This window comes from Bacteroides sp. HMSC067B03, from assembly GCF_001811315.1.
Lineage (GTDB): Bacteria > Bacteroidota > Bacteroidia > Bacteroidales > Bacteroidaceae > Bacteroides > Bacteroides faecis.
The window spans coordinates 55,539-113,209 of record NZ_KV804368.1 but is presented as its reverse complement, the minus strand read 5'-3'; the positions used below and the strand labels follow the sequence as shown (position 1 = coordinate 113,209).

Below are 57,671 nucleotides of genomic sequence, written 5' to 3'. Positions count from 1 at the left end.
TATTATGATAAAGACCGGAAAGGTGAATTAAAACTTGATGAATAAATGAGAATTTTAGTGACGGGTGCCAATGGTCAGCTTGGCAACGAAATGCAGGTACTTGCAAAAGAGAATCCGCAACACACGTATTATTTTACAGATGTCCGGGAACTCGATATTTGTAACAAAGAGGCAGTGTGGGCTTACATCAGTGAGAAACGGATTGAGATGATTGTAAACTGCGCGGCTTATACGGCTGTGGATAAGGCGGAAGATGATCCGGAACTGGCATATAAACTGAATTGTGAGGCACCGAAAGAGTTGGCACGTGCTGCACAGTTTCATGACGCTGCAATGATTCAGGTTTCTACAGATTATGTTTTTGACGGCACCGCCCATACTCCTTATACAGAAGAATGCGATCCATGTCCGAATTCGGTATATGGCACCACAAAGCTCGAAGGGGAATATGCTGTATTGAATAATTGTGAGAAATCGGCAGTGATCCGTACCGCATGGCTTTATTCTACATTCGGCAATAACTTTGTGAAGACAATGATCCGGTTAGGTAAAGAGCGTGACAGTCTGGGAGTTGTTTTCGATCAGATAGGCACTCCGACTTATGCCAATGATCTGGCACGCGCTATCTATACTATTATCAATAAAGGAATCGTTCGTGGAGTCTATCATTTCAGCAACGAAGGCGTTTGCTCCTGGTACGATTTCACGGTAGCGATCCATCGCCTGGCAGGAATAACCTCGTGCAAAGTGAAACCGCTGCATACAGCCGAATATCCGGCAAAAGCGAACCGTCCTGCTTATTCCGTACTTGATAAAACAAAAATAAAAACAACGTTCGGCATCGAAATTCCTCATTGGGAGGAGAGCTTGGACGAATGGATGAAGAAAATGAATTAAATTCATTCTTCATTAAAAAAATATAAACGTATGGCAGATAATACAGAAATACAGAGACGGCGAACATTCGCCATTATTGCGCATCCGGATGCCGGTAAGACTTCTTTGACCGAAAAATTGTTGCTTTTCGGTGGTCAGATTCAGGTAGCTGGTGCGGTAAAGAGTAATAAAATCAAGAAAACGGCTACTTCTGACTGGATGGAAATCGAGAAGCAGCGTGGTATCTCGGTGACAACTTCCGTGATGGAATTTGACTATCGGGACTACAAGATCAATATTCTCGATACTCCGGGCCACCAGGACTTTGCCGAAGACACATACCGTACGCTGACAGCTGTAGACAGCGTTATCATCGTAGTAGACGGTGCAAAGGGTGTGGAAACACAAACCCGTAAATTGATGGAAGTGTGCCGCATGAGAAAAACTCCGGTGATTATCTTCGTCAATAAAATGGACCGTGAGGGAAAAGACCCGTTTGATTTGCTGGATGAGCTGGAAGAAGAACTGATGATTCAGGTACGTCCGTTGTCATGGCCTATCGAACAAGGAGCCCGTTTCAAGGGAGTCTATAATATTTATGAGAATAAACTGGACTTGTACCAGCCTTCCAAGCAGGTGGTGACAGAGAAGGTGGCAGTTGATATTCATACGGAAGAACTGGATCAGCAGATCGGTAAACCGTTGGCAGATAAGTTGCGTGGTGACCTCGAGCTGATTGAAGGCGTTTATCCGGAACTGGATGTGGAATCTTATCTGGCAGGAGATTGTGCACCTGTATTCTTTGGTTCTGCCCTGAATAATTTTGGTGTGCAGGAATTGTTGAATTGCTTTGTGGAGATTGCTCCCAGTCCTCGTCCCGTACAGGCGGAAGAGCGTGAAGTGAAGCCGGATGAACCGAAATTTACCGGATTCATCTTTAAGATTACTGCCAATATCGATCCGAATCACCGTTCGTGCGTAGCTTTCTGTAAGATATGTTCGGGTAAATTTGTGCGTAATGCACCCTATCAGCATGTCCGCCATGGCAAGACCATGCGTTTTTCATCGCCTACCCAGTTTATGGCACAGCGGAAGACGACCATTGACGAAGCCTATGCAGGAGATATTATCGGCTTGCCGGATAATGGCACTTTTAAGATCGGAGATACACTGACAGAAGGAGAATTGCTCCATTTCCGCGGATTGCCCAGCTTCTCGCCGGAGATGTTCAAGTATATTGAGAATGCCGATCCGATGAAGCAGAAACAGTTGGCAAAAGGTATCGACCAGCTGATGGATGAAGGTGTGGCGCAGTTGTTTGTCAATCAGTTCAACGGTCGCAAGATTATCGGTACAGTCGGACAGTTGCAGTTTGAGGTCATCCAATATCGTCTGCTGAACGAGTATAATGCTTCTTGCCGTTGGGAACCGGTAAGTTTGTACAAGGCTTGTTGGGTAGAAAGCGATGATCCTGCTGAACTGGAAGCTTTCAAAAAACGTAAATACCAATATATGGCGAAGGACAGGGAAGGACGCGATGTGTTCCTTGCCGATTCGGGCTATGTGCTTCAGATGGCACAAATGGATTTCAAGCATATTAAATTCCACTTCACAAGTGAATTTTAGTCTGCTTGATGGAATTTAACAAAAATAATTGGTAAAAGGGGAAGAATTATGTTACTTGTAAATAAGGGAAGGAGAAATGAATACAACATTTTGGGAGAAAATCCAGCATGGGGATGAAGAAGCATTCCGGCAACTCTACAGTGAATATTCGGATTTACTTTACGGATATGGGATGAAGATTGCCAGTGACGATGATCTGGTGACTGAATCCATTCAGTCATTATTCGTTTATCTGTATGAGAAGAGGCAGAGTTGTTCCGAGCCTCAGTCCGTATCAGCTTACCTGTGTGTGGCACTGAAGCGCATGCTGTTGAATGAGTTGGAGAGAACTGCTAATGGCGTATTCACATCATTGGACGAAGTCAATTCAAGCGAATATAGATTCGATTTGGAGATAGATATAGAAACAGCGATTATCCGTTCCGAACTAGAAAGAGAGCAGTTGGAAGTGCTGCAGAAAGAAATAAATGGCTTGACAAAGCAGCAGAGAGAGGTACTGTACCTGAAGTATTATAAAAAACTGGATTCGGACGAAATAGCCAAAGTGATGGGACTGACTTCCCGTACTGTTTACAATACTACCCACATGGCAATATCCAGACTGAGAGAGCGATTGAGTAAGTCTTTCTTATTGACTGTAGCTGCTAATTTATGGATTTTTAATTGAGGTGAGGATATGGAGAATAGTAAAGAACTTCTGGAACAATATATGGAGGACGGTAAACTCCCTCTGAAAGGTGAGTTGTTTGCACGGAAGTCTGTAGTTGGTAGGAAGTTAGAAGAATTTCGTGAAGAAAAACGTGCGGATGCATTAACAAGCAGACAGAACACTGTGGGAGGACAGAAATGGATACTCCGCAGGAGTAATCGTGTCTATTGGGGAATAGCGGCTATGTTTATTCTTCTTTTTGGAACAGGTACCTGTTATTTTGCTTCGGAAGAGAAGATTACGTCTGAAGCGGTAGCTGTCGATTACAGGCTACCGGATGGTAGTTCTGTGAAACTGATGCAAAACTCAACTTTGTCTTATAACAAAGTGAGCTGGCTTTGGGGGCGTAAACTGAATCTGCTCGGATCGGCCTTCTTCGATGTGACTCCGGGCAAGACGTTTACTGTACGAACAGAAGCCGGAGATGTTACAGTGTTAGGTACAAAATTTTTGGTTGAGCAGGAAGGAAAAACGATCACTGTCAATTGTGAAGAGGGAAGTGTCAAAGTGGAAACACCGATTGGCGAGCAGACATTGAAGGCAGGCGAAAGTGTACGCTGTGATGAAAATGAGATCGGCCCTGTTCAGGAAAAAGAAGAACTGCCCGAAGTGCTCGGTTATGAAGATGATCCGCTGGTCAATGTAGTAGCGGATATTCAGCATATATTTGATGTGGAAGTGGTAGGGTGTGAAAAATATAATGAACTGTACTATAACGGAACCATCCTGACGAAAGATCTGCATGAAACATTGAAAAGAGTATTTGGTTCTTTGGGAATCAGTTATCAGTTGAATGGGCAGAAAGTCATTTTGGAATAGACGGAGCGAAAAAAAACTTCCATTTAAAAACGCCCTTCAGAGTACTCTGAAGGGCGTTTTTAAATTAAATCTGTTTTTTCTTTTATTTTTCTTGGTAAAAAAGGAAAGAAAGCTCCTCTTATAAATATAAGGAACGATTTATAAACAGACAATAGTTAGTAGGTGGATGAACTGTCAATGATCAGACAGAATGTGAAGGGGACTGAATTAATAATTAGGTTAAGAATTAAATTGCTTAAGAGGACATGTCTCATGGAAAAAACGAAGAATGATGCCAATTAGTCTTTCAAGAAAGCAATAGCGAACGAATTGGCGGATTATTAAGTGAGTTTAATTTTATTGTTTTCCAAATGCGGGAGAAAACCGGAGGGGTTTCTCCCGCATTGCTGTTGAAAAATATGCAGGCTTTAATCTGCCGGTTTTCTTCTTCCTGCTGTCAGCGCGGCAATGATATACCTTCCCGGAGCTTCTATTTTATTCCAGTTGGTGTTTGACAGCAATTTCCATACGGAGGTTCCCTTTTTTCCATAATCAGACAAGCGCAGAATGCTTTGCATCTCTTTGAGGTTGCTGACCTTATGGTACTTTGCGAAGAAAAATGATGCATTGTTCTTCACCTCAGGTGATGTAATATCCTTCTTTGTAGATTTTGGAGAGCAGTCTGATTAACAGGTATGAAGCTTTGATGCCAAATTTGGCTTCCAGCAGTTCGGGTACATCTTCTTCAAAGAAGTTGGATGTCAAGGGGAAATAAGGTATCCCCGTATATTCTAGGCTCATATTATGTATATATTTATTTGTTGATGTTATACGTTTGCTTTCCATTCCAGCAGATTCTCAATCATAAATCTTCTCCACGCATGTTGTTCCATGTTCCAGTAAACGATTGATTCCTGTTCCTGTGTGATGCGGTATATCCGATGGAAGAATTTTTCATATCCTACCAGCGTTCCTTGTTCCAGGCAGGAAGTTCCGTCTTGCTTGTGGAAAGCAATCATGGCATGTCCGTGTTGCCGGATGGATCTGGAGTGTCCATGAATAATGATTCCTTTGAAAAACAGCTGCAGGTACAAAGTAAAGTAGTCATTTTTTCCTTCGGCGATGCCATTTCTTTTGTGCAGTTCCTCTTTGCTGATAAACTCTTCATTCTGTTGATTTACATTGAGTTTGCATCTCTTGCAAGCATCGCATTCTGATGGTTGCATTTTTTCCTTTTCGGGGGATGATTTTTTCCTCATGTTAACTAATTTATATATATTAAAAAAAACAAAATGTTAATTAAAGCTATACCAACGATGGGGGGACTTATAAAAAGCGATGTTTTTTTGTTCTTTGCCAAATGGTATTATATATAAAATAACTAGTGATGCAAATGATGAGTAAAAATGGATTTAGCCGGTGTGGGGAACTGTACATCGGTCGTTTGCGAAAGGAGGGGCGCTATTCTACGGCGCATGTTTATCAGAATGCCCTTCTTTCTTTTACCAAGTTTTGTGGAGGGTATAGTGTGTCGTTCAGGCAAGTGACGCGTGAGCGTTTGCGGCGTTATGAGCAGCATCTTTACGAATGTGGCTTGAAGCCAAATACGATTTCTACGTATATGCGTATGCTGCGTAGTGTTTACAACCGTGGGGTAGAGGCGGGGAGTGCGCCTTATGTCCCGTATCTGTTTCGCGATGTTTATACGGGAGTGGACGTACGGCAGAAAAGGGCTTTACCTATGTCGGAGTTGCATAAGCTTCTGTATGACGACCCTCAATCGGAGCGTTTACGTCGTACGCAGTCTATTGCTACCCTGATGTTCCAGTTTTGTGGGATGTCTTTCGCTGATTTGGCGCATCTGGAAAAATCGGCTTTGGACAGTGGTGTGCTGCGCTATAATCGTATCAAAACGAAGACTCCTATCAGTGTTGAGGTATTGGATAGTGCTAAGGAGATGCTGGACCAGCTTCGGAACAGGCAGGAGTCCCGTCCGAATTGCCCGGATTATCTGTTCGGGATTCTTCGCGGTGATAAAAAACGGAAAGATGAGCGTGCTTATCGTGAATATCAGTCTGCTCTCCGGAAGTTCAATTATTGCCTGAAGGGGTTAGCAAAAGCCCTGCACTTGAAATCTCCCGTCACGTCTTACACGCTTCGTCATTCGTGGGCCACTACTGCCAAATATCGCGGGGTTCCTATCGAGATGATCAGTGAGTCACTGGGACATAAATCGATCAAGACGACGCAGATTTACCTGAAAGGGTTTGAGTTGAAAGATCGGACGGAAGTAAATCGAAGAATTAATCTTACGCTAAAAAATGTTGTTTAGATAGGATGAAATGATTTAAATTACTGATATACAGTGTTTGTCTGTGTGTGTTACTTCTTAGGTAACGGAATGATTTATGGCGCAAAGATGGACATATTTATGAAAATACGCAAACAAAAATGAAATTATTTTCGGAAAATGAATCAAATGCAGGCATAACTGGCGAATATTGCAATATTCGTGTTATGTCTTTTTTTTATTCTAATTTTTGAAAAACACCTTCACATCTGCTCTATTTCCAAGATAATAGTCATCTTCTCATAGTTTCGTTGAAAAAAGTTCCCTGTTTTGCTTGCCCTCTGTTTGTGAGTTACCTAAGAAGTAACGGAAAAACATGGGGTAAAAAAACATGATTTTAAGAAAAGAGAAATCACTTAATGCTGGGCCTATTTATGGGACAGGGGAAGGCGTAGCACACTCAAAACGCTGGTATGTAGCTTTGGTTCGGATGCACCATGAAAAGAAGGTTTCCGAACGTCTGGACAAGATGGGAATCGAGAATTTCATTCCTGTTCAACAAGAACTCCACCAATGGAGCGACCGTCGTAAGATGATCACCTCTGTTTTACTTCCGATGATGGTCTTTGTACATGTAGACCCAAAGGAACGCATGGAAGTTCTGAGTTTTTCTACTGTCAGCCGTTACATGGTGATGCGCGGTGAGAGTAGTCCTGCTGTAATTCCTGACGAGCAGATGGCTCGTTTCCGTTTCATGCTTGATTATTCCGCGGAATCAGTTAGCATGAACAGTTCCCCTTTGGCTCGTGGCGAACAGGTCCGTGTGATCAAAGGTCCTCTGACCGGATTAGTTGGTGAACTGGTTAATGTGGATGGTAAAAGTAAGATTGCCGTTCGTTTGAATATGCTGGGGTGTGCATGTGTAGATATGCCTATCGGGTATGTTGAACCTGTAAAAACCGTAGTCTGACGAGTCTGGATCATATTTCTATAATGGAATTACAGGATAAAATAATTCATCTTCATAATTTGGCTCATCGTTTACTTCACATCGAATGTTCCGGCAGTTATTTGTATGCCGATGACTTATCCCAATTAAATAAAGATATCCACGATGAAATGAATGAATTATATCCTCTGCGTGGCAACACATTGGAGCAAGATGCTTCTTTATGTCTTGCCCTACTGTTGGGATATAGTGTAAGTATGTATGCCGGTTGGGAAGATGATTTGAAAAGGGACAATATCCTTGTCCGTTCTTTGGAGCTTCTGACAAATCTTCCTCCTTCACCTTTGAAAGATGATTTGCTTACAGTTTGCAAAGAATACGTAAATGTATAAAGTCAGTGGTAAGCACTCATTGGTAAGCGTCCAAAAACGACGTATTGCCCATGATGTTTAACTTCTTTACCTTTGCTCTGTCCCCAAAGTAATAATTATGTGCAGTACTACCGATGTCGAGAAGTTATGATTTCTCTACACTATCGAGGGACAATTTAAGGGAATTTCGATAAGTTCCTATTGTGGTCAGCATGGCATTCCCTATAAGTCATTTTATGGCTGGTTACGCAAACGTCAGACGAAGGTCGTACAGGCCGGAAGGGGCGATTATGAGAATCTACTTCCGCAGACTATAAGTTTCAAATCAAATAATAAATATTAAAAATCGTGTTTCAAGATTTTGGCAGATACCCTCAGACATCTGTCCTAAGTGGTGTATACTAAGTTTTGGACGCTTACATTATTAATCAAAAACATAACTCAAAGTGGGCTACCATACCGTTAAGGTATTATAGTATATAATGAGTTCTTAAAAAAAACGGCATGCTAGTGACTGATAATAAACGTATTGCAAAGAATACTCTCTATCTCTATTTCCGTATGTTTCTCATTATGGCAGTGACTTTATATACTTCACGAATTTATCTTCAAGTGCTAGGAGAAACAGATTTTGGTATTTATAATATTGTAGGAGGCGTTATTGTTTTATTATCATTTGTTAGTAATAGTATGTCTACTTCTACTCAGCGTTTTCTTAATTATGAAATGGGTAAAGGTAATCGGGCGAGGTTAGAGAAGATATTTTCTTCAAGTATGATTGTTTATATCATTTTCTCTTTGGTTTTTCTTGTGATTGGTGAAACTTTGGGATTGTGGTTTCTGAATACACAAATGAATATCCCTCCGGAAAGGATGTCTGCGGCAAATGTGGTTTATCAGTTCACCTTGATAGGTTTTATAACTAATTTGCTTCGTGTCCCCTATAACGCAACTATTATAGCAAATGAAAAAATGAATTTTTATGCTTATTTTAGTATTATAGAAGTCGGGCTGAAACTGGGAATCGCTTTTGTATTGTTAATGTGGGTGGATGTAGATAAGCTAATCATACTTTCCCTATTGAGCTGCATTATTTTTATTATAATTACTTTGATCTATAAAATATATTGTAATCGTCATTTTGTGTCTTCACGTTTTCATTATGTTTGGGATAAAGTAATTTTAAAACAATTATTGAGTTTTTCTGGGTGGAGTCTTCTAGGCAGTGCATCTAATATGGGGGCTAGTCAGGGTGTGAATATTATTTTGAATATATTCTGTGGGGTGAGTGTCAATGCGGCTGTGGGAATGGCTACCCAGTTGATAAATGGGCTAAATCAGTTATGTGGGAATTTTCAACTAGCTTTTACTCCTCAATTGGTTAAATTACATGCTCTGGGACGAAAAGATGAATTTATGAATTTAGTTTTTCGTTCATCCCGTTTTTCTTATTATCTGTTGTTGTTATTGGCAATACCAGCTATGTTCTGCATGGATTTCATTTTATCAGTATGGTTAGATATAGTCCCTCAATATACTGCTGATTTTTGTCGGCTGATTCTGCTATTTTCTTTGATTGATGCTATATCGGCTCCCTTATGGCTGTCCGTACAAGCTGTAGGTAATATTCGCAATTATCAAATCATAATGTCTTTGCTTATTGTATTGAATTTACCATTGGCTTATTGGGCATTGAAGGAAGGCCTGTCACCTTTATCTGTCTGGGGGATAAGAGTAATGATCAATGGAATAATTTACATTGTTCGTATATTCTACCTGAAAGGTTTGCTTCAACTACCTGTATTACGATACTTGAAGGAGGTGGTATTAAGTTCATTAGTCGTTACTTTGCTGACTATCCCAATTCCTTTTTTACTGAACGGAATGTATAGCGGATGGCTAAATTTAGGGATAATAACATTTACTTCTGCGGCAATTATGTTAATAATGGTCTATGTATTTGGTCTAAATAAAGGAGAGAGGTTGTTTATACAAAATAGTATCAAAAAAAAATGTGTTAATGAATAACATATCTTCATTAAAAGATTGCTATGGTTGTGGCGTTTGTGCTGTTGCTTGTCCTAGAAAGGTCATTTCGATATCGCTGAATGCTAATGGATTTTATGTTCCTTTGGTCGTTCATGCGGGGTGTACAGAATGTGGTTTGTGTCTTTCTGTCTGTGCTTATAATGATGATTCTGTTCTGAAGGTAGATCAAAAACAGCCAAAAGCGTATGCTGCGTGGAGTGAAGATTCACAAGTGCGTAGGAAGTGTTCCTCTGGAGGGATTAGCTTTGAAATAGGACGGCATTTGCTTGAGAAAGGTTATAAAGTGTGTGGAGTCAGATATAATGTTAAGAAGAATAGGGCGGAACATTATATTGCTACAAATTTGAAGGAACTGATACCTTCTATCGGAAGCAAATATATACAGAGCTATACAGTGGACGGTTTTGCTGCAGTTAACAAGAAAGAAAAATACTTGATAACAGGAACTCCCTGTCAAATTGATTCTTTTCGTCGCTATATTCGAAAGTTTAAAGCAGAAGATAATTTTGTGCTGATGGATTTTTTCTGTCATAGCGTACCTTCCATGTGGGCATGGCAGAAATATATTCAAATGGTGGAACGTAAGATTGGTAAAATAACCAATGTCTCATGGCGTAATAAACAGACTGGTTGGCATGACAGTTACTCTATTAGCATGGACGGTGAACATTGTGGTGAAAAGATGGATAGGTACGATAGTTATGATATACTAATAAAGGAAGAGAAATATTGTTATAATTCTCGTTTGTCGCAGGGTGATCTTTTCTATCATTTATTTCTTGGAGATTATTGCTGTAATCCAGCTTGTCAGATACAGTGTAAGTACAAATACAATCGTTCAGCTGCTGATATTCGTGTTGGAGACCTTTGGGGGCAAACTTATAGAACCAATGAAGAAGGTGTAAGCGCATTGGTTGCATTTACTGACAAAGGTAAAATGCTGATCAGTCAATTGAAGGGATGTGAGTTAGTAGAGTACCGATTTGAAACAGTTGCGGAGGGACAGATGAAAAAGAATGCAGGAAAGGCATGTACAGCCTCTCTTATGACTGGTCTGTTAAAGAAGTCGTCATATAATATTTCTAATATAAAGATGGTAATATTTATTGAACGATGTCTGAAATTGGTTAAAATGGTTTTAGGTAAAATAATGATACAATAATGAAAGTAGGAATATTGTCAATGCAGAGAGTTCCCAATTATGGTTCCTTTTTACAGGCTTATGCTTTAAAACAGATGCTTTTGGACTGTGGTGCGGACGAGATAGAGTTTATAGATATTGAACAGGGAGAAATCGTTTTTAAAAATACAATATTTTTACGGGCATGGCATCTCGTTCAACATTTGTATAAAGGAACTTTAGCTCAACGCTATGAATTGAAGGCTTGGGATAAAAGGAATGCAGAACAATTTGCTTCATATAACTCTCTTTTAGGTATTAGTAATAATAGAAATAGCAAGGGGGAATGGGACTTAGTAGTTATAGGTAGCGATGAAGTCTTTAATTGCTGTCAAATGTGTTCATGGGGGTTTTCCTTACAGCTGTTTGGGCAAATAGAAGGAGCAAAGAAAGTTGTATCTTATGCTGCTTCATTTGGATATACTACATTACCTATGCTTCAAAAGCATAATATGGCAGATAAAATCTCGCATGCGATGCAAACAATGTCATCTATTTCTGTACGGGATGATAATTCATCACAAATAGTAGAGCAGCTAATAGGAAAAAAGCCTATGATGCATTTAGATCCTGTATTGGCTTTTGGATATCAGAAAGAGATAGCGGGGTTGTCTCTTCCTGAGTTTTCTGATTACGTGCTTATCTATTCTTATAATGGACGAATTAAAACAGAGGAAGAGATACAGGCAATTGTCGCATTTGCGAGCAACCATAATAAACGCTTATTTTCTCTTTATTGTCATTATGATTGGTGCGATAATGAACTGATACCAAATTCTCCTATTGAGATCTTATCTTTCTTCAAAGGAGCGGATTATGTGATAGCGGATACTTTTCATGGTACTATCTTTTCTATTATTACTCATAAGCGCTTTTGCACATTGGTACGTTCGAATAATCGGCAAAAGTTAAACTCATTGCTCGTATTCCTCCATTTACAAGAACAATTGGTGGAATCGCCTGAAGCTATTGCTAATGCATTGTCGCATGATATAAATTACGCAGTAGTATCTTCTGTTTTGCAGGAAGAACATGATAGGACTATTGAGTATTTAACGCAGTGTATTTTAAAATATAACTAGCATTAAATATTAGAGATAAAATAATTTGTAATGAAGCGAAAGAAGAGTATCCTATTTATTATGGGAAAACTGGATAGCGGAGGGGTGTCGAAAAGTATGCTTAACTTGCTCAATGTAATTGATAAAGAGGGGTATAATATCTCTCTGTTGCTGATAAATACAACTGGTGTTTTTACGAATAATGTGCCTAAAGGAGTTGAAGTGTTGATGGATAAGCGACTCACGGCACTAACAAATGGAGTACGTGGAGTGGCGGAATTGATGAGATGGGGATATTGGGGGCTTGCGTTGGCTTCTTTATTCAAATTGTTTTTGGCTTCCATTAGTAAGGTATATGCTGGCTTGTGGTTGGCAAAGATAATGCCTTGTATTGTAGAGCGACCATTTGATCTTATTATAGACTATGGAGGTCAGCATCAATTGTATTATATGGTAAATAAGCTAAATGGAAAGAAAAAAATAACATTTTTTCATAGCGATTATCATAAGTGGAATTACTATGAAAGGGCTGATCGGCAGTATTTGGCTCATGTTGATAGGATATATACAATTTCAGAAACTTGTGTAAATGCGCTACGAGAGGTCTTTCCGGAATATGCAGACAAAGTGCGATTGATGGAGAATATATTGTCGCCTACACTAATTGTAGGTCTTGCTGATGAACCTTGTGCATTGAAAAATCATCAATACTTATTTGTTTCATTGGGGCATGTGTGTCGAAGTAAAGGTAGCGATTTGGCTTTACGCGTAGCCGGACAACTGCAGCGTAACAAGGTCGACTTTGAATGGTGGTTCATAGGCAATATGAGTAAAGATTGCGACTACTTCCAGTTAGCAAAAGAAGAGGATGTGACCGACCGTGTGAAATTCTTAGGTATACAGAACAATCCTTATCCTTATTTGAAAAAAGCAGACATTGTGGTGCATTTGTCGCAGTATGAAGGGAAATCTATTGCTTTAGATGAAGCTAAATTATTATGTAAGCCTATAGTTGTAGCAAACTATTCAACTGTGATAGATCAATTCACTGATCATCTAAATGGGTCTATTTGTGAAAGAAATGTTGAAAGTGCTACGAAAGCAATAATAGAACTTCTTGAAAATGAAATTTTGAGACAAAATTATATTGAATATTTGAAGTCTCATATTAAAGATAATAGTGAGGAAATAACTAAAATATATAATTTGATTCGTGATAATTAGAAATGGAATTATACCTCATGTATATATTTAAGATCATACTTTATTACTTTTTGATATATGCTGCGTATAGAGTAGCTTTATCAAAGTATAAGGTTGGTGCAAGGCTTTCTTGGCCTAGTATTATATTGTTTAGTTTAGCTTTTGGATATTATGCCATATTGGTGGGGAATCCAGAATTGAGTGCTGACCGTAGAAATTACGCTATACGCTATGTCGATCCATCTTGGAATGTTAGTCAAACAGAGTCATATGGCTTAAATTGGACGTATGAGGTATTAAGACCTATATCTTTAAATCCCGATTTCTTGTTTTTTTCTTTTGAAGGTTGCTATATTTTTTTGACACTAGTAGTATATCGCTATTATAGAAATATGCATCCAAAATCTCTTTTGATTCTATTATGTTCTTTATATCCAATATTTGGCTTTTACGGATTGAAACAGGCAATTTCTCAAGCCTTGGTTGCTATCGCTTTTATGATACAATTTAATAATTCTGATATCAAAAGTGATATACCTATAAAACCTAGAAGGAAGTATTTGTATCTTGGGTTGTTGTCCATAACTTTTTATGTAGGTGCTATGTTATTTCATGAAGCAGCTTATTTGCCTTTTGTGATATTTGTTGCTTTCTTCTTTTGGGAAATTAGACTTGTGAGGGTATTAACTTTGGGAGGTGTATTTGTCGGACTAATTTGGGGAATTGTAGCTTTGAATTTTTTTTTAAATAGTGTCGGGAAATTTTCGGAAGTTTTGAGTAGGCAAACTGAACATTATATAGAAGGCGTTGATGGATTTAACGCTGGTATTTTGACTATTTTTAAAGGATTCCCTTTTTATATCATAAGTTACATTGGCATTAAATATCGCAAGTATTATTCTAATGTAATGAGAGATTATGATAAGTATTTGTTGTGCACAATATTCGTTTCTGCGATGGTTTTGTTATCGGCGATTAATTATTGGTTCTTTCGTTTTTCTCTTTATTTCTATTTTCCAACATTTATTTTTGCTTATAACCTTCGTCAAGAAATGCTTATGCGTGGGTATGGTGTGAGATGGTATGGGTGGGTGTTTGCTATTACATTACTATTGTCTATTAAGGAAATGATTCAATTTTATTTTTTATATAATGGCGTATGATTACAGTATTTACTCCAACCTATAATAGGGCATATTCTTTGCCTAACTTGTATGATAGTTTGTGCAAGCAAAGTTTTGTAGATTTTGAATGGTTATTGATTGATGATGGTAGTACGGATAATACTCAAGAACTTATCAAACAGTGGGAACTCGAACGAAAAATCAAGATTCGTTATTTGTTTCAGCCGAATAGTGGAAAGCATGTTGCTATTAATAAGGGGGTTAAAGAAGCTGAAGGTGAAATCTTTTTTATTGTTGATAGTGATGACTATATAATTTCCGATGGGTTGAAAAAGATTAATGCCATATTCAGAGATATATCTGATGATGACGATTTTGCAGGAATATCTGGAATAAAAGTTCAAGTTAATGGAGATTCTGTATCAACAGGTTGGAAAGAAACGATAATAGACACTAATGCATTAGATATAAGATACAAATATGGAATAACGGGGGATTTGGCTGAAGTTTTTAAGACCAAAATTCTTGAAAAATATCCATTTCCAGTTGTAGTCGGAGAACGATTTTGCACGGAAGCATTAGTCTGGAATCGCATCGCTTTGAAATATAAATTGCGTTATACACAAGAACCTTTATATGTTTGTGAATACCGTGCAGATGGCTTAACTGCAAACTCTATAAGAATTCGTCGAAAATCACCCCAGTGTACAGCACTCTTTTATTCGGAACTTTCTCATATGCCAATTCCTTTGTTACAAAAGTTGAAGGCTCAAATAAATTATTGGAGATTTACCCATGATATTTCTTTAACTAGAATCAAGGAGTTGAAAATGAATATGTTTTTATCATTGTTGATGAGTCCGTTGGGCTTAATACTTCGTTTGAAAGATCAAAACAACTTATGAGAATATTACATATTATTACCAACCTGCAAACAGGAGGGGCAGAAAAACTGATGGTAGATCTTCTACCTCGTCTTCGAGATTTTAATAATGATGTTGAATTATTGTTGTTTGATGGGAGTCATACACCTTTTTATTATTGGCTGGAAAAAGAGGGAATAAAGATTCATTCTCTCGGAGTGATAAAAAATGTATATCATCCAATATATCTCTTTCGTCTTTATTTCTTTTTGAAAAAACATAAATTTGATATTGTGCATACGCATAACACGGCTCCGCAATTATATAGTGCTGTTGTTAGCTGCTTTTATCACATTACACTTTGTACAACAGAACATAGTACCTGTAATCGTCGGCGTGCTTGGAAATATTATACACCCATTGACCGATGGATGTATTCACGTTACAAAGAGATCATTTGTATTTCGGATGCAGCGGAAGCAAATATAAGAGAGCACTTGAAGAAAAAAGTTCAAAATATCTACACGATATATAATGGGGTAGATATTAATAAGGTAACTTCAGCATCTACAAATACAGATTTGAGGGAGCACAATAAACGGTATGTTTTGATAATGGTTGCTCGTTACACATATCAGAAAGATCAGGATACATTGATACGGGCAATGGCTTTACTTCCTAAAGAGGATTATGAATTATGGCTAGTGGGTGATGGAGAAAGGAGATCAATACTGGAAAATCTCTGTAAGGAACTAAATGTAGATGACCGTGTACGTTTTTTGGGGATTAGGATGGACGTTCCGAGTTTGCTGAAAGCTGCTGATATTGTAATTATGTCATCGCATTTAGAGGGTTTATCGCTTTCTAATATCGAAGGAATGTCTGTTGGTAAACCGTTTATAGCGAGTGATGTAGATGGACTGAGGGAAGTGACAAAGAATTATGGTATTCTATTTCCACATCAAGATGCAGAGGCTTTGGCTAAGGCTATTACTGAATTAATGAGAAATTCTGAACTCTATGATTCTACTGCGGCTCGTTGTAAAAAACGTGCCTTACAGTTTGATATTAGTGTAATGGCTAAAAAATATAACGATAGGTATTGCCGTCTTTTAAAATTGAAATAATGAATCTTGTGTAAGCGCTTTATTATAGCTACACAGTGAGCACTTACCTTATAATTAGTCAAACGATGAAACTTCTTTTCTGTGATAATACAATATGGGGACTGATTAACTTTCGTGAAGCAGTCTTTCGGCATTTTCATGAACAAGGATATGAGATTGTGCTTGTGGCACCATCGGATGAAAAAACACGGATGAAAACTGTTGTGCCTGATTATGTGCGTTTTGTGCCTGTCTACTTAGAACGTGCGGGACGAAACCCTCTTACTGATGTGAGCTATTTATTGTGCCTCTTGCGAATTTATCAAAGAGAACGACCGGATTGGATATTTCATTATACCATCAAACCAAATATTTATGGTACACTGGCTGCTCGGCTTTTAGGTATCCGTAGTGTAGCTATGGTGGCAGGGTTGGGGTATACTTTCGCTAAGCAGGGGTTAACTGGTAGTATAGCTCGTGCGCTCTATCGTTTTGCTTTGCGTTATGCCTGTCGGGTGTTCGTTCTGAATGAAGAAAATCTTAACACACTAATAACTCATCATATAGCTTCTGCTGCGAAATTAGTATTACTTAAAAGTGGTGAAGGGGTGGATACAGAATTGCTACAAGAAGGTAAAATAGAGAAATATGACAGGCGCACCACATTTCTTATGGTGGCACGTGTGCTTTATGATAAGGGATATACTGAATTTGTAGAAGCAGCCCAGTTATTGAAAACAAAAGGTGTAAATGCTGATTTCTGCTTATTGGGACCTATAGATGAGTGTTATCCTAATGCTGTAGGTCAAGAGATAATCGATGCGGATGTGATTGCGGGACGTATTCGTTATCTAGGTTTTTCCACTCAACCGCTCAATATTATGAGACAGCCTGGGACTGTAATAGTACTGCCATCGTATCATGAGGGTATGAATCGTTCGCTGATGGAAGCATGCGCTTTGGGTAAACCCATAATAACGACTGATATTCCCGGTTGTCGCGAAATAGTAGAAGAAGGAAAAAATGGTTTTGTGATCCCTACAAAGAATAGCGAAGCTTTGGCGGCTGCTATGATGAAGTATCTTGAACTTGATGGTACGCAAAAAATACAAATGGGACATGAGAGTCGCCGTGTTGCTATAGAACGTTATGATATACGTTATGTGATAATGGAATATGAGAAAATAATTGGAATGAGTGAATTATTACAGTGAATTATTATTAGGAGGTATGGAACTACTAGGTTAGCATCCGAATAACAAATTTATATACATATTAAATAAGGGTTATGAGAAAAGTCAACAAATGGATGAGCTTATTGCTGTTTCTTTTTGTGTTTGCAGTATGTCAGTCTTATAAAAAAGTATCTTATTTACAATATGCTGAAGTAGTAGTGGATAGAGTGCAAAATGAACAACAGTATGTTTTGTGAATCGTGTAATTACAGATACGATGAAGATGTTATAGAGAAAAAGTGATTACTTGTAAATATAGTTTTTATATAACAATGGGTATGAATGTTATTTTTATAATGATAGCTTTTGGTATTTCCACTTATATTGCCTGGCTTATCATTCCGCGTATATTATTGATATCATTTCGTAAAAAACTGTTTGATATTCCTGATGAACGTAAGGTTCACAAACATGCAATTCCTCGATTAGGCGGAGTCTCTTTCTTTCCTACGATATTATTTTCCTGTTGCTCTGTGCTGGTTATCCGGACATTAATGGGATATGGTATATCGACTTTGTCTGCGTCTTATATTTTACCAGAGTTTTTGGTATTGATCTGTGGGATGGTTCTTTTATATCTGACAGGTATTGCAGATGATCTTGTCGGGGTGCGTTATCGTCAGAAGTTTGTAATCCAGATTATTTGTGCCTGTTTATTCCCGGCTGTAGGTCTTTGGATCAATGATTTTTATGGGTTGTTCGGCATTGACTTACTTCCTGCTTGGTTTGGTATTCCTTTCACAATATTGACAATTGTTTTTATAACGAATGCAATAAACCTGATTGACGGAATTGACGGTCTTGCTTCCGGGCTTAGTAGCGTAGCTCTTTTAATCTTTGGTTTTCTGTATATCGAGAAAGGATTATGGATTTACAGCATGTTTGCTTTTAGCACTTTCGGGGTTTTGGTTCCTTTTTTTTATTATAATGTTTTTGGTAGTGCTGAGCATGCCCGTAAGATATTTATGGGAGATACCGGAAGTCTCACTTTAGGTTATATTCTAAGCTTTCTTGCTATCAAATATAGTCAGAATACTGATTTTATTCCTATCACACAAGGTGCTTTTTTGATAGCTTTTAGTACATTAATTGTTCCGGCTTTTGATGTGGTCCGTGTTGTCATAGTTCGGATCTACCATGGTAAAAGCCCATTTGAACCAGATAAGAATCATATTCATCATCAATTTTTGGCGATGGGATTTACCGTGCGTAAGTCAATGCTTTTGATTCTTTTAATATCATGTGTGCTTAGTGGACTGAATATATTATTAATGCCTAATGTTAATAATACGATTCTACTGATAGGAGACATTATAGTTTGGATAGGCTTGAATTTGTGGTGGTTTAGAATATGTTCAGGTAATCGTGATGGGAAAACAGAATAAAATATGTTTTGTAAGAAGTTCTAATAATAACAGTAAAAGTAAGATGAATAAATCTTTTTTAATCGTGTTGCTGGCTTTTGCACTGGTCAGTTGCCAGTCTTATAAAAAAGTACCCTATTTGCAGGATGCTGAGGTAGTGTTGTATGGAGTTCAGAATGAACAGTTGTATGATGCAAAGATCATGCCTAAAGACTTGTTGACGATTGTGGTGTCATGTACAAGTCCGGAGTTGGCGGCCCCTTTTAATCTGACAGTTGCCACGCAAAATAATATTGCTTTGAATTATACCACCACTCAACCTGCTTTACAACAATATTTGGTGGATAATGAAGGTAAGATAAATTTCCCGGTTTTGGGTGAATTGCATGTGGGAGGATTAACCAAGAAGGGCACTGAACAAATGATTGTAGAGAAACTGAAGCCTTATATAAAGGAAACTCCTATTGTAACCGTACGAATGGTGAATTATAAAATTTCAGTTATTGGAGAAGTCGCCCGCCCCGGTACCTTTACTATCTCGAACGAAAAAGTGAACTTGCTGGAAGCATTGGCCATGGCAGGTGATATGACTGTATATGGATTGCGTAATGACATAAAATTAATAAGAGAGGATGCTAACGGTAAACAGGAGATTATTCCGTTGGACTTAAATAAGGCTGAGACAATCCTTTCTCCCTATTATTGGCTGCAACAGAATGATATAGTCTATGTAACACCTAACAAAGCTAAAGCACGTAACTCTGATATCGGAAGTAGTACTAGTTTGTGGTTCTCTGCCACCTCTATTTTGATATCCATTGCCAGTCTATTATATAATATCTTAAGATAACATTCGTAACAATGAAAGAGGAACTAACAAACGAAAAACTGCGCGAAGCAGATGATAAAGAAATAGATATTCAGGAATTGCTTTTTAAATATCTGATTCACTGGCCTTGGTTTGTAGGGGCAGTGATAGTATGTTTGATTTCTGCTTATATTTACTTATATGTTGCTACTCCTGTATATAACATTTCTGCTACAGTCCTGATCAAAGATGATAAGAAAGGAGGAAGTTCAAACAATGTAGCCGGATTGGATGAATTGGGGCTTAGTGGATTGATCACTTCTTCGCAAAGTATAGACAATGAAATAGAAGTGTTGCGTTCTAAAACTCTGGTGAAAGAAGTAGTCAACTACTTAAATTTATATGTTACTTACCAGGATGACGATCAAATTCCTTCGAAAGAGTTGTATAAGACATCTCCTGTACAGGTTAATATGACTCCACAAGAAGCGGAAAAATTGAAAACAAAGGTCGTTATTGAAATGGTACTGCACCCACAAGGAAGTTTGGATGTAAATGTGAAAATGGAGGATAAAGAAATTCAAAAGCATTTTGAAAAACTGCCTGCCATCCTTCCTACTAATCAGGGAACACTTTCTTTCTTTCAGACTACGGATTCTATATCTTCGAAGAAAAATGAAGAAGTGGGTTCTCCTGTTCAAGATATGCGACATATCACAGCTACCATTAGCCAGCCTATGAATGTAGCCAGAAGATATTGCGAGAATCTATCTATTGAACCTACCTCGAAGACTACCTCTGTAGTAACGGTCTCTTTAAAAAACTCCAGTTTGCAGCGCGGGCAGGATTTTATCAACCAGCTGCTCGAGATGTACAATCGTAATACCAACAATGACAAGAATGAAATAGCGCAGAAAACGGCTGAGTTTATCGATGAGCGAATTGGCATTATTTCAAAAGAGCTGGGAAGTACGGAAGCGGATCTGGAGACTTTTAAACGTGATGCGGGAATCACAGATTTGAGTAGTGATGCACAGATTGCTCTGACCGGTAATGCTGAATATGAAAAGAAACAAGTCGAAAATCGTACGCAAATTAGCTTAGTGGAAGATTTGAAGAAATATTTAGGTCATAATGAATATGAGATATTGCCCAGCAATGTTGGTCTGAAAGATATTACTCTTGCCGCACAGATTGACCGATACAATGAAATGCTTATTGAACGTAAACGCCTGCTTCGTACTTCCACCGAGAATAATCCGGCCATCATCAATCTGGATACTAGTATTCGTGCCACGAAAGCGAATGTTCAGGCTACTTTGGAAGGTACATTACAAGGATTGTTTATCACTAAAGCTGATCTTGATCGGGAAGCCAAACGTTATATGCGTCGTATCAGTGATGCTCCGGGGCAAGAGCGTCAGTATGTGAGTATAGCCCGTCAGCAGGAAATAAAGGCGGGATTGTACTTGATGTTGTTGCAAAAGCGTGAGGAAAATGCCATTATGCTGGCTGCTACTGCGAATAATGCGAAGATTATAGATGATGCCATTGCCGATGTTATTCCTGTATCTCCTAAACGAAGTGTTATTTATTTGGCTGCACTGTGTTTAGGTATTGCGATACCTGTTGTTGTTATTTATATGATTGATCTGACGAAGTTCAAGATCGAAAGTCGTGCTGATGTGGAAAAACTGACTAGTGTTCCGATTGCGGGGGATATCCCTTTGACGGATGAAAAGAATACAAAGGAGGGTTCTATTGCTGTATTCGAGAATCAGAATAACCTGATGAGCGAAACTTTCCGTAACATTCGAACGAATATCCAGTTTATGCTTCAGAATAATAAGAAAGTAATCCTCGTGACTTCAACAGTGAGTGGTGAAGGTAAATCGTTCACTTCGGCCAACTTGGCTATCAGTCTTTCTTTATTGGGAAAGAAGGTGGTGATTGTAGGTCTTGATATTCGCAAACCGGGACTGAATAAAGTTTTTAATCTTTCGAGCAAGGAGAAGGGGATTACTCAATATCTGGCAAATCCGGAAATGGACTTGATGAGTTTGGTACAGTTATCTGATGTGAATAGGAATCTGTATATTCTTCCGGGTGGAACCGTTCCTCCCAATCCTACGGAGCTATTGGCACGGGATGGACTGGACAAGGCTATTGAGATTTTGAAGAAGAATTTTGATTATGTCATCCTTGATACTGCTCCTATCGGTATGGTAACGGATACTTTATTGATTGGTCGTGTGGCGGATTTATCAGCGTATGTATGCCGTGCCGATTATACGCATAAAGCGGAATACACACTGATTAATGAGTTGTTCCATGAACAGAAGTTGCCTAATCTTTGTACCATTATTAATGGCGTAGACCTGAAGAAGAGAAAATATGGTTACTACTATGGCTATGGCAAGTATGGCAAGCATTATGGCTATGGTAAACGTTATGGATACGGATATGGTTATGGCCAAGAAAAGTAAGTTCGTTTTGAGTAATTAAGCATTATTTTTTGGAAATTTGGTGATAAAGGCTTTACTTTATGATACTAACTGAAGAGAAATGAAAACATTACCGGAATATATCACATTATTACAAAGCTATATGCAACAAAATGCATCTAAGTATGGCATCTTGCGTATGGGGATATTTGGTTCTGTAGCTCGTAACGAGCATACAGATGTTAGTGATGTTGACGTTTATGTGGAAGGGCAACTTCATGGATTCTTTGCTTTGGCTGGTATAAAGCAGGATTTGGAAGAACTGTTAGGTTGCAAAGTCGATATTGTTCGCTTGCGAGACAAGATGGATTCATTTCTACGTGAAAAAATACTAAAGGAGGGCATTTATGTATGACACTCTGATTGCTTATCATACCTTGGAGCTGATACGGGACTCTTTCTTGTTGAGTGACAGTGGTATGATGAAATTTATCGTATTTGCGATGAGGATATTTTACAGCTGCACCAAGTAATAACACGGATAATGACTTACAAAGTCTTAAATAACTCTTATTACAACTCCTTATATTCCTCTACACAAGGGTAGCAGGGGCACTCCTTAAGAGGATTCAAATCACGATGCCCCACTATCAGCGCTTTTGGAAAATATTTCTTTAGCTCACGGAGCAGAGCTAACAACGATCCCCGTTGCTCTAGCGTACGTGTATCCTTAGTCCGTCCGTCAGCATCCAGTCCTCCTTCATAACAGATTCCTATAGAATGTGCGTTATGATTCCGGCAATGTGCTCCTACCTTTTCTAACGGTCGTCCCGGATGTATTTCCCCATCACGTGTGATGTAGAAATGATAACCGATATCACGGAATCCCCGATGTCGGATGTGATCCTGTCGGCAAGCCTCCGCCGAGAGGGCTTTTCCCTCCGGCGTGGCACTGCAATGAATGATAATCAGTGTGATGGTCCGCATAAGTTTACATACAGCTTTGTACTCCTATCAAACCACCTACGGCAGTAGCGACAGTGATGATTACTTTGATAATGAAACTCCATACGGATCGTGATGATGAATTACTCATAGGTTTTGATTTTTAATGAAAAAAATATTGATTTTTAATGAGTCTTTAGCTTATCACAGCTAAAGACTTTGCCAGTGTTCAGGTTATGACTTAAACAGTCGGGTCCGGTGCTTCTTCGTCTCCTTCGTCCGGATTAGGTTTCGGATCGGGAGTGTTGCCTGACCCGGAACCTCCTCCGGGCGTTGTCGGTTTCTGATACTCCGCCTGTTGTTTCAGCTGGCTGTCGAGCTTCAGATTGGTTGTTGATAAGTTTCCTGTGGCACGTGCTTTGAGCCGCATACCTGTGATGTTCTTCTCCAGCGAGAACTCTTCCAGCGTTTCGGCAGCCTTGCTGCGGATTCCTACACCGAAGATGGCTAGATCATCAATTTTCACACTTTTGCCGTCGAGCAGCAGTTCCTTGATGCAGTCCACCATATCAGTGAGCACGCCTTTGATCACCCCACTGGAATACGGTGAATTGTGTTTCGACATGTGTTCCGCAAGTTTGGCAAGGTCGAATGTCTCGTCGCTTACCGCCCGGGCGAACCATTTGCCCGCATTCAAGCCTTTCTTCTGTTGGTTCTGATAAATTTTGTAACGAATCATAAAATAATAATTTTAAAGAGTTAAACATACTTTCGTGAGGATTTCTCCCTTTCGATGACACAAAGATAGTATGCTGTAACTCGGAAAAATCGGTTGTGTACAGTGACAGTCGGTAATGTGCAATTGTTGTCAGTTATAGTCTGTTATTCCCTGATAAAACGTAGGTAATGTGAATATATTTTGTTACTTTTGTGACTGTAAAACAGAAACTTATTTGTCATGATAGAATTCAAAATACGTGCTTATGGTCGTATGGAACTGGCACAGCTTTATTCTCCCGAACTTACCGGCATTGCCGCTTACCGCAAAATGAATAAATGGATTGTTCGCTGCCCCGGTCTTCAGGAACGTTTGCTCGATCTGGGCTATCAGCCGCAGCACCGTTCTTACACTCCGCTGGAGGTAAGGGTGATAGTGGATGCGTTGGGAGAACCCTAGCTAAAGCTATGCTTTACGACTTCTAAAGCTAAGCTTTATGGGTTCTAAAGCTTAGCTTTAGCTAATACAAAACGCTATACTCTGATTTTCATAAAATAACGATAAAAGACGATGTTATCAACAGGTACAGTAGGTACACTTTTCCGGCCCTTCCCTAACACACGCACACGCGTGCGTGCGCGTAAGTACCTTTACCGTCAAGATTGACAATCAGTCCCTGTTTTACCAGTCGTTTCAGCCAGGTGAGGGCAGTGTTGGGCTTGATTCCCATAGTCGTAGCCTGCTCCACTAACTGTGCACGGGTAAATTGGATACCCAGTGCCTCAAAGAATGCGTCACGGTCGGCATTGGCCCTATGGCTGACTTCTGAAGGAGGAAGGAAAGACAAGATATGCGTGGCATGCTGATAGAGTGGTTTCACAAGGTTCAGCACAGCCTTAAAATCTTCGGGAGTGATTGTCATATCCCAACGGGTAATGATACCGTCTTTGATATTATCAGCAGCGATTTCCTTGTCCGGTGTAAGCAGGGGGTGAGAAGATGCCTGGTATTGATACGGCTGAGGATTTTCAAGAGCACGAAGCATGGCCACTACTGACATGATACGGCAGATGTTGACAGCCATTCGGGCGATGGAACTGTTCATTTCTCTGCCATTGGCAATCGTTGACCGGGTGAACAGTTCGGAAAAGAGATCATTGAACTCCTGTTTCTGTTCATCCGTGAGCCGGAGTGTGTGGAGACCATGTTCCTTGAGTAAGTTCAATAGCTTGTTCCATTCCAGACCAATGGCGGTGAAGATGGCTTCCAAGTCTATTTCGTTTTCGTCAAACTGATTGATCCATTGATAGATACCGTGCATATAATAGAACAGCTGGCGTGAAAAAAGTCCGTTCTCTACTGAAGGAATGAGTGGTTTCACCTGTGCGGGTGTCCCCGAAAGCAGGAGAGAGAGGTAACTTTTCTTGTTTTCCCGGTACTCCTGATTGGTACGTCGGTTGTATGCTAACCAGTCATGGTCGAATGCTCTGCGAAGCGTCTCACTCCAGTGACCGTATTCCGAACCGATGGCGGTAGAGATCGTATCCGCCTCGGTTTCGCAGATGAGGCCTGTTCCGTTGTTATCCATAATATTTTGAAGGATACCGGTACCGGTATTGTTGCCGGAAATGAGGAACATTCTGTTTAAAGGCATTTCGGGGATTTCCGCTTTGGCACGCTCTTTGCCCATCATTTCGTAGGCGACTTTTGCCTTTTTGTAGGCATTCATCTCTTTTTCCACTTGTTGGCGGATATCATCGTGGATAGGCATAACGAGCAGGCGGATGAGTGATAGTACTCCCTTGCCCGAGGCTGCCGGAGCTACAATGAAGGATTGCATACAGGGCGATTGGTATTTGCCGGCATAATGACATCTCACGTATCGTTCCATGGTGGCGCCCAGAGCAGTCAATGCTCCGAGCAAGAGTACGTCTTTTTGAGTGACGGTAGTGCCATAACTTATGATGCGCAGCAGTAGCTTCGGCCAGTCTTCTAAGGTGAAAGTGGGTAATGGGTGATGCGGGTCGCTGCCTTCCAGCAGTTCTTCTGATTCACTCTTTTCTTCTTCCACCTTATTATACACGTGCGCGTGTGTGGAAAAATTGTGCGGTGAACTTTCTGTACCTACTGTACCCGTCCGGTTGTTCATAACTTCCTTCCGGGCTTCCTTGCAGATTTTTACTCCTGTCGATTCAGCGAGGTGAAAGGCCGTTCCGAGATGTATTGCTCCCTGCTGTTTCGTGAGTGCATTGGAAAACATTCGTTCGGCATGGGCGGATTGATACTTGGCGGAAATCCGGCACAGGCGATGAAAAAACTCCCGTCCTGCTTCACCACAGTCCGTTGCGATGGCGAATGCTAATTGTACATACTCGGCGTAAGTGGGTGCAATGTCGGCACCTGCTGTTTCAACTGCTTCGGTGAGGAGGCGTAAGGATTCAATATCGGTCATTTTTTTTATTGATAATGGATAATTGATAGTTCATCGTTGATTATTCAAGATGGATCGTTTAATATTCTCTGAATAGTGCTTGTGGGTCATGGCTGAGGAAGCAGGCTCTTACGATGTCTTTGCCGGAGGTGTCTACGGCTTTTTGAACTGTTTCGATGGAGCTATTCATTTCTGATCCGTAGGTCATTTCTACGTATTGCATTGCCCAGTTCATGCTCTCTCTTACGTTCCGGCTCTGATCGTCTGTGTACAGCTTGCTGTAAGGTACGAATGTTTTCACACCCCGGCTGCTGGGACTGATAAATGCGAGTACAGGGCGGAGGAAAGGATCGTCGAACAGTGTACGACGCATTTCTACGGCTTTCTGATAGGAGTCGAGGTTATCTATATCTACCACAACGAGGCCGGACGGTGATGTGAAGAATTTACTACTTCGGCGGCTGAATATGCCGCATGGGGTTACGTAGGGGAGTAAAGAGACTTTTGCCATTCGCAGGTCTCCGGTACTGCGTACCTGTGTGGTCAGTACTTTGAGATTTTCATTGCAGGTGATCATCTGATATACTTGCTCTACTGAGACTTCGCAGAAGGGAGTGAGTGTGGCGGGGGTAACGGTTTGTCCTTGTTCGTTCCTGATGGGAGCAATCGGGGGCATGAAATAAGACATTCTGAAAAAGTTTTGCATAGAATACTTCTATTAGGGCGTTTAATAAATGACTTTGATTTTCAAAGCATGGTGCGAAAGTAAGACAAATAAAATAAGTCGAGTTCAGATATGTCTGAAGTAGTGTGAAAATGTTTAATATATAAGACGTGTTTTTAACTAATAATAAGAAAAATGGAAAATAAAATTGTGCATCCTAAACTCGGTGAGTTTATTGAAGAGGTGCTTAAAGTAGCGCATGTGAATCTTTCAAAAATGTGTCATGAGATACATATGGGACCTGCTACTTACCAAAAGGTAAAAAAGGGGAAGAAAAAGATCTGATTCATTATGAGCGTATTCTTGAATATTATTATAGGACTCGCACCGAAGAAGAGTTTTTGGAGAAAGTGAATGAGTGGGCAAAACTTTATATTCGGTGCAAGAAGGGGCAGGATGATATTTGATATCTTACGATTTATACTTTTTTATTCCTCTCTTAATTTGTTTTATCACAAATATTTGGTATTTTCGGACGTTTTTTGGACAAACGACTTGAATTACTAATAGTTTATTATATGGAAAATATCGAAACAGCGATCCTGCTGATGGTGGTCGGCATGGCTACCGTATTTGTTATTCTGCTGATTGTGATTTATTTAGGTAAGTTACTGATTACTCTTGTCAACAAGTATGCTCCCGAAGAAGTGGTTCCTGCGAAGAAGGAAGCGCTACAAGGTCCTGCGCCTATTCCGGGTAATATAATGGCGGCTATCACAGCAGCTGTGAATGTGGTGACATTAGGAAAAGGAAAGATTACAAAAGTAGAAAAGTTATAAACCTATCAAAAGTATATCATAGAAAAACATGAAAAGAGAAGTTAAGTTTAGTCTGGTTTTCCGAGATATGTGGCAATCTGCCGGAAAATATGTACCTCGTGTAGACCAACTCGTAAAGGTAGCTCCTGCCATCATTGAAATGGGCTGTTTCGCCCGTGTAGAAACAAATGGCGGAGGTTTTGAGCAAGTGAATTTATTGTTTGGTGAAAACCCGAATAGAGCCGTGCGCGAATGGACGAAGCCGTTCCACGAAGCCGGCATACAGACACACATGCTCGACCGTGCATTGAACGGACTCCGTATGAGCCCCGTTCCGGCAGACGTCCGCAAGTTGTTCTACAAAGTAAAGAAAGCACAAGGCACAGATATCACCCGTACATTCTGCGGATTGAACGACGTACGCAATATCGCTCCTTCCATCACGTATGCCAAAGAGGCAGGCATGATCTCACAGTGTTCACTCTGCATCACCCATTCGCCGATCCACACGGTAGAGTACTACACCAATATGGCGTTAGAACTTATCAAGCTGGGGGCGGACGAGATTTGCATCAAAGACATGGCAGGTATCGGCCGCCCCGTTTCATTGGGCAAGATCGTGGCCAATATCAAAGCGGCACATCCTGAAATTCCTATTCAGTATCATAGTCATGCCGGTCCCGGTTTCAACATGGCAAGCATCCTCGAAGTATGCGAAGCCGGTTGCGACTACATTGACGTAGGTATGGAACCGCTTTCATGGGGTACGGGACACGCCGATCTTCTCAGCGTACAGGCTATGCTGAAAGATGCCGGATATCAGGTACCGGAAATCAATATGGAAGCCTACATGAAAGTGCGTGCGCTGATTCAGGAATTTATGGATGACTTCCTTGGCTTGTATATCAGCCCAAAGAACCGTCTGATGAACTCGCTGCTGATCGGTCCGGGACTTCCTGGCGGTATGATGGGTAGTCTGATGGCTGACCTCGAATCGAATCTGGAATCTATCAACAAGTATAAAGCCAAACATAACCTGCCGTTTATGACACAGGATCAGTTGCTGATCAAGCTATTCAACGAAGTGGCGTATGTATGGCCCCGCGTCGGTTATCCTCCATTGGTAACTCCGTTCAGCCAGTACGTGAAGAACCTTGCCATGATGAATGTGATGGCAATGGAAAAAGGCAAGGAACGCTGGGGAATGATTGCCGACGATATCTGGGATATGCTACTGGGTAAAGCAGGACGCCTGCCGGGTACACTGGCTCCCGAAATCATCGAGAAAGCCGAACGTGAAGGACGTAAATTCTTCGAAGGTAATCCGCAGGACAATTACCCCGACTCACTCGACAAGTATCGCAAGCTGATGAAGGAAAACAAATGGGAAGTGGGAGAGGACGACGAAGAACTCTTCGAATATGCCATGCATCCGGCTCAGTATGAGGCTTACAAGAGTGGAAAAGCGAAGGAAGACTTCCTGGCAGACGTGGCAAAACGTCGTGCCGAGAAAGATAAATCGCCGGAAGAAGATGCAAAACCAAAAACACTGACTGTACAGGTGGACGGACAGGCTTATCGTGTGACAGTAGCTTATGGTGATGCCGAACTGCCTGCTGCACCTGTGGCTGCGGCTCCGGCAGGGGAAGGTCAGGATGTCCTTTCTCCATTGGAAGGTAAATTCTTCTTGGTGAAGAATGCGCAGGAAGCTGCCTTGAAAGTAGGTGATGCGGTAAAAGAGGGTGATGTGCTTTGCTATGTGGAAGCTATGAAGACTTACAATGCCATCCGTGCTGAATTTAGCGGTACGGTAACTGCCATCTGCGCCAATCCGGGAGACACTGTTTCAGAAGATGATGTATTAATGAAGATAGGATAATGAACGAGATATTTGAGAACTTATATGACATGACTGCGTTCAGCAATATCATTGCCGAACCGCAGTTCCTGATAATGTATGCCATCGCGTTCGTCCTGCTTTATCTGGGTATCAAGAAACAGTACGAACCGCTGCTGCTTGTTCCGATTGCTTTCGGTGTGTTGCTTGCCAACTTCCCCGGAGGAGATATGGGAGTGATACAGGCAGACGAGAATGGTATGGTGATGATAAACGGTGTGATGAAGAATATCTGGGAAATGCCTTTGCATGACATTGCGCATGAACTGGGAATTATGAACTTCATCTATTATATGCTGATCAAGACCGGTTTCCTGCCTCCGATCATCTTTATGGGGGTCGGTGCGTTGACGGACTTCGGACCGATGTTGCGTAATCTGCATCTTTCCATCTTTGGAGCTGCTGCACAGTTAGGTATCTTTACTGTTCTGCTGGTAGCCATCCTGATGGGATTCACTCCGCAAGAAGCTGCTTCACTGGGTATTATCGGTGGTGCGGACGGACCGACAGCCATCTTTACAACGATCAAGCTGGCTCCGCATTTGCTGGGTCCGATCGCTATTGCCGCTTATTCTTATATGGCACTGGTGCCTGTGATCATTCCGTTGGTAGTGAAGCTGTTCTGTACTAAGAAAGAACTGAGCATCAACATGAAGGAACAGGAAAAGAAATATCCTTCGAAGACGGAAATCAAGAATCTGCGTGTACTGAAGATTATTTTCCCGATTGTAGTGACTACGATTGTAGCTCTCTTCGTGCCGAGTGCAGTACCTTTGATCGGTATGCTGATGTTCGGTAATCTGGTGAAAGAAATCGGAAGCAATACTTTCCGTCTGTTCGATGCTGCTTCCAACAGTATCATGAATGCCGCTACTATCTTCCTCGGACTTTCGGTAGGTGCAACCATGACGGCTGAAGCCTTCTTGAACTGGACGACAATCGGTATTGTCATCGGTGGTTTCCTTGCATTTGCTCTTTCTATTACCGGTGGTATCTTCTTTGTGAAGTTAGTGAATCTATTCTCCAAGAAGAAGATTAATCCGCTGATCGGAGCTACCGGACTGAGTGCCGTTCCGATGGCAAGCCGTGTGGCGAATGAGATTGCGTTGAAATACGATCCGAAGAATCATGTATTGCAGTATTGTATGGCAAGTAACATCTCAGGGGTAATCGGCTCGGCAGTAGCTGCGGGTGTACTGATCTCCTTCCTTGCATAATAAAAAGAACAACCAATAAAAATTAGGCACGGATTACGCGGATAAACACGGTTTTTAGTTACTCAACTCTTAAAACCGTGAAATCCGTGTCATCCGTGCCTAATTTTGTTTTTATCTATTCGCTGGTCACCTTCTTGTATTCAGCCACAGCCATCTTCTCTGCCAGATAAGCATTGATCAGATTGGTGTGTGCTTGCGTCCATGACAACTGGGCGGAAAGTACATCTACCATGCTCGCTTTTCCTTCATTGTAGGAGAAAGTGGCCAGATCCAGATTCTCATTTGCCAGACTCATGTTTTCTTTCGCTGTTTTCACCTGAGATTCTGTTTCCGTCAGTTTGGTGAGAGCTGCCGACAGTTCTTCGTTGATATTGTCCGTCATATAACTCTGTTGCAACTTTTGTATTCCGATATATGCCTTCTGCTGCCGGTTCGTCTTGAAACGGGCTCCCCAGCGGAAAATGGGAATATTCAGATTGACTCCTACGATGGGATTGAAAGATACGTCGTATCCCAAGTTGGGTGTGGCCGTTGCCCAGCCACCGCTGAAATACATGTTTAATTGGGGATTGAACTGGCTGAGAGCCGCTTTACGTTGTGCCTGGCTCTTCATGATGTTTACTTCCGTACTGGCATAATCGGCACGTCGTTGCAAAACATCTTCCAGAGGCAGTATCCGGACAGGAGCGGAGATCATTCCGATGTTGTACAGGCTGTCTACAGGAGTATTCGGCGCTTCTCCCATCAGAATATTCAGCTGTTGCAGCGCTAATGTATAATTCTGGCGCGCTTTGATATACTGCAGTTCCGCTTCTTTCAGCCGGGTGGAAATCATCAGAAGATCTGTACGGCTGATCATTCCGTCATCGAAACGGTCTTGAATAATGTCATATTGCTGTTTGACAATGCTCTGGTATTTGTCGGCCGCTTGTAGCATGGCTTTTGAAGCGGAGGCATTCCAGTAGACAGCATCACTTTGATAGTGAATCTGGTCTAACGTGAGTTCCTCGTTCAGCTGGTTCAGCTTTTCGTCTGCCTTCGCTATCTGATGTTGGGCATTGAGCGCACCGCCTGTGTAGAGTGGCTGTGATACGACAAATACTCCTTGGTAGGTATGGTTGCGGTATTCGCCCACCGGTTCGTTCCATGCGCTAAGGTCGCTCATGTTCAGGGTACCGTCTGCATTTACGTCGATTTTCGGCAGGAAACCTGTATGGGCTATCTTTCGCGCCTCCGAACTGGCCAATGTCTTTAGTTTTTGTTGTTTCAATATCTGGCTGTAAGCCTCCACTTTTTCGCGGTAGGCTTCCTGACTCAGGCAGGGCTGTTGCGCCCAGGCTGTGGAGCCAAGGAGCAACAGTGAAAATAGTATGAGTTGAGTTTTCATTTCTTTCATGGATAATCTTTTAATGGATAATGGATAGTTGATAATGGATAATTATTGTTCTCCTTTGATCCGGTGGATGGCGCAATAGGCTACAGGAAGGACGAATAGTGTCAATGCCGAGGCTACTAACAGTCCGCCCATGATGGTGGCGGCCATTCCGCCGAACATGGCGTCAAACAGTAGCGGTAACATACCCAGAATCGTTGTTCCGGAGGCCATCGCTACCGGAATGATGCGACTGGTCGTGGCACTGATGACTGCGTCCAGCGGTTTTTTGCCTGCTGCTGTTTCCAAATCAATTTGGTCTACCAGTACGATAGCGTTCTTGATGTTCATACCAATCAGACCTAGCAGACCCAATATGGAGAAGAAGTCGAACGACTTGCCGAGTACGAGCAGTCCCAGCACGATACCGATGAAGATCAGCGGCAGCATTAACAGGATGACGGTCGGCTTGCGATACGTCTTGAACAAGAAGAGCAGCGTCACAAACATCAGGAAGAATGTCAGCGGTAAGTTTTTGGCCAGCGCTTCATTCGATTCCACCTGACTTTCCTGTTCACCGAAATACTTCATGGTATATCCTTCCGGTATTTTTATCTCCTGCTGTACCTGCGACCATACCTGGTTGAAAGCGGAAATCGCATTGGTCCCGCGACGCGGGTCGCATTGTGCCATCATCACCATCTGCCGGTTATAGTCTTTCACGTTCGAGAACCGGTACTGGAAGTCAAATTCAGATACTACCTGTTCCAAACTGGTCGTCTCGTTGCCTGTCCCGAATACGGGCAATGTGCGCAGATCATTGATCCGGAATGAATCCAGCTGGTTATTTTTCAATAGGATAGGAAGTACCTGATCTCCCTGCCGGTATTCTCCCAAAGTCATTCCCGTGGTACCGATCTGAATGCTCTGTGCCATTCCCTGTCGGGATACACCCAGCGGTTGTGCCCGTTCCGGGCTGTAAACCGGTTTCCAGACGGGTATTTTGTTTCCCCACGAATTGCGGATATTAATTAAATCCGGATTCTGGTGCATAATGGCTATTGCCTGATTGGTAAGTGATACAAGCGTATCCACATTCGGACCGATAAATCCGATTTCGATGGATGCATCCACTGCGGGGGACAGCTTGAACAAACTGGTCCGTGTGATTGCGCTCGGATAATTGGCTTTCATGTATTCGTCAAAATTCTTTTCGTATTCTTTTGTATATTTATTGTCTGTCAATTCAACGAGTACATTCGCAAAATTCGGCTTCGGACCGACAGAAGTGGAAGCGAGGTAATATCTCAGCGGGGTGCTGCCGAACGTGATGGATACCTTTTTTACTTCCGGCTGCTTCGCCAGATGTTCTTCTACCGATTTCATCTCTTTCACTACGTCATTGATGCTATATCCGTCCGGATAGAATACGTCTGCCCGGAAATAGGGCTTATCGAGCGACGGGAAGAAGTTTTGCGGCATCGTTCCCATGATAATGAGCGAGATGATAAAGAGTATTACCATGGATACCAATGTGACAGCTTTTTTGCGGATCAGCACTCCAAGGATAGAAGCGAATTTATGATAGAACGGCTTATCGTATGGATCTTTCGTTCCGTCTCCTGCTTTGGCTTTCAGAATGAAATTTCCGAATACGGTAGTCTGCGTCAGGGCAAGTACCCAGCTCAGTCCTAGTGAAATGGCAAGTACCACAAACAGCGGTTTTACGATTTCCGCTACAGCAGAGGGAGCAAGGTAAAGCGGCAGGAAGGAGCAGATGGCAATGAAAGTTGCTCCGAGCAAGCCCCATTGTGGTCCGGTTGCTCCGTCTATCAGGGCTTTCCGTCGGTTTACACCTCGGGCAATGGCTATTTGGGCGTTGTCCGTCACTACGATGGCGTTGTCCACCAGCATACCCATGGCGATGATAAATCCTGCCAGGGACGTTCTGTTGAGTCCGACACCGAAGAAAGACATGATGAGCAGTGTACCTCCGATAGAGAAAATCAGCGAAGAGCCGATGAGCAGACCGGCACGGAGTCCCATCACCAGCATGATAATGACAATCACGATCAGGATGGATTCGATCAGGTTGATGATAAATCCGTTGTTGGCTTCGTTGGCGATCTCGTTTTCGAGGTAGAGGCTTTGCAGTTCCAGTCCCACAGGCATGAGGGGGAGGAGCTCGTTCAGTTTTACTTTTACGTTCTCACCCGTCTGCACTACATCTCTTTGCGGGTCGGTGGATACACCGATACCGATAGCCCGTTTTCCGTTCACGTGCATGATGTTGGAAGGAGGGTCGAGATACCCTTTCTCGATAACGGCTATATCGCCTAGTTTCACCTGTCCGGCTTTGGTAGTGATGACTTGATTGCGGATATCGTCTATGGTGGTGTACATACCGTTGGCGGTCACCCGCAGTTGCTGCACGCCTGCACGGATTTCTCCGGTGTTGATAATCTGATTCTGCGATTGTAGCAGGTTGGCCAGCTGCTTGGGATCAATGCCCATTCCCACTAGTTTGTTGGTAGAAACGAAGATATTGACTACTTCTGTCTGCACTCCGAACAGTGCAACTTTCATCACACCGTCTGCAGTGACTACTTGTGTCTTGATTCGTTCAGCCCAGTTGCGCATTTCTTCATAAGTGAAGCCATCATCTGCCGTCAGTCCGTAATAGATACCGAATACGTCGCCGAAGTCGTCAGAGACAGTCGGAGTGGAAGCACCACTAGGCAACTGTGGTTGAATATTGAGTACTTTGCGTCGTAGCTCATCCCATTTCTGGGGTATGGAACTGGCGGAAAGCGAGGGTTGCAGCTCAAACGTGATTTTGGAAAGTCCGTACATAGACTCTGATTTAATCTTGTACACACCGCTCATACTTTGTATCTCACGGGAGATAGGTTCTGTGATCAGCCGTTCTACTTCTGCCGGTTCGGCTCCCGGATAGCGCGTCATGATGACCGCTGATTTGATAACGAAGGGAGCATCTTCCTTCTTGCCCAGCTTTCCAAAAGAAGTAATGCCTCCAATCAGCAGCACGGCAAGGAAGAAATAGATGATCTTCGTGTTATCCAGTGAATATTTTGCTAAATTCATTTTTTTAATAGTCCATTGATTTAACATTTTCTCCTTCTACCAACTGGTATACTCCTGCAATAACGATTTGTTCTCCGGGTTTCAACCCTTCGGATACGAGCACTTGCGCTTCTCCTGTAGGGGCGTTGACTACTACTTTTCGTTTGTGCACTTTGTTGCCTTCGACTACCCAGACGTACATGTTATTACCGTCACTTTCACCGAAAACAGCGCTGAGCGGTATGATCGTCCAACTCTCCTGTACCAGCGGACCTACATCGGCTGTGAAACGGATACTGCAAGTGAAACCGGGTTTTACGGCATACAAATCCCGGTCGAAAGAGGGATCGTCAATAGTAATGCTAACCGGAATACCAGTTCCTTCGGTTGATATGTCCAGATATTCCTCCAGTCTCGCCTTGAACACATGACCCTTGAAGGTATCAAACTCTACAAGGAAACGGGGATCTTTGGCACGAAGGAGATAAAGATAGACATCCGGTATGGTAAATTTAATACGCAGGTTCTGGGTGTTGACCAGTTGTACGATCCCTTCTCCTGAATTGACACGCTGATAATTCTCTACCAGACGTTTTTCGATAGAGCCGTCGAAAGGAGCTGTCAGTTTGGTATCACGCATGTTGTTGGTGGACAGTTCGTACTCCGATTTCGCTTTCTGGTAATTGGAAAGACTAATTTCATATTCCTGCACAGAGATCGCTTGCCGGGAGAGCAGGCGCTTGTTACGCTCTACTTGTGCAGAAGCCGTTTCGTAAGCGGATTTGGTGGCAGCATACTGCAACGCGATATCTCTGGGATCGATAGATGCAATCAGCTGCCCCTTCTTTACTTTCTCTCCTTCGATAACAGGCAAGTTGATGATCTGTCCACTGACACGGAATGCCAGCTTGACGTACTCCACTGCTTCTACAATGCCGGAGAAATCTTTTCTGATCACTGACCTTGACTCGACAATGGTTGTTTTTACAGGTCGGGTGGCGGGTACCGTCGTCTCTTTCTTTTGCCCACAGCCTTCCAATAGGATGGCTGCAAGTGCAATCACATAGATATTTTTCATAAGTCGTTCATTGTTTGGGGAGTAAACAATTTGACACTTGACTATGTTCAGCAAAGAATGGTTTATTAGAAATGTGAAATTAGTATCAACATTAAAGGAAAATGATTGTTTATAGATAAAAAATGCATTTTCTGTTGATTTTATCAGAGATTATTCCCACTTTTGCACCGCACTAGTATTACAGTCGCGGAATGCGATATGAGAATTTAATTCTCGAATTTGAGCTACGAGCATGTGGGAATATGCTCGTGGCTTCCTTAGATATACGGTTCTGTCCCCCGTGTGGAGCGTTAATGCGCCCACTGTATCTCATCCCTCGTGGACTGTAATATGTAGTGCAACGGGTCAGCAGGACCGTCTTTTTTTCCTGCCGAATATTATATATGATAATAGGAAGTATTTTTCCTGAATAGTACTATTTAACAATCGATAATTTTCAGGAAATTAGATGATATAATGGTATGGTATATTCCCTTAACTATACCATTTTTATATTACCTGGTAATAGTTCCCCTTAGCCAGTTAATATACGGACCGCACTACTCTGTGAAGAATGGTACGGTCCTTTAGTTTGTATATAGGGGCTGAATTTTAAAAGTTGTCAGCGAAAGTCTTTCAATTCTTCCTGCAGTTTCTGACGTGTGAAGAATATGCGACTTTTTACGGTGCCTAACGGAAGGTTTAGCTTTTCTGCTATTTCACGATATTTGAATCCTGAAACGTGCATAGCAAAGGGTATTCTGTATTCTTTGGGTAATGCATTGACTACCCGATGCATTTCTTTCAGGTCGTATGTTTTCTCCGTGCTTTCAAAACCTGCATCTTGCGGCAAATTCAAGTGATAAAGATTGTCGGTACGGTCGATGAATGTCTGGTCGCGAACTACTTTGCGGTAGTTGTTGATAAAGATATTGCGCATGATGGTATACATCCATCCTTTGAAATTTGTATCAGGCGTATATTTCTCTTCATTATCCAATGCTTTTAATGATGTTTCCTGCAACAAGTCGTTTGCTTCTTCGCGGTCGGTTGTTAGCTTGTATGCGAAGCGTAGTAATTCGTCCTGTACTCCTACTAAATCTTTTCTGAAGCTTAAACTTTTCATATGCGTTGCTTTTTAATTTGTGAGTATTCGTTGTAAATATTTTGATGATGCAAGTTTACAGGAATTTTTAAAAAGTGACGGGGGAGATATTGACGGATTTTCACCTAAAATCTATCCACGGATAGTTTTTAGGTCCTATTTGATAGTTTTTAGGTGGTCTGGTGGGAGCTTTTATGGAAGTCTTTATTTCTTAGCTTTGCAAGAATAAGAACTGATTGAAACGAAAAAGAGGAAATTTCCTGCTGGAAATCTCCTCTTTTTTCATCTTAACGAAAGATTGAATTATTTCTTCTTACGGTCACCGTAACGGCTCATGAACTTATCAACACGACCTGCAGTATCTACCAATGTAGATTTACCTGTATAGAACGGGTGAGAAGTGTTTGAGATTTCAATCTTCAGCAACGGATAAGTTTCACCTTCGAATTCGATGGTTTCTTTAGTTGCTACAGTTGATTTAGACAAAAACATGTCACCATTGGACATATCTTTGAATACTACCGGACGGTATGATTCTGGATGAAGGCCTTTTTTCATTTCAGTATCTGTTTTTTTAATTTATATTCTGTTACTATTTTGGTAAGAAATAGTGTAATGGTCATTTTCAGAGCGCAAAGATAGTACATTTCTCTGAAATAGAAAAAGCTTTGCTGAAAAAACTTCCGTGAATTATACTGTTTTTATGAATTATGTGATTTCCGGGAACAAGATTACTACTGCTTTTTATTGATAATACATGTTTTTATAATGATTGTATAATATATAAAGGTATGTATAATCAGAGGATGAAGATAACTGTCTTTTAGTCGTTTATTTGCTAGGTGGACATTACAATCTAATGTCAGACCTGCTTGTCGATGAATATTTGCTGATTGATTTAAACCTTTTTCTATTATATTTTTCTTTCCGATGTTCGTTATTCGGTGGATAATGCTTACTTTTGCGTAGAATTTTTATTCACTAACAATAAACTTTAAACAAAATGGTTAATTACAAAGACTTAGGATTGGTAAACACTAGAGACATGTTTGCTAAGGCTATTAAGGGTGGATACGCTATCCCAGCATTCAACTTCAACAATATGGAACAGATGCAGGCTATCATCAAGGCTGCAGTAGAAACAAAATCTCCGGTGATTCTTCAGGTTTCTAAAGGTGCTCGTCAGTATGCTAACGCTACTTTGTTGCGTTACATGGCTCAGGGTGCTGTAGAATACGCAAAAGAATTAGGTTGCGCACATCCTGAAATCGTTCTTCACCTTGACCACGGAGATACTTTTGAAACTTGCAAATCTTGCATCGATTCAGGTTTCTCTTCAGTTATGATCGACGGTTCTCATCTTCCTTATGAAGAAAACGTTGCTTTGACTAAGAAGGTTGTTGAATACGCTCATCAGTTCGACGTAACAGTGGAAGGTGAACTTGGTGTATTGGCAGGTGTAGAAGATGAAGTTTCTTCTGACCACCACACATATACTGACCCTGAAGAAGTGATTGATTTCGCTACTCGTACAGGTTGCGATTCATTGGCTATCTCTATCGGTACTTCTCACGGTGCTTACAAATTTACTCCGGAACAATGTCACATTGACCCGGCTACCGGTCGTATGGTTCCTCCTCCATTGGCTTTCGAAGTATTGGATGCTGTAATGGAAAAACTTCCGGGATTCCCTATCGTACTTCACGGATCATCTTCAGTTCCTGAAGAAGAAGTGGAAACGATCAACAAATATGGTGGTGCTTTGAAAGCTGCTATTGGTATTCCTGAAGAAGAATTGCGTAAAGCTGCTAAGTCTGCTGTTTGCAAAATCAACATCGACTCAGACTCTCGTCTGGCTATGACTGCTGCTATCCGTAAGACTTTCGCTGAAAAACCGGCTGAATTCGACCCACGTAAGTATCTGGGTCCGGCTCGTGACAACATGGAAAAACTGTACAAGCACAAAATCCTTAACGTGCTGGGTTCTGACAATAAGTTGGCTGAATAATCAGAGATTATCCTTATATAATAGAAAGGCTGCAATCGTTTGACGGTTGCAGCCTTTTTTATGCTTTCACTTGTTTATTCCGTTTTTTTAGCGGGTACATTTCCTCCCAAAAAGAAATCTTCTATCTTTTGTTTACTTTGAATGTCTTTCAGCCAGTTGGCAGCAGCATTGTAGTAATTCTTAGTGTCTAAGACGAGTTCACCTCTTTCGTTTAGTTTCGCTTCTTCTTCCTTCTCTTCCTTCGGACGTGTTTTTAAGAATGTTTCCAGGCAGCGTTCGGTGTTTTTCTTATCTTTCAGCGAATAGAAATAGATGAATGCCATATCATACAATAACTTATGATTTTGCTTGTCGTATTTCCGATAACGTTCTCTGATAGATTCAATCTGCTCTTTGGGCATCTCTGCCATTTTGTAGCAGTCGGTCATGCCTATATAGAGCCGCGTCATGTTACTGTCTTTAGGAATGCTCAGGTCAATTGCCTTCTCAAGATACTCTACACCTGACTTTTTCCATGAAGTCTTGGCGCAGGCACGCCCGAGATAATAGAGTAGATTTACGTTTTCAGGATCATATTTTCGGGCGGCTTCCAGAAAGTCATGTGCTTCGTAGTATTTCTCTTCCGCATAATAACTGATGCCCAGATAATAGCAGGTATGGAAGGAGCTGTCGCCTTGACTCACCAGATATTCATAACGTTGAATGGCAGTGGGATAATCCTTATTCAGGCAATATGCCAGTGCATTCTGGCGATTAACGGCGACATTGGTCGTGTCAATCCGGCGATATTTTTCTGTAGCTTCGATTGCTTCATCGAAATAAGAGCCGGCTATATTCAATGCGCCGAGTTTGGCAGCAGCAAGATAGTCGTCGGGATATTTTTCTTGTATATTATAGTAGCAACCTGTAGCAGGCAAAAATTCTTCCATACCTTCGAAACTTTGCGCTTGCAGATGCAAGGCAATGGCGGAACTGTCTTTTTCTGTCATCAGGCTACTTTCTCCTAAAGCTTCTTGAAATTTCTGCAAAGATAATAATAACCCGATGTATTGAATACGTACATATTTATTTTCCGGATTCAGATCGAGTGCTTGCTCATAATATTTTAGTGCTTGTTGATTCTTGGCTAATGACCGGCAGCATTCGGCTGCCTCAATGTATGCACGGGTATTGGCTGTATCGTTGGCTATGATTTCCTGATAAGTGGAAAGTGCTTCCGCGTTCAGTCCAAGTCCCCGTTGTGCTTTACCTTTTTGCAAGAGTAGGGGAATGGTGGTTTTTTCTTTGGCGATGAGAATGAGTGCTGTCTCATAATCGTAGTCTGCTATTGCTTCCTGAATATGATTTATACGTTGCGCCATCAATATGGTGGTGGTACAAAGGAGGGTGAGAAGAATAATCCGTTTCATAAATCTTTATTTTAGTGTGTCGTAACAAAGACGCAAGATGCTAAAAAATATTGTAATTACGAATTATTCGTAGCGTTTTTGGAATAGATTAACGGAATGATAAGAGAAGATAACACAGTGAAACTCAGAATAAAGGATTGTATACCGTATAAAAAATGCGGATATTGCCGTTTTATATGCAATATCCGCATCCAGTATTTTGTCCCGGTCTCCGAATGGAAACCCGGCAGGACTATCTTGCTTCCTTACATTAAGAATCCTAACAGGATACCGGCGGCAACAGCTGAACCGATTACACCTGCTACGTTCGGACCCATAGCATGCATCAACAAGTAGTTGGTAGGATCGTATTCCAGACCGATAACTTGTGAGATACGTGCAGAGTCGGGAACAGCAGATACACCTGCGTTACCGATCAACGGATTGATCTTATTATCTTTCTTGAGGAAGATGTTGAATATCTTAACGAACAACACGCCTGAAGCGGTAGCAATGATAAATGACAATGCACCCAGAGCAAAGATCTTGATAGAATCGAGTGTCAGGAACTCAGATGCCTGAGTAGAAGCACCTACTGTCAAACCTAATAAGATAGTGATCGTATCAATCAACGGACCGCTGGCTGTATTGGCCAGACGACGGGTTACACCACTTTCTTTCAACAGGTTACCGAAGAACAGCATACCCAACAGAGGCAGACCGGAAGGAACCAGGAAGCAAGTCAGCAACAGACCGATAATCGGGAAAATCACTTTCTCTGTGTGAGAAACGGCACGTGGCGGTCTCATGCGGATCACACGTTCGTGTTTGGTGGTGAGCAGACGCATGATAGGTGGCTGTATCACCGGAACTAACGCCATATAAGAGTAGGCGGATACCGCAATGGCTCCCATTAAGTTAGGTGCAAGTTTGGACGAAAGGAAGATGGCCGTCGGACCGTCTGCACCACCGATGATACCAATAGCACCGGCTTGCATCGGGTCAAAGCCCATTTCCAATGCGATCATATATGCACCGAAGATACCAAACTGAGCAGCTGCACCGATCAGCATCAACTTCGGATTGGAGATCAGTGCCGAGAAGTCAGTCATAGCACCGATGCCCAAGAAGATGAGCGGCGGATACCAGCCGGATGTTACTCCCTGATACAATATGTTCAATACAGAACCTTCTTCATATATACCGACTTTTAGTCCGGCATCCATATTGAAAGGTATGTTACCGATCAGGATACCGAATCCGATAGGAATTAACAACATCGGTTCGAACTCTTTGGCTATAGCCAAATAGATGAAGAACAAACCAACGAGGAGCATCACGACATGCCCAATTGTCGCATTGGCAAATCCCGTATAAGTCCAGAAGTCGGCAAGGTTATTTCCTAAAAAGTTAATAAAATCTCCCATATTATTCAATAATTACGAGGTCATTACCTTCAAGAACAGAATCTCCCTTGTTGACATTGATGGCAGTCACTTTGCCGTCTTTGTCTGCATTGATATTGTTTTCCATTTTCATGGCTTCCAATATAATGATAGTTTGGCCTTTCTTCACTGTATCACCTACATTTACTTTGATGTCAAGGATAACGCCTGGCAGTGGGGACTTGACACCCGATTTGCCGGTAGAAGGAGCTGCTGGTTTCACTACTTGGGTAGTCGGTGCAGCCGGTGAGTTAGGTAAAGGACGCACTACTGCCGGTTTGGGAGTCGTTTTCGGTTGTTTCTCCATTTCTACTTTGTAATGCGTACCGTTCACTTCTACATGAGCGATATTATCTTCAATATCTCCGATGGTTACTTTATATGAGTTACCGTTGATTTTATATTTATATTCTTTCATCGTTTTATCTTTTTAGGGAATGATTTACTTTCTGTTAGGATTTTCACGCAAGGTGTAAATCTTCGAGCTCCACGGTGAATAACTGCGTTTCACGCGAGTGATGGTCAGTACCGTTTCTTCTACATCGTGCACCTCATCCTGCATCTCGTGTAGCGCCATAGAAATTGCAGCATAAACTTCACCCGGAGCTTGTGAAAGCTCTTTCGCCTCGACTTTGTCGATGCCTTTAGCCTTCATCGCATTGCGTTTGCTCAAATTGACCGCAACCTTACCTACAACTTTGAAAGCAATGAAGAGAAGAATCAATCCGCAAAATACTACACTCATGGCCGAAATAGACATACCAATGCCGGCAGAGTCATGTTCTTCGAATTTTTCCATCTTAGCATTGCTGTTAAGAGTCTTATTGTTGGTGCTCGGGGTTACATATTTATCACTGCTTCCACCTTTCACTTCCCAGTCAGCTACTCCGTCGCTTACGCGTGCGTAAGATTGGTCAGGTCCCAGTGCATTTGCCGGAACTACGATCTGGTCAATTATATTTCTGCCGGAATCAAAAAGACCGATCCAGTTGGCTGTTTCAGGATTCAGTTTGAAGCTGGTGTGGAAAGTACCACGATTGGGCTCGCCATCTGCCCAAAACAGAGCGTGTTGGCGTGGTTTCACCAAAGTTAGTACATCACCTTTCGGGATAAAATAGGTAATTGTATCACCCGGCTGACTGCTCACCTTCAGCAAGCAACCTGCCAAGTCTGCACTACCGTATGATCTGTTGAATATTTCAATCCATGCACTGTGCAAACCGTAGTCATCCTGAAAGTTATTTTGATTGTCTATCAGGACTTCGTTCAGCATTAGCTTATTGTTTGACTTTTGCTCACCGCAGGAAGTCAATCCAATCAGCAACAGTAAAGAAAAGAATATTCCGATTTTGGTTTTGTTCATAATCGTTCTTGTTTTAATGTGAAAAGTTAGATTACAACGGAATATTACCATGTTTCTTTGCTGGGTTAGACAGTTTCTTTGTCTGTAACTGCTGCAAAGCACGGATAACACGGAAACGAGTGTTACGTGGTTCGATTACATCATCAATGTAACCATATTTGGCAGCATTATAAGGGTTAGCAAACAGTTTTGTATATTCTGCTTCTTTTTCGGCAAGGAACTGAGCCGGATTTTCCTGTTCTTTTGCTTCACGTGCGTACAATACTTCTACTGCGCCGGCACCACCCATTACAGCGATTTCTGCTGTCGGCCATGCATAGTTCATATCACCACGAAGTTGTTTACAACTCATTACGATGTGAGAACCACCATAGGATTTACGCAATGTGATAGTTACTTTAGGTACAGTAGCTTCGCCATAAGCATACAGCAACTTAGCACCATGAAGAATAACGCCATTGTATTCCTGGCCTGTTCCCGGAAGGAATCCCGGTACGTCTACCAGCGATACGATAGGAATATTGAAAGCATCGCAAAAACGAACGAAGCGTGCGCCTTTACGGGATGCGTTACTGTCAAGTACACCGGCAAGATACTTAGGCTGATTAGCCACGATACCTACCGACTGGCCGTTGAAACGGGCAAAACCGATAATAATATTTTTGGCGTAATCTTTCTGGATTTCCAGGAATTCACCATTGTCCACGATAGCGCTGATTACTTCGTACATGTCATACGGTTTGTTAGGACTATCAGGAATAATATCGTTCAGAGAATCTTCCAGACGATCGATTGGATCTGTGCAATCCACGTATGGAGCTTCTTCAAGATTATTTTGAGGAATATAGCTTAGCAATGTGCGGATCAATGCCAGACCTTCTTCTTCTGTTTTTGCAGTGAAATGAGTAACGCCCGATTTGGTAGAGTGAACGCTTGCTCCGCCGAGGTTTTCCTGGCTTACGTCCTCACCGGTAACAGTTTTCACTACTTTCGGACCTGTAAGGAACATGTAGGAAGTACCTTCCATCATCAGTGTGAAGTCAGTCAGTGCCGGAGAATAAACGGCACCACCGGCACAAGGACCAAAGATACCGGAAATCTGTGGAATGACACCCGAAGCAAGGATATTGCGCTGGAAGATTTCTGCGTAACCTGCCAAAGCGTTAATACCTTCCTGGATACGTGCACCACCCGAGTCGTTGATACCGATACAAGGAGCACCCATCTTCATTGCCTGATCCATAATCTTACAGATCTTCAGTGACATAGTTTCCGACAGTGAACCTGCAGTAACGGTAAAGTCCTGTGCAAAAAGATATACGAGACGACCTTCGATAGTACCGCAACCGGTAACTACACCATCACCCGGATAGTGTTTTTTCTCCATGCCGAAGTTCGTGCATCTGTGCTCAACGAACATGTCCATTTCTTCGAAGCTACCCTCATCCAACAGCATGGCTATACGCTCACGCGCTGTGTATTTCCCTTTTTCATGTTGCTTCGCAATTGCTTTTTCGCCGCCTCCGATGCGTGCAACGGCACGGCGTTCAATAAGCTCTTTAATTTTTTCAAGTTGATTACTCATGAGTTCTTGTTGTTTTTTTAGAGTTTATGATTAGTGTTCGCAGAGTTCTGTCAGCACACCCAGTGTTGATTTCGGGTGAAGGAAAGCGATATTCAGACCTTCGGCACCTTTACGGGGAGCCTTGTCAATCAGGCGGATTTCTTTGCTTTCTGCTTCTGCCAAAGCATTAGCTACGCCATCTTCTACGGCAAATGCTACGTGATGAACACCTACACCTTTGTTTTCAATAAATTTGGCAATGGTACTTTCGGGGCAAGTCGGTTCCAACAATTCGATTTTTGTTTCACCTACCTTTAAAAAAGCGGTTCTTACTTTTTGATCTTCTACTGTCTCGATGTTGTAACATTTCAGACCTAATACGTTCTCGTAGTAAGGAAGGGCTTCTTCGATGCTTTTAACAGCAATGCCCAGATGCTCAATGTGTGAAATCTTCATAACTATATTTTTTATATGGTTTAATTATGTGCTTATATGGCATAAAACAGCACAAAGAAAGACATTTCTTGTCTAATAAAGAAATATTTCAGCATTTAATTATTGGGGAATAAAGCATAAAAAATGCTCCGGATGGATGCTAAAGATGGGTTTTGTAATCTTGAGATTACATTTAGACATAAAATTTGACCAAAAGATTATTCAGCCATGTCCAGCTGATGCGGAACCAACGGCGGGTACTACTTTGTTTGCCTCCGAATCGGAGCACAAAATCGCGATAACCGTGCTTGCGGAAAGGAAGTCCTACATCCATAAACTCCATGTGGCGGAATCCCCGTTCATGGGCATCTTCAAGTGCTTTCCACACGGCCAGTATGCCGGGCGATTGCAGTGCGTATGTCTTTCGCATTCCTCCCGAAAACCAGATAAAGGCATTGTCTCCGGAGTATATGCAGACGGAACCACCGATAATTTTTTCTTTGTATTTTACTATGAATATTTTTGCCTGTTTGCCTTTGATAAGCATGCTGTTCATATGGCGGAAAAAGTCATTGGCAGGGAAGTATCTCCGTATCCGTGAAGAATAAACCTTGTGCAACATTCGAGAGAATTCCTTAATTTCTTCCACCGTATGAGCTTCTTCTACTTTCGCTCCGTTTTTGAGTCCCTTTTTGATTTGCCGGATACGAGACGGGCTGAAACGATCTTCTGCTTTCTGTGTACTGTGCAGAGAATTGCGGACACGCAGCCAGTTGACCGGGAAAAAGTCGTTCTTCCGAAAAAAACGATAGCCGAACATTGAATTATCCAGATTGCGAAATTCAATAAGAATACAGGTGCGCGACGCTTCCTGAGTAAGATGTTCCAGCATTTCACCGAAAATTTCTTCTTCTTTCTCTTTACTTGCCGGGAGAGAGTTGTTCAGAAATTCGCCTGCACCATATACTACACATTGTTTGACAAGGGAGGAGGGGAGCCACTTTTTGGTCTTGCGTATGGCAGCAAGCAGACGTGCCACCGGTCTGCCTTCTTCTGTCGCCACTATCAGCAGTGGAGTGTACCCTGGAGTCGATTCATAGATCTGAAACAACTCCTTGGAATGGAATGTGTTATTCCCCGGTAAGTCGGGAATATCTTTTCCGCGGTAATATGTCGTTAGTTTAAGTGGCATCCAATTACAAATTTACACTTTTTATTCTTCATTCAACAAAAAAAAAGAGATTTTGTTGGTTTACCCTAAAGTTTGTCTTTTTGTTCTCTTCATATATTTGAGGAAAAAAGGAGTTGGAAAAGCGAATTTTCGTATTATTGCCATCTTTTTGTGAGTACAGAAGTAAAATGGAAACGTCTATGTAAAAGATTTACTCTAATTGTATTTTACTAAACAAAGAAAATTAATATTAACTTTAAATTAAGACGAATGAGAGAGAATGCATTTGTTGAAGCTTGGAAGACACAGCATAGACGCGTTTCCATGATTTTGGGGTTGACTTTATTGTGTGCCCCCTCTGCCATATCTGCTTATGCAGAAAATGGAGTGAATGATACTACCGTGCAAGCCGTCATGCAAACAAAGACTGTGAAAGGAACTGTCTTGGATGAAAATGGAGAACCGTTGATTGGTGTTTCTATTGTGGTGAAAGGTACGAGCACAGGTACAATTACTGATTTTGATGGTAAATTTTCGATTAATCTTCCGGCTGGAAGTAAAGAATTGGTTGTTTCTTATATAGGATATAAAGAGCAAACTGTTGCAGTGACCGGAAATGCACCGCTGAATCTAAAGATGGTGCCAGATACACAAGCTTTGGATGAGGTCGTAGTTATTGGTTATGGTGCAGTGAAGAAACGTGATTTGACAGGTGCTGTGGCTTCTGTAAAATCGGAAGATATTACCATGAATCCGGGAGTGAATCCGATGGATGCGTTGCAAGGTAAAATTGCAGGTCTGGACATCACTAATTCTTCCGGTCAGGCGGGTTCGTCACCAACAGTTCAGTTGCGTGGTACCCGTTCTTTACAGTTGGATGATGATGGTAATATTTCTTCCAGTGCATTCAAACCGACTTATATTATTGATGGCATGCCGGGTGATATTGCTACATTGAATCCCAATGATATTGAATCTATTGAAGTATTGAAAGATGCTTCTTCTACCGCTATCTACGGTTCAAGTGGTGCAAATGGTGTTATTATTGTGACAACAAAAGGAGCTAAGAGTGGAAAGCCGGTCATCAATTTCAATGCTTATGCCGGAACTACTTTGGGTGCCCGAGTTCCTAAAATGCGTACAGGTGACTCATATCTTAATTATATAAAAGATTCATATAAGCCTGTCGGTACTACGAATGAGGAAGAAATTTTTGGTGAAAGATATGATGCTATCAAAAATAACCAATGGGTAAATTGGGGAGATGAAGTTTTACATTCAGGTTTGAAGCAGAACTATAGTATTTCTGTAGCAGGGGGGACTGAGAAGACGAAAGCTTATTTCTCACTGAACTACACTGATGAGAAGAGTATGTACGAAAATGATAACTACAAAGTATACTCTACCCGTGTCCGTATAGATCAGGAAATCAATAAGTGGATTAATGCCGGTATTAATGTTCAGGCATCTTTCTCCAACAAGAATTCGCGGAATGCGGTTTTAGAAAGAGCGTTGTTCTCTACACCTTTGGGCGTTCCTTACAATGAAGATGGTTCTATCACAGAATTCCCGATTCCCGGTTCATCATCAGACCCGAATCCATTGGCAGATGAACAGGATGGGGTTTATAAGAACAATACAAAAGCAGGAAAGGCGTACGTTGACGCTTATCTTGAATGGAAACCGGTAAAAGGTTTATCTGTTAAGTCTCAACTTGGTGGCAGTTATTCTCAATCCCGTTCAGGTAAATTTATGGGAGAAGGTTCTTATAATGTGTTGAAAGGTAGTACGGTTGCGTATGGTGAAGCTACCAATAAGACAGGTTATAATTATAAATGGGAAAATATCGTTGCTTACCACAATACTTTTAATAAAGATCATGACCTGACTGTGACAGGTGTTACCTCCTGGAATTATAATCAGAGTGAGGAGTATTATGTCTATGGTGAGAATCCGGCAACGAATGATATGTTGTGGTATGCATTACAGAATGCTGATAATAAGAAACTGAGCAGCAAATATCTGATGTCCAAAGGAATGGGCTTTATCGGACGTGTCAATTACTCATATAAAGGTAAATACTTGTTCTCTGCTTCCGGTCGTTATGAAGCAGATTCTCGTTTGTCAAAGGACAACAGATGGAATCTGTTCCCTGCTGTTTCCGTAGGCTGGAGAATTTCAGATGAAGCATTCATGGCTGGAACAAAGAACTGGCTGGATAACTTGAAATTGCGTGTCGGTTATGGTGTTGCCGGAACTACTGCCGGTATCGCTGAGTATAGCTCAATGGCATCTTTGGAAAATGTAACTACTTCTTTGGGTGGTATGACTGTTCCGTCAGCTAAATTTACGGAATATATTACTAACCGCAATCTAACTTGGGAAAAGACCCATGACTTGAATATTGGTATTGATGCCAGCTTTCTAAATAATCGTATTGATCTGACATTGGATTTATATAAGACAAAGACAACGGATGTTATTCTTTCGCAAGCATTGCCAACTTCTATTATGGGTAATTATAACGGCAGTATTCCTTATAAAATGAATAAGAATGCTGCTGAAACAGAAAATCGTGGTATTGAAATGGCTCTTAATACCCGCAATATTGTGAAGAAGGACTTCACTTGGAGTTCAACAGTGACATTTACTGCTAACAAAGAAAAAATAAAATCTTTGATTGATGGGCAGGATATGATGTTCAATGCAAAGAAGGGGGACATGGTGTTTAAAGTAGGTGAGGGAGTCGGTTCTTTCTATAAATATAAGGTACTTGGTATTTGGCAGTATAGCGAAAAAGAAACTGCCGCTTTGTTCGGGTGCGAACCGGGTGATATTAAGCTGGATTTACCTAGTGTGAAAAAAGACGGAAATGGTTACTACTATATGAATCCTGAAGGAGAGCGCGTTGATATTACTGCAGAAAACCCCTACAGTGTGCGTGCGGATTATGACCGTCAGGTAATAGGACGTAATACTCCGGACTGGACGCTGGGTTTCAAAAACAACTTCAGGTACAAAGACTTTGATTTGTCTATCTTCCTTTACGCACGTTGGGGACAGATGATGAACTATGGTAGTGTAATAGGTAAATATTCACCTAATCCGGATTATAACATTCCTACTTATTTTACTTACTATGATAAGACAATCGAGGCAGATCAGAATGTTTTGTTCTATGCTATTGACCAGACTAAGGATAGAAGTGCGTATGAGGGATATGATTCTATGTATTATGTGGATGGTTCATTCTTTAAACTGAAAAACGTAACATTAGGCTATACGCTGCCTGGTAAACTTACAAAACGTTTTGGTATCAGTAACTTGAGAATTTATGCGACAATGACCAATCTGTTTACTTATTCGCCAAGCAAATATGTGAAGAATTACGACCCGGAAATGAACGGCAGCATTAACTTCCCATTGTCTCGTGATTGCATATTTGGTCTTAATTTAACTTTCTAAAAAATAGCAATATGAAAAAGATATATAGTTTAGTTCTACTTGTTGCCGGAGTTTTTTCTTGGGGCTCTTGCAGTCTTGATGAAGTGAACCCCAACAACTCGGGGCAGTTCTCCGATGGTTCTTATACATTGGAAACTTATAAGGCATTTACTAACTCGTGTTATACAGCCTTGATCAATAATATCTATCAAAGTAGTGATTACCTGGTTTGTACCGAAGCGGGTACTGATATTTGGGAAGAACCGAAATCGGGTTCCAGTTATCAACGTTACCATAGTTATAACGGCATGAAAACCGATGATAGCTATTATTATAAAGTGTGGCAATATTCTTATCTGTGCATTAATAGCTGTAATATTGTAATTGATGGAGCAGAGAATGTAACAGGAGATGAGAATGATATCAAAGAATGTGTGGCACAGGCCAGATGTCTGCGTGCTTACTATTATATGAATCTTGTGGAACAGTTTGGCAATATCGATTTGCAGTTGAAAGCTGCTGACAGTGAGAATATTTCTTTTGCGGCTCATCGTTCCACCGTCCCCGAAATTTATGCTGCTATTATCGAAGACTTGAAATTTGCCGTAGAGAATTTACCCGTAAGTTTCAGTGACTACTATAGTCGTGTTACGAAGAAATCGGCTATGGGATTATTGGCCCGTGCATACATTAATGGTGCCGGCTATGATTTGAAAGATACCGATGGAGTCAGCTTTCTGGAAAAAGCTTATGATACAGCAACAACCATGATTAATAACAAAGCGACTTATGAGTGGTATATGCATCCCACCTTTGCCGATGTATTCAATGAGAATAATAATCGTGACAATAAAGAAGCCTTGTTTATTGCTGCGGGTGCTGAAAGAAATTCAGATGCTTACACTAATGGTAACTACTCACAGAGTGAAATGTTCCGTCATTTCTTACCTTCTTTAGGAACGTATACGGATTTGGGATTGGTAGACAAAACTTCAAACTTTGTTTATGGTCGTCCTAATAGTAATATCTTCTTGCCTTCCAAATACCTGATGGACTGTTTTGCGGCTGATATGAATGACACTCGTTTTCGTTATTCATTTATCTCTGCTTACTCGTCTTATTCCATACCGGCATGGGGGGCCACTTATGAGTATGGAGGTTCTGTGTGTGCTAAAGAAATCACAAGCACGCTTGCTACTAAGTTTGGTATTCCGGCATCTAATATAGGCAAGAAAGTGTATCCTCATTTTAATTTAGAATCCAATAGTACAAATGACGCTAATTACTGTCAGTTGGCTATCTGGAATACAGATGGAACAACTAAAACTACTCAGGAGAAAACAGAAGGTAACATCCTTCATCCTGCCCTGCCTTTAGATCCGGCTGAGGCTCATCAATATGCCATTTATTGTTCTTTGAAGACTTTGACAGAAGAGGAAAAAACTCAATATCCGGGCTTGGTTCTTAATGTATATGACTTATATGATGAGAATGGTACGGCACGTGCTACTTATGATAAACCTAGTACGGGTAGTTCATTGTGGTTGTCTATCTATCCGGCTCTTTCAAAGTTCAATATGCCGGGTAATAAATTTGTAGGTGCAAATGTTCAGAAAAAAACGATTGATGTGATGATAATGCGTATGGCAGAGGTTTACCTGATTGCAGCCGAAGCGTCTGTTCGTCTGAATAAGGGAGATGCTGCAGGATATATCAATGTACTCCGTACGCGTGCCGGTGCCGGTACTGTAAGTGAGTCACAGGTTGACCTGAATTATGTTTTCGATGAGTATGCCCGTGAGCTTTGCGGTGAGTGTTCCCGTTGGTATTTGCTGAAACGTAACGGAGCTTTTGAAACTCGCTTGGCTAGCTACAACAAACGTGCTGCTGAAAGCTTTAAGAAAGATTTCTATCTGCGTCCTATTCCTACCAAGTATCTGGAGGCTATTAATAATCCGGCAGAGTTTGGTCAGAATCCTGGTTATTAGTCTATTACTTAATAATCGATTATAAATAATAAAGCCGGACAGGAATTATTCCTGTCCGGCTTTATTATTTATGCATACTTTTTCTTATTTTTGCGTATCAACAAAACATTTCTAAAAGCGTTACGATTATGTTAGATGAAATACTTGCTTATAACAAACAGTTCGTTGAGAACAAAGGATATGAAAAGTATATTACCAATAAATATCCTGATAAAAAAATAGCGATCTTATCTTGTATGGATACCCGTTTGACAGCATTGCTTCCTGCTGCACTGGGCATTAAAAACGGAGACGTGAAAATGATCAAAAATGCGGGAGGTGTTATTTCCCATCCTTTCGGCAGCGTCATTCGTAGTTTACTGGTTGGCATCTTTGAGCTGGGTGTGGAAGAAATAATGGTGATTGCTCATTCAGACTGTGGTGCATGCCATATGCATAGCGAAGAAATGCTCGAAAAAATGAAGGCGCGTGGCATTAAAGCTGATTATATTGATATGATGCGTTTCTGTGGAGTCGATTTTCACAGTTGGCTGGATGGGTTTGAAGATACCGAAAAGTCTGTAAGGGGTACTGTCGATTTTATCGTACGCCATCCTTTGATTCCGTCAGACGTGAAGGTTTATGGATTTATTATAGATTCTACTACCGGAGAATTAACTCGTATTGTATAGGAAAGTTATTGTTCTGGTTCCGTTGAAAGTGGCCTGTGATTATGGTGACGCTATCCTGTTGTGATACCGTCACTATAAGCGTCGGATAGCGTCACTATGTCTGCCTCATAGCGTCACTATCCTGAGTACAAAAAAATAAGGCAGCTTTTTATCGGCTGCCTTTATCTTTCTGCGATTATATACTTTCTTTGACTCATGTACTCGTTTGTAACAAACGGGGTGCCCGTGTTCTTTAATTTCTGCCTCACGGCTGGCTTTACGATTCGCTTTAATGTAATCGTCTTGTGTAATTCGTTTTTTCATAATGAATATATTTCTCAGTGCAAAGATACAATTTCATTTCTGATTACGGTTGGTTTGCGTTATCTTTGCATACATAAATTAAATGAAAACGGAAATAATATGGAAAATTTCAGTGAACTGATAAAGAATCGCCGTAGTATGCGCAAATTTACTGATGAGGAGTTGACTCAGGATGAGGTCGTAGCTTTGATGAAGGCTGCCTTGATGTCACCTAGCTCCAAGCGCAGTAATAGCTGGCAGTTTGTAGTAGTCGATGATAAAGAAATGCTGAAAGAACTGTCTCATTGCAAGGAACAGGCCTCTTCTTTCATCGCAGACGCTGCTTTGGCTATTGTCGTGATGGCAGATCCGTTGGCGAGTGATGTCTGGATTGAAGATGCTTCTATTGCTTCCATCATGATACAGTTGCAGGCGGAAGATTTAGGATTGGGCAGCTGCTGGGTGCAGGTTCGCGAGCGTTTCACCGCAACAGGAATGCCTTCAGATGAATTTATTCATGGAATTCTGGATATTCCTTTACAGCTTCAGATTCTTTCCGTAATTGCTATCGGGCATAAAGGGATGGAACGTAAACCATTCAACGAAGAACATCTCCAATGGGAGAAAATTCATATCAATAAGTTCGGAGGAAAATAACGATGGGAGCTGTCAAAGCCAATAATAATAAAGATACTTATAAGGCAACTGCCGTCACCTTTATTGTCATCGGAACTCTTTTTCTGATCAATAAACTACTTCCTTTCGCCTCTATCGGTTTGTCTTGGGTGATGAATAAGGACAATTTATTGTTGTATGCCTCTATTTGTTTTTTGATATTCAAACGCGATAAGTCGGTTGGTTTTGTGCTGTTGGGACTTTGGTTGGTGATGAATATCGGTCTGGTGATGTCATTGCTGGGTTCATTGTCCGGCTATCTGTTGCCACTGGCATTATTGATCATCGGAATTATTTTATTTTGGGTCTCAAAACGTTGAAGAAACAATGAAAAGAAGTATAGAAGATACACCTATTGTGTTTCTCGGTGCCGGAAATCTGGCGACTAATCTGGCAAAAGCACTTTACAGGAAAGGATTCCGTATTGTGCAGGTATACAGTCGGACAGAGGAATCGGCACGTACCCTGGCCGATGAGGTAGAAGCAGAATATATTACCGACTTAAAGGAGGTTTCGAAAGAAGCAAGATTATATATTATTTCATTGAAAGATGCCGCTTTCGTAGAACTTTTGCCTCAAATAACTGAAGGGAAACAACATGCACTGTTGGTACATACAGCAGGCAGTATCCCGATGAACATTTGGGAAGGTTATGCGGAGCGTTACGGAGTATTTTATCCCATGCAGACATTTAGCAAACAACGGGCGGTTGACTTTCGGGAAGTACCTTTCTTTATTGAGGCCAAAAGGCCGGAGGACGTCGAATTGTTGAAAGCTGTTGCCGGTACGCTCTCTGAAAAGGTGTACGAAGCCGATTCCGAGCAGCGCAGGAGCCTTCATCTGGCTGCGGTCTTTACTTGTAACTTTACGAATCACATGTATGCCCTCGCTGCCGAACTGCTGGAAAAGTATCATTTGCCTTTTGATGTGATGCTTCCTCTGATTGACGAGACGGCACGTAAAGTACATGAACTGCCTCCTTGTGATGCGCAGACCGGACCGGCTGTACGTTACGACGAGAATGTGATCAATAAACATCTTTCTATGCTGGAAGACACTCCGGCATTGCAGGAAATTTATAAATTAATGAGTAAAAGTATCCATGAGCACCATCAATTATGATCTATCCCGTATCAAAGCGCTGGCTTTTGATGTGGACGGGGTCCTGAGTTCGACAACAGTTCCGCTGCATCCTTCCGGAGAACCGATGCGTACAGTAAATATCAAAGACGGCTATGCCATCCAACTGGCGGTAAAGAAAGGGCTTCATATTGCTATCATTACCGGTGGGAGGACAGAAGCGGTACGTATCCGTTTTGCAGCATTAGGAGTAAAGGATTTGTATATGGGCTCTGCCGTTAAAATCCATGATTACCGTGACTTCCGTGATAAATACGGCTTGTCTGATGACGAAATACTCTATATGGGTGATGATGTACCAGATATGGAAGTGATGTGTGAGTGCGGGCTGCCTTGTTGTCCTAAAGATGCTGTTCCGGAGGTAAAGTCGGTTGCAAAGTATATATCTTATGCAGATGGCGGTCGTGGTTGCGGTCGTGATGTGGTGGAGCAAGTGTTGAAAGCTCATGGTAAATGGATGGCAGAAGATGCCTTCGGTTGGTAAATAACTAAATTGTAACTGAAAACATGCTTGAAAATTTAGATAAGTATCAGATTATATTAGCCTCCAACTCTCCCCGTCGGAAAGAATTGATGTCAGGCTTGGGGGTAGACTATGTGGTCAGAACATTGCCGGATGTGGACGAATCATATCCTGCCGATCTGTCCGGCGCTGAGATACCGGCATATATTTCCCGTGAAAAGGCAGACGCTTACCGGGCCATTATGCAACCGGGAGAACTGCTGATTACGGCAGATACCATTGTCTGGCTGGATGGAAAAGTACTTGGAAAGCCGGAAGGCAGGGAAGGAGCCGTTGAAATGCTTCGTTCTTTATCCGGTAAATCGCATCAGGTTTTTACCGGCGTTTGTCTCACGACCACTGAATGGCAGAAGAGTTTTACAGCTGCATCTGATGTGGAATTTGATGCCTTGTCCGAAGAAGAAATTCAGTATTATGTGGATAAGTATCAGCCTATGGATAAAGCGGGAGCTTATGGGGTGCAGGAATGGATCGGATATATAGGGGTAAAGTCTATTTCCGGCAGCTTCTACAATATAATGGGACTCCCCATACAGAAATTATATAAGGAACTCAAAGATTTATAGCTGTATACATCTAATGTATTGTTATTATTACTTTTGCGCAACTATAGCATTTCTAATTTAATTTGCTATATTTGCGCAAATGTTTTACGAACGTTTTACGAAAAACGAAATTTGAAAATAACTGTTTTACAACGATGCCTACAGTAAAGATTATAGTTCTTAAACATCAAAAAAGAGAAGATAATACTTGGAATGTCAAGATTAGAATTACGCATGATAGGAAGTCTGCTTATATTGCAACTTCTCATTATGTTGGTATTGATCTGATTAATAAAAAGACTTTCGAGTTGAAAGAACGAAATAATCCTATTTATGATCAGTTAATGATAGACGTCCTAAAAATCAGGGAGGAGCTATCCAAGTTAGGACACACGATAGAACTGTATTCTGCAAAGGGATTGTGTGAGTTGATGAAGGAGAAACTTGCGAATAAACCTGATGGGGTGAATTTTTTTGATTTTGGCTATTCTTTTGCTGAGAAGATGCTGAAAGAAGGTAAGAGAACTGGGGAAAACTATCGTATTGCTGTGCATAAGTTTGAGGAATTTATAGGCAACAGGAATTTACAGTTTTCTGATATAACTTCATCCGTATTGATGAAGTATGATGAATATTTGAGAGGTTTGCATTCAAAACGTGGTATCGGGAACATTTCTGATTCGGGAGTCCGGTTGTATACTTCTAAAATACAGGCTATATTTAATAGGGCTAAATTGGAGTATAATGATGAAGATTTAGGAGTCATACGTATTGCTAACAATCCATTTGCAAAATATAAGATTCCGAAAAATCCAATAACTAGAAAGCGTTCGTTAACCGTTGAACAAATACGGGCAATAAAATCTTATCGTGTTCCCGATAATATGACGGGAGTAATGCTAGCTAGAGATGTGTTTATTATGTCTTTTATCATGGTTGGAATGAACTCTGTAGATATGTACTATGTGGGTGTGCCTAATAATGGACGATTAGAATATGAACGTAGAAAAACTATGAACAGACGTGATGACCGGGCTTTTATCTCAATTAAGGTTGAACCTGAGTTATTGCCGTATTTAGAGAGATATAAAGATTCATTAGGAGATCGTGCGTTTAACTTTTTTGTAAGATATTCTACACATAAACAGTTTGTTCATAAGGTTAATGCTCATTTGAAAAAAGTAGGAGATGAATTAGGAATACCAGATTTGACTCTTTATGCAGCGCGCCATTCATGGGCTACTATTGCCCGAAATGATTGTGGTATATCTTTGGATGATGTCGCCATGTGTTTGAATCATAAATCGGGTCATGATGTCACCGACACCTATATAAAGAAAGATTGGAGTATTATAGATCGTAATAATAGAAAAGTTATAGATTACGTATTGGGAGAATAAAAATAGCCCGTTTTTTAGACGGGCTAATTTTAATGAGTGGTATATTTTCTACTTCCATTGTGGTGAATATGGCTAATCATCCAATGAATGTTGATTCGTGATCTTTGTTAAATCCTTATCGAAATAATATATCGTGGAATTTATGACCTTACTTCCCATTTTATTATTTCCTCTGCATGTAAACTTGACAATATAACCATTGAAATCACCCTTATATGTTTTATCTTTTGTATCGTATATATTTTGTAGGCTATCTCTAATCTGC

The 57,671-nt window shown here is 41.2% G+C and carries 56 protein-coding genes and 1 pseudogene (2 of these 57 cut by a window edge); 35 read left to right on the top strand and 22 right to left on the bottom strand.

Translation table 11 applies throughout. The annotated features are described in order from the left end of the window. The 5 genes from HMPREF2794_RS14430 to HMPREF2794_RS14410 form a co-directional block, all read left to right on the top strand. On the top strand, nt 1-45 hold the 3' end of the coding sequence (locus tag HMPREF2794_RS14430; protein ID WP_070751760.1) for a DUF4924 family protein. 501 nt of this gene lie to the left of the window's left edge; only the last 45 of its 546 coding nucleotides appear in the window; its start codon lies off the left edge, out of view; the stop codon is at nt 43-45. Continuing rightward, the gene (gene rfbD, locus HMPREF2794_RS14425) at nt 46-897 is read left to right on the top strand and encodes a dTDP-4-dehydrorhamnose reductase (protein WP_010538953.1); all 852 of its coding nucleotides are present in this window, start codon (nt 46-48) and stop codon (nt 895-897) included. It abuts the gene before it with no gap. 30 nt (nt 898-927) lie between these two features. Next, nucleotides 928-2,502, top strand: a complete 1,575-nt coding sequence (locus tag HMPREF2794_RS14420) for a peptide chain release factor 3 (RefSeq protein WP_010538952.1) — start codon at nt 928-930, stop codon at nt 2,500-2,502. A 76-nt stretch (nt 2,503-2,578) separates the two neighbouring features. Then, entirely contained in the window at nt 2,579-3,169 is a 591-nt protein-coding gene (locus tag HMPREF2794_RS14415) for an RNA polymerase sigma factor (protein WP_070751759.1), read from the top strand. 9 nt (nt 3,170-3,178) lie between these two features. Beyond that, complete coding sequence (locus HMPREF2794_RS14410) at nt 3,179-4,030, top strand: FecR family protein (protein WP_070751758.1); 852 nt, start codon at nt 3,179-3,181, stop codon at nt 4,028-4,030. 407 nt (nt 4,031-4,437) lie between these two features. On the opposite strand, the gene HMPREF2794_RS29575 is transcribed toward HMPREF2794_RS14410, so the two are convergent. Genes HMPREF2794_RS29575 through HMPREF2794_RS28495 form a run of 3 tightly spaced genes read right to left on the bottom strand, consistent with a single transcriptional unit; the run spans nt 4,438 to nt 5,268 of the window. Further along, nucleotides 4,438-4,647: a hypothetical protein gene (locus HMPREF2794_RS29575; protein WP_029425653.1), complete on the bottom strand. Its 210-nt coding sequence runs from the start codon at nt 4,645-4,647 to the stop codon at nt 4,438-4,440. A 1-nt stretch (nt 4,648) separates the two neighbouring features. Beyond that, on the bottom strand, nt 4,649-4,810 hold the full coding sequence (locus HMPREF2794_RS29570) for a Lin1244/Lin1753 domain-containing protein (RefSeq protein WP_022301146.1): 162 nt from the start codon (nt 4,808-4,810) through the stop codon (nt 4,649-4,651). A gap of 26 nt (nt 4,811-4,836) precedes the next feature. Next, the gene (locus tag HMPREF2794_RS28495; RefSeq protein WP_022301147.1) at nt 4,837-5,268 is read right to left on the bottom strand and encodes an SH3 beta-barrel fold-containing protein; all 432 of its coding nucleotides are present in this window, start codon (nt 5,266-5,268) and stop codon (nt 4,837-4,839) included. A gap of 137 nt (nt 5,269-5,405) precedes the next feature. Between HMPREF2794_RS28495 and HMPREF2794_RS14390 the strand changes: the two are divergent. From HMPREF2794_RS14390 to HMPREF2794_RS14320, 15 genes and pseudogenes are all read left to right on the top strand, one after another. Beyond that, nucleotides 5,406-6,355, top strand: a pseudogene (locus HMPREF2794_RS14390) (tyrosine-type DNA invertase cluster 3b). Nucleotides 6,356-6,690: 335 nt separating this feature from the next. Then, nucleotides 6,691-7,269, top strand: a complete 579-nt coding sequence (locus HMPREF2794_RS14385) for a UpxY family transcription antiterminator (protein ID WP_070751757.1) — start codon at nt 6,691-6,693, stop codon at nt 7,267-7,269. A 23-nt stretch (nt 7,270-7,292) separates the two neighbouring features. After that, on the top strand, nt 7,293-7,640 hold the full coding sequence (locus HMPREF2794_RS14380; protein WP_070751756.1) for a UpxZ family transcription anti-terminator antagonist: 348 nt from the start codon (nt 7,293-7,295) through the stop codon (nt 7,638-7,640). A gap of 489 nt (nt 7,641-8,129) precedes the next feature. Beyond that, the gene (locus HMPREF2794_RS14375; RefSeq protein ID WP_240052944.1) at nt 8,130-9,647 is read left to right on the top strand and encodes a lipopolysaccharide biosynthesis protein; all 1,518 of its coding nucleotides are present in this window, start codon (nt 8,130-8,132) and stop codon (nt 9,645-9,647) included. Continuing rightward, nucleotides 9,640-10,830: a Coenzyme F420 hydrogenase/dehydrogenase, beta subunit C-terminal domain gene (locus HMPREF2794_RS14370; protein WP_070751754.1), complete on the top strand. Its 1,191-nt coding sequence runs from the start codon at nt 9,640-9,642 to the stop codon at nt 10,828-10,830. The genes HMPREF2794_RS14375 and HMPREF2794_RS14370 overlap by 8 nt, the downstream gene beginning before the upstream one ends. Beyond that, nucleotides 10,830-11,930, top strand: coding sequence for a polysaccharide pyruvyl transferase family protein (locus HMPREF2794_RS14365; RefSeq protein ID WP_070751753.1), 1,101 nt, complete (start codon nt 10,830-10,832; stop codon nt 11,928-11,930). The genes HMPREF2794_RS14370 and HMPREF2794_RS14365 overlap by 1 nt, the downstream gene beginning before the upstream one ends. Before the next feature lie 30 nt (nt 11,931-11,960). Beyond that, a complete protein-coding gene (locus HMPREF2794_RS14360) occupies nt 11,961-13,133 on the top strand; it encodes a glycosyltransferase (protein WP_070751752.1) in 1,173 nt (390 codons plus the stop codon). Between the two features lie 2 nt (nt 13,134-13,135). Beyond that, entirely contained in the window at nt 13,136-14,275 is a 1,140-nt protein-coding gene (locus HMPREF2794_RS14355) for an EpsG family protein (RefSeq protein WP_070751751.1), read from the top strand. Further along, nucleotides 14,272-15,141, top strand: coding sequence for a glycosyltransferase family A protein (locus tag HMPREF2794_RS14350; RefSeq protein WP_070751750.1), 870 nt, complete (start codon nt 14,272-14,274; stop codon nt 15,139-15,141). The genes HMPREF2794_RS14355 and HMPREF2794_RS14350 overlap by 4 nt, the downstream gene beginning before the upstream one ends. Further along, nucleotides 15,138-16,226: a glycosyltransferase gene (locus HMPREF2794_RS14345; RefSeq protein WP_070751749.1), complete on the top strand. Its 1,089-nt coding sequence runs from the start codon at nt 15,138-15,140 to the stop codon at nt 16,224-16,226. The genes HMPREF2794_RS14350 and HMPREF2794_RS14345 overlap by 4 nt, the downstream gene beginning before the upstream one ends. A 65-nt stretch (nt 16,227-16,291) precedes the next feature. Further along, entirely contained in the window at nt 16,292-17,419 is a 1,128-nt protein-coding gene (locus HMPREF2794_RS14340; protein ID WP_070751748.1) for a glycosyltransferase family 4 protein, read from the top strand. Between the two features lie 299 nt (nt 17,420-17,718). Continuing rightward, the gene (locus tag HMPREF2794_RS14335) at nt 17,719-18,825 is read left to right on the top strand and encodes an MraY family glycosyltransferase (protein ID WP_070751799.1); all 1,107 of its coding nucleotides are present in this window, start codon (nt 17,719-17,721) and stop codon (nt 18,823-18,825) included. Nucleotides 18,826-18,868: 43 nt separating this feature from the next. Then, the gene (locus HMPREF2794_RS14330) at nt 18,869-19,654 is read left to right on the top strand and encodes a polysaccharide biosynthesis/export family protein (RefSeq protein ID WP_070751798.1); all 786 of its coding nucleotides are present in this window, start codon (nt 18,869-18,871) and stop codon (nt 19,652-19,654) included. A gap of 11 nt (nt 19,655-19,665) precedes the next feature. Beyond that, the gene (locus tag HMPREF2794_RS14325) at nt 19,666-22,098 is read left to right on the top strand and encodes a GumC family protein (RefSeq protein WP_070751747.1); all 2,433 of its coding nucleotides are present in this window, start codon (nt 19,666-19,668) and stop codon (nt 22,096-22,098) included. A 79-nt stretch (nt 22,099-22,177) separates the two neighbouring features. Continuing rightward, nucleotides 22,178-22,471: a nucleotidyltransferase family protein gene (locus HMPREF2794_RS14320; protein ID WP_010538933.1), complete on the top strand. Its 294-nt coding sequence runs from the start codon at nt 22,178-22,180 to the stop codon at nt 22,469-22,471. Between the two features lie 158 nt (nt 22,472-22,629). Here the strand turns inward: HMPREF2794_RS14320 and HMPREF2794_RS14315 are convergent, their stop codons facing one another. From HMPREF2794_RS14315 to HMPREF2794_RS14310, 3 genes are all read right to left on the bottom strand, one after another. After that, nucleotides 22,630-23,043, bottom strand: coding sequence for an N-acetylmuramoyl-L-alanine amidase (locus HMPREF2794_RS14315; RefSeq protein ID WP_070751746.1), 414 nt, complete (start codon nt 23,041-23,043; stop codon nt 22,630-22,632). A 4-nt stretch (nt 23,044-23,047) separates the two neighbouring features. Beyond that, nucleotides 23,048-23,152, bottom strand: coding sequence for a smalltalk protein (locus tag HMPREF2794_RS28985; RefSeq protein ID WP_008767884.1), 105 nt, complete (start codon nt 23,150-23,152; stop codon nt 23,048-23,050). Between the two features lie 90 nt (nt 23,153-23,242). Beyond that, complete coding sequence (locus tag HMPREF2794_RS14310; RefSeq protein WP_008763346.1) at nt 23,243-23,740, bottom strand: HU family DNA-binding protein; 498 nt, start codon at nt 23,738-23,740, stop codon at nt 23,243-23,245. A gap of 219 nt (nt 23,741-23,959) precedes the next feature. On the opposite strand from HMPREF2794_RS14310, the gene HMPREF2794_RS14305 reads away from it, so the two are divergent. Further along, nucleotides 23,960-24,178, top strand: a complete 219-nt coding sequence (locus HMPREF2794_RS14305; protein WP_010538931.1) for a DUF4248 domain-containing protein — start codon at nt 23,960-23,962, stop codon at nt 24,176-24,178. Between the two features lie 154 nt (nt 24,179-24,332). Here the strand turns inward: HMPREF2794_RS14305 and HMPREF2794_RS14300 are convergent, their stop codons facing one another. Next, the gene (locus HMPREF2794_RS14300; protein ID WP_010538930.1) at nt 24,333-26,171 is read right to left on the bottom strand and encodes a DUF3987 domain-containing protein; all 1,839 of its coding nucleotides are present in this window, start codon (nt 26,169-26,171) and stop codon (nt 24,333-24,335) included. 58 nt (nt 26,172-26,229) lie between these two features. Next, a complete protein-coding gene (locus HMPREF2794_RS14295) occupies nt 26,230-26,856 on the bottom strand; it encodes a BT4734/BF3469 family protein (protein ID WP_022300848.1) in 627 nt (208 codons plus the stop codon). A 153-nt stretch (nt 26,857-27,009) separates the two neighbouring features. Here HMPREF2794_RS14295 and HMPREF2794_RS28980 point away from each other — a divergent pair, with 153 nt between their 5' ends. The 4 genes from HMPREF2794_RS28980 (at nt 27,010) to HMPREF2794_RS14280 (ending at nt 30,746) form a co-directional block, all read left to right on the top strand. Continuing rightward, nucleotides 27,010-27,159 (top strand): hypothetical protein, encoded by a 150-nt coding sequence (locus HMPREF2794_RS28980; protein WP_022300849.1) that lies wholly within the window; start codon nt 27,010-27,012, stop codon nt 27,157-27,159. 233 nt (nt 27,160-27,392) lie between these two features. After that, nucleotides 27,393-27,653: an OadG family protein gene (locus tag HMPREF2794_RS14290; protein WP_010538928.1), complete on the top strand. Its 261-nt coding sequence runs from the start codon at nt 27,393-27,395 to the stop codon at nt 27,651-27,653. A 28-nt stretch (nt 27,654-27,681) separates the two neighbouring features. After that, nucleotides 27,682-29,511, top strand: a complete 1,830-nt coding sequence (locus HMPREF2794_RS14285) for a biotin/lipoyl-containing protein (RefSeq protein ID WP_070751745.1) — start codon at nt 27,682-27,684, stop codon at nt 29,509-29,511. Beyond that, nucleotides 29,511-30,746 carry a sodium ion-translocating decarboxylase subunit beta gene (locus HMPREF2794_RS14280; RefSeq protein WP_008763355.1) on the top strand — a complete coding sequence of 412 codons (1,236 nt, stop codon included), beginning with the start codon at nt 29,511-29,513 and terminating at the stop codon, nt 30,744-30,746. The genes HMPREF2794_RS14285 and HMPREF2794_RS14280 overlap by 1 nt, the downstream gene beginning before the upstream one ends. Before the next feature lie 115 nt (nt 30,747-30,861). Here HMPREF2794_RS14280 and HMPREF2794_RS14275 read toward each other — a convergent pair whose 3' ends face one another. The 5 genes from HMPREF2794_RS14275 to HMPREF2794_RS14255 all read right to left on the bottom strand — a co-directional run bounded on the left by HMPREF2794_RS14275 (nt 30,862) and on the right by HMPREF2794_RS14255 (nt 37,922). Then, nucleotides 30,862-32,133 (bottom strand): TolC family protein, encoded by a 1,272-nt coding sequence (locus tag HMPREF2794_RS14275; protein WP_029425648.1) that lies wholly within the window; start codon nt 32,131-32,133, stop codon nt 30,862-30,864. 51 nt (nt 32,134-32,184) lie between these two features. Beyond that, on the bottom strand, nt 32,185-35,223 hold the full coding sequence (locus HMPREF2794_RS14270; RefSeq protein WP_055270227.1) for an efflux RND transporter permease subunit: 3,039 nt from the start codon (nt 35,221-35,223) through the stop codon (nt 32,185-32,187). 4 nt (nt 35,224-35,227) lie between these two features. After that, nucleotides 35,228-36,280: an efflux RND transporter periplasmic adaptor subunit gene (locus tag HMPREF2794_RS14265; protein WP_055270201.1), complete on the bottom strand. Its 1,053-nt coding sequence runs from the start codon at nt 36,278-36,280 to the stop codon at nt 35,228-35,230. A gap of 601 nt (nt 36,281-36,881) precedes the next feature. Beyond that, on the bottom strand, nt 36,882-37,385 hold the full coding sequence (locus HMPREF2794_RS14260; RefSeq protein ID WP_070751744.1) for an RNA polymerase sigma factor: 504 nt from the start codon (nt 37,383-37,385) through the stop codon (nt 36,882-36,884). A gap of 282 nt (nt 37,386-37,667) precedes the next feature. Further along, nucleotides 37,668-37,922, bottom strand: a complete 255-nt coding sequence (locus tag HMPREF2794_RS14255; protein WP_005678397.1) for a type B 50S ribosomal protein L31 — start codon at nt 37,920-37,922, stop codon at nt 37,668-37,670. A gap of 445 nt (nt 37,923-38,367) precedes the next feature. Between HMPREF2794_RS14255 and HMPREF2794_RS14250 the strand changes: the two genes are divergently transcribed. Continuing rightward, a complete protein-coding gene (locus tag HMPREF2794_RS14250; RefSeq protein WP_010538923.1) occupies nt 38,368-39,372 on the top strand; it encodes a class II fructose-bisphosphate aldolase in 1,005 nt (334 codons plus the stop codon). A gap of 74 nt (nt 39,373-39,446) precedes the next feature. Here HMPREF2794_RS14250 and HMPREF2794_RS14245 read toward each other — a convergent pair whose 3' ends face one another. The 7 genes from HMPREF2794_RS14245 to HMPREF2794_RS14215 form a co-directional block, all read right to left on the bottom strand. Next, complete coding sequence (locus HMPREF2794_RS14245) at nt 39,447-40,781, bottom strand: tetratricopeptide repeat protein (RefSeq protein ID WP_055270199.1); 1,335 nt, start codon at nt 40,779-40,781, stop codon at nt 39,447-39,449. A gap of 245 nt (nt 40,782-41,026) precedes the next feature. Next, nucleotides 41,027-42,187: a sodium ion-translocating decarboxylase subunit beta gene (locus tag HMPREF2794_RS14240; RefSeq protein WP_010538921.1), complete on the bottom strand. Its 1,161-nt coding sequence runs from the start codon at nt 42,185-42,187 to the stop codon at nt 41,027-41,029. Between the two features lies 1 nt (nt 42,188). Continuing rightward, complete coding sequence (locus tag HMPREF2794_RS14235; RefSeq protein WP_010538920.1) at nt 42,189-42,623, bottom strand: acetyl-CoA carboxylase biotin carboxyl carrier protein; 435 nt, start codon at nt 42,621-42,623, stop codon at nt 42,189-42,191. Between the two features lie 24 nt (nt 42,624-42,647). Then, a complete protein-coding gene (locus HMPREF2794_RS14230; RefSeq protein ID WP_010538919.1) occupies nt 42,648-43,568 on the bottom strand; it encodes an OadG family transporter subunit in 921 nt (306 codons plus the stop codon). Nucleotides 43,569-43,599: 31 nt separating this feature from the next. Then, nucleotides 43,600-45,153: an acyl-CoA carboxylase subunit beta gene (locus tag HMPREF2794_RS14225; RefSeq protein ID WP_010538918.1), complete on the bottom strand. Its 1,554-nt coding sequence runs from the start codon at nt 45,151-45,153 to the stop codon at nt 43,600-43,602. A gap of 30 nt (nt 45,154-45,183) precedes the next feature. Further along, the gene (mce, locus tag HMPREF2794_RS14220; RefSeq protein ID WP_010538917.1) at nt 45,184-45,588 is read right to left on the bottom strand and encodes a methylmalonyl-CoA epimerase; all 405 of its coding nucleotides are present in this window, start codon (nt 45,586-45,588) and stop codon (nt 45,184-45,186) included. Nucleotides 45,589-45,760: 172 nt separating this feature from the next. Continuing rightward, entirely contained in the window at nt 45,761-46,759 is a 999-nt protein-coding gene (locus HMPREF2794_RS14215; protein WP_022301441.1) for a GNAT family N-acetyltransferase, read from the bottom strand. A gap of 249 nt (nt 46,760-47,008) precedes the next feature. Here HMPREF2794_RS14215 and HMPREF2794_RS14210 point away from each other — a divergent pair, with 249 nt between their 5' ends. The 3 genes from HMPREF2794_RS14210 (at nt 47,009) to HMPREF2794_RS14200 (ending at nt 52,841) form a co-directional block, all read left to right on the top strand. Then, nucleotides 47,009-50,203, top strand: coding sequence for a SusC/RagA family TonB-linked outer membrane protein (locus HMPREF2794_RS14210; protein ID WP_022301440.1), 3,195 nt, complete (start codon nt 47,009-47,011; stop codon nt 50,201-50,203). Between the two features lie 11 nt (nt 50,204-50,214). Further along, nucleotides 50,215-52,170: a RagB/SusD family nutrient uptake outer membrane protein gene (locus HMPREF2794_RS14205; protein ID WP_070751743.1), complete on the top strand. Its 1,956-nt coding sequence runs from the start codon at nt 50,215-50,217 to the stop codon at nt 52,168-52,170. Nucleotides 52,171-52,298: 128 nt separating this feature from the next. Then, nucleotides 52,299-52,841, top strand: coding sequence for a beta-class carbonic anhydrase (locus HMPREF2794_RS14200; RefSeq protein ID WP_010538913.1), 543 nt, complete (start codon nt 52,299-52,301; stop codon nt 52,839-52,841). Nucleotides 52,842-52,946: 105 nt separating this feature from the next. Here HMPREF2794_RS14200 and HMPREF2794_RS14195 read toward each other — a convergent pair whose 3' ends face one another. After that, complete coding sequence (locus HMPREF2794_RS14195) at nt 52,947-53,144, bottom strand: hypothetical protein (RefSeq protein ID WP_070751742.1); 198 nt, start codon at nt 53,142-53,144, stop codon at nt 52,947-52,949. A gap of 99 nt (nt 53,145-53,243) precedes the next feature. Between HMPREF2794_RS14195 and HMPREF2794_RS14190 the strand changes: the two genes are divergently transcribed. The 6 genes from HMPREF2794_RS14190 to HMPREF2794_RS14165 all read left to right on the top strand — a co-directional run bounded on the left by HMPREF2794_RS14190 (nt 53,244) and on the right by HMPREF2794_RS14165 (nt 57,406). Beyond that, nucleotides 53,244-53,780 (top strand): nitroreductase family protein, encoded by a 537-nt coding sequence (locus HMPREF2794_RS14190; protein WP_010538911.1) that lies wholly within the window; start codon nt 53,244-53,246, stop codon nt 53,778-53,780. Between the two features lie 2 nt (nt 53,781-53,782). After that, a complete protein-coding gene (locus HMPREF2794_RS14185; protein ID WP_010538910.1) occupies nt 53,783-54,118 on the top strand; it encodes a hypothetical protein in 336 nt (111 codons plus the stop codon). Between the two features lie 7 nt (nt 54,119-54,125). Continuing rightward, nucleotides 54,126-54,920 (top strand): Rossmann-like and DUF2520 domain-containing protein, encoded by a 795-nt coding sequence (locus HMPREF2794_RS14180; protein ID WP_010538909.1) that lies wholly within the window; start codon nt 54,126-54,128, stop codon nt 54,918-54,920. Continuing rightward, nucleotides 54,901-55,422: a KdsC family phosphatase gene (locus HMPREF2794_RS14175; protein ID WP_010538908.1), complete on the top strand. Its 522-nt coding sequence runs from the start codon at nt 54,901-54,903 to the stop codon at nt 55,420-55,422. Before HMPREF2794_RS14180 ends, HMPREF2794_RS14175 begins: the two co-directional genes overlap by 20 nt. A gap of 23 nt (nt 55,423-55,445) precedes the next feature. Further along, nucleotides 55,446-56,027, top strand: a complete 582-nt coding sequence (locus HMPREF2794_RS14170) for a Maf-like protein (protein WP_070751741.1) — start codon at nt 55,446-55,448, stop codon at nt 56,025-56,027. A gap of 134 nt (nt 56,028-56,161) precedes the next feature. Next, nucleotides 56,162-57,406 carry a tyrosine-type recombinase/integrase gene (locus tag HMPREF2794_RS14165; RefSeq protein WP_070751740.1) on the top strand — a complete coding sequence of 415 codons (1,245 nt, stop codon included), beginning with the start codon at nt 56,162-56,164 and terminating at the stop codon, nt 57,404-57,406. A gap of 72 nt (nt 57,407-57,478) precedes the next feature. Here the strand turns inward: HMPREF2794_RS14165 and HMPREF2794_RS14160 are convergent, their stop codons facing one another. Further along, nucleotides 57,479-57,671: the final stretch of a hypothetical protein gene (locus HMPREF2794_RS14160; protein ID WP_070751739.1), read on the bottom strand. The gene runs 317 nt beyond the window's last position; 193 of the gene's 510 nt are visible here — the last part of the coding sequence; its start codon lies off the right edge, out of view; its stop codon occupies nt 57,479-57,481.

What these genes read in the sequence shown, in the direction of transcription:
- rfbD (WP_010538953.1), top strand. Translation starts at nt 46, where the DNA reads ATGAGAATTTTAGTGACGGGTGCCAATGGTCAGCTTGGCAACGAAATG.
- HMPREF2794_RS14420 (WP_010538952.1), top strand. Translation starts at nt 928, where the DNA reads ATGGCAGATAATACAGAAATACAGAGACGGCGAACATTCGCCATTATT.
- HMPREF2794_RS14415 (WP_070751759.1), top strand. Translation starts at nt 2,579, where the DNA reads ATGAATACAACATTTTGGGAGAAAATCCAGCATGGGGATGAAGAAGCA.
- HMPREF2794_RS14410 (WP_070751758.1), top strand. Translation starts at nt 3,179, where the DNA reads ATGGAGAATAGTAAAGAACTTCTGGAACAATATATGGAGGACGGTAAA.
- HMPREF2794_RS29570 (WP_022301146.1), bottom strand. Translation starts at nt 4,810, where the DNA reads ATGAGCCTAGAATATACGGGGATACCTTATTTCCCCTTGACATCCAAC.
- HMPREF2794_RS28495 (WP_022301147.1), bottom strand. Translation starts at nt 5,268, where the DNA reads ATGAGGAAAAAATCATCCCCCGAAAAGGAAAAAATGCAACCATCAGAA.
- HMPREF2794_RS14385 (WP_070751757.1), top strand. Translation starts at nt 6,691, where the DNA reads ATGATTTTAAGAAAAGAGAAATCACTTAATGCTGGGCCTATTTATGGG.
- HMPREF2794_RS14380 (WP_070751756.1), top strand. Translation starts at nt 7,293, where the DNA reads ATGGAATTACAGGATAAAATAATTCATCTTCATAATTTGGCTCATCGT.
- HMPREF2794_RS14370 (WP_070751754.1), top strand. Translation starts at nt 9,640, where the DNA reads ATGAATAACATATCTTCATTAAAAGATTGCTATGGTTGTGGCGTTTGT.
- HMPREF2794_RS14365 (WP_070751753.1), top strand. Translation starts at nt 10,830, where the DNA reads ATGAAAGTAGGAATATTGTCAATGCAGAGAGTTCCCAATTATGGTTCC.
- HMPREF2794_RS14360 (WP_070751752.1), top strand. Translation starts at nt 11,961, where the DNA reads ATGAAGCGAAAGAAGAGTATCCTATTTATTATGGGAAAACTGGATAGC.
- HMPREF2794_RS14355 (WP_070751751.1), top strand. Translation starts at nt 13,136, where the DNA reads ATGGAATTATACCTCATGTATATATTTAAGATCATACTTTATTACTTT.
- HMPREF2794_RS14350 (WP_070751750.1), top strand. Translation starts at nt 14,272, where the DNA reads ATGATTACAGTATTTACTCCAACCTATAATAGGGCATATTCTTTGCCT.
- HMPREF2794_RS14345 (WP_070751749.1), top strand. Translation starts at nt 15,138, where the DNA reads ATGAGAATATTACATATTATTACCAACCTGCAAACAGGAGGGGCAGAA.
- HMPREF2794_RS14340 (WP_070751748.1), top strand. Translation starts at nt 16,292, where the DNA reads ATGAAACTTCTTTTCTGTGATAATACAATATGGGGACTGATTAACTTT.
- HMPREF2794_RS14335 (WP_070751799.1), top strand. Translation starts at nt 17,719, where the DNA reads ATGAATGTTATTTTTATAATGATAGCTTTTGGTATTTCCACTTATATT.
- HMPREF2794_RS14330 (WP_070751798.1), top strand. Translation starts at nt 18,869, where the DNA reads ATGAATAAATCTTTTTTAATCGTGTTGCTGGCTTTTGCACTGGTCAGT.
- HMPREF2794_RS14325 (WP_070751747.1), top strand. Translation starts at nt 19,666, where the DNA reads ATGAAAGAGGAACTAACAAACGAAAAACTGCGCGAAGCAGATGATAAA.
- HMPREF2794_RS14320 (WP_010538933.1), top strand. Translation starts at nt 22,178, where the DNA reads ATGAAAACATTACCGGAATATATCACATTATTACAAAGCTATATGCAA.
- HMPREF2794_RS14315 (WP_070751746.1), bottom strand. Translation starts at nt 23,043, where the DNA reads ATGCGGACCATCACACTGATTATCATTCATTGCAGTGCCACGCCGGAG.
- HMPREF2794_RS28985 (WP_008767884.1), bottom strand. Translation starts at nt 23,152, where the DNA reads ATGAGTAATTCATCATCACGATCCGTATGGAGTTTCATTATCAAAGTA.
- HMPREF2794_RS14310 (WP_008763346.1), bottom strand. Translation starts at nt 23,740, where the DNA reads ATGATTCGTTACAAAATTTATCAGAACCAACAGAAGAAAGGCTTGAAT.
- HMPREF2794_RS14305 (WP_010538931.1), top strand. Translation starts at nt 23,960, where the DNA reads ATGATAGAATTCAAAATACGTGCTTATGGTCGTATGGAACTGGCACAG.
- HMPREF2794_RS14300 (WP_010538930.1), bottom strand. Translation starts at nt 26,171, where the DNA reads ATGACCGATATTGAATCCTTACGCCTCCTCACCGAAGCAGTTGAAACA.
- HMPREF2794_RS14295 (WP_022300848.1), bottom strand. Translation starts at nt 26,856, where the DNA reads ATGCAAAACTTTTTCAGAATGTCTTATTTCATGCCCCCGATTGCTCCC.
- HMPREF2794_RS28980 (WP_022300849.1), top strand. Translation starts at nt 27,010, where the DNA reads ATGGAAAATAAAATTGTGCATCCTAAACTCGGTGAGTTTATTGAAGAG.
- HMPREF2794_RS14290 (WP_010538928.1), top strand. Translation starts at nt 27,393, where the DNA reads ATGGAAAATATCGAAACAGCGATCCTGCTGATGGTGGTCGGCATGGCT.
- HMPREF2794_RS14285 (WP_070751745.1), top strand. Translation starts at nt 27,682, where the DNA reads ATGAAAAGAGAAGTTAAGTTTAGTCTGGTTTTCCGAGATATGTGGCAA.
- HMPREF2794_RS14280 (WP_008763355.1), top strand. Translation starts at nt 29,511, where the DNA reads ATGAACGAGATATTTGAGAACTTATATGACATGACTGCGTTCAGCAAT.
- HMPREF2794_RS14275 (WP_029425648.1), bottom strand. Translation starts at nt 32,133, where the DNA reads ATGAAAACTCAACTCATACTATTTTCACTGTTGCTCCTTGGCTCCACA.
- HMPREF2794_RS14270 (WP_055270227.1), bottom strand. Translation starts at nt 35,223, where the DNA reads ATGAATTTAGCAAAATATTCACTGGATAACACGAAGATCATCTATTTC.
- HMPREF2794_RS14265 (WP_055270201.1), bottom strand. Translation starts at nt 36,280, where the DNA reads ATGAAAAATATCTATGTGATTGCACTTGCAGCCATCCTATTGGAAGGC.
- HMPREF2794_RS14260 (WP_070751744.1), bottom strand. Translation starts at nt 37,385, where the DNA reads ATGAAAAGTTTAAGCTTCAGAAAAGATTTAGTAGGAGTACAGGACGAA.
- HMPREF2794_RS14255 (WP_005678397.1), bottom strand. Translation starts at nt 37,922, where the DNA reads ATGAAAAAAGGCCTTCATCCAGAATCATACCGTCCGGTAGTATTCAAA.
- HMPREF2794_RS14250 (WP_010538923.1), top strand. Translation starts at nt 38,368, where the DNA reads ATGGTTAATTACAAAGACTTAGGATTGGTAAACACTAGAGACATGTTT.
- HMPREF2794_RS14245 (WP_055270199.1), bottom strand. Translation starts at nt 40,781, where the DNA reads ATGAAACGGATTATTCTTCTCACCCTCCTTTGTACCACCACCATATTG.
- HMPREF2794_RS14240 (WP_010538921.1), bottom strand. Translation starts at nt 42,187, where the DNA reads ATGGGAGATTTTATTAACTTTTTAGGAAATAACCTTGCCGACTTCTGG.
- HMPREF2794_RS14235 (WP_010538920.1), bottom strand. Translation starts at nt 42,623, where the DNA reads ATGAAAGAATATAAATATAAAATCAACGGTAACTCATATAAAGTAACC.
- HMPREF2794_RS14230 (WP_010538919.1), bottom strand. Translation starts at nt 43,568, where the DNA reads ATGAACAAAACCAAAATCGGAATATTCTTTTCTTTACTGTTGCTGATT.
- HMPREF2794_RS14225 (WP_010538918.1), bottom strand. Translation starts at nt 45,153, where the DNA reads ATGAGTAATCAACTTGAAAAAATTAAAGAGCTTATTGAACGCCGTGCC.
- mce (WP_010538917.1), bottom strand. Translation starts at nt 45,588, where the DNA reads ATGAAGATTTCACACATTGAGCATCTGGGCATTGCTGTTAAAAGCATC.
- HMPREF2794_RS14215 (WP_022301441.1), bottom strand. Translation starts at nt 46,759, where the DNA reads ATGCCACTTAAACTAACGACATATTACCGCGGAAAAGATATTCCCGAC.
- HMPREF2794_RS14210 (WP_022301440.1), top strand. Translation starts at nt 47,009, where the DNA reads ATGAGAGAGAATGCATTTGTTGAAGCTTGGAAGACACAGCATAGACGC.
- HMPREF2794_RS14205 (WP_070751743.1), top strand. Translation starts at nt 50,215, where the DNA reads ATGAAAAAGATATATAGTTTAGTTCTACTTGTTGCCGGAGTTTTTTCT.
- HMPREF2794_RS14200 (WP_010538913.1), top strand. Translation starts at nt 52,299, where the DNA reads ATGTTAGATGAAATACTTGCTTATAACAAACAGTTCGTTGAGAACAAA.
- HMPREF2794_RS14195 (WP_070751742.1), bottom strand. Translation starts at nt 53,144, where the DNA reads ATGAAAAAACGAATTACACAAGACGATTACATTAAAGCGAATCGTAAA.
- HMPREF2794_RS14190 (WP_010538911.1), top strand. Translation starts at nt 53,244, where the DNA reads ATGGAAAATTTCAGTGAACTGATAAAGAATCGCCGTAGTATGCGCAAA.
- HMPREF2794_RS14185 (WP_010538910.1), top strand. Translation starts at nt 53,783, where the DNA reads ATGGGAGCTGTCAAAGCCAATAATAATAAAGATACTTATAAGGCAACT.
- HMPREF2794_RS14180 (WP_010538909.1), top strand. Translation starts at nt 54,126, where the DNA reads ATGAAAAGAAGTATAGAAGATACACCTATTGTGTTTCTCGGTGCCGGA.
- HMPREF2794_RS14175 (WP_010538908.1), top strand. Translation starts at nt 54,901, where the DNA reads ATGAGCACCATCAATTATGATCTATCCCGTATCAAAGCGCTGGCTTTT.
- HMPREF2794_RS14170 (WP_070751741.1), top strand. Translation starts at nt 55,446, where the DNA reads ATGCTTGAAAATTTAGATAAGTATCAGATTATATTAGCCTCCAACTCT.
- HMPREF2794_RS14165 (WP_070751740.1), top strand. Translation starts at nt 56,162, where the DNA reads ATGCCTACAGTAAAGATTATAGTTCTTAAACATCAAAAAAGAGAAGAT.